Source organism: Streptomyces niger, from assembly GCF_000718305.1.
GTDB lineage: Bacteria > Actinomycetota > Actinomycetes > Streptomycetales > Streptomycetaceae > Streptomyces > Streptomyces niger.
Genome location: NZ_JOFQ01000028.1, coordinates 1 through 55,771 on the forward strand (window position 1 = coordinate 1; position 55,771 = coordinate 55,771).

Sequence of the window (55,771 nt, forward strand, 5' to 3'; positions counted from 1 at the left end):
GGCGCCAACACCAAGCCCGCATCAGTCACTACAAACGACGGGGCCACAGTCCCTGAAAACTGCCCAGCAATCAGAACAAACACCGTTGCAGTACTAGGGGCTGGGCCACTTCGAGGGACGTTCCTGGCCGGGCTGGCACCATCACATCACCCTGGGGACACCAGCGAACGACGACAAGACCCACTCAGACCTGACGGAGTCCTGCTGGAGCGCGTTGCCGAAGGCCGCGAACAGGAGATCTCCCTGGTATGACCGGGTGTGAGGGCCGAGCGGGTGTAGGCGGAGACGTTCGCTCATGGCCTCGCTGAGCGTACTTCCAGCCCGGAGAGCATGGTTGCACCGTCATGGACGCGCATCGGCACTGTGTGCTTGGCGGCGAGCGCGTCCGTCAGACGCGGGCGATACAACGGATGCAGCGCATTCAGGGCGTCGGGCACCTCGGCCCAACGGGCCTCGCTGGCCTCGGCGGTGGGACGCGGAGTGCCTGAAGTCATTGTCGCGATGAACACGGCTGCGAGAATTCCGCGGTTGGGGTGCTGATACAACCCGACGAGGCCGTGGACGTCCACAGCCACGGTCGTCTCTTCCAGGGTCTCGCGCGCGGCAGCCGCGCTGAGGCTCTCTCCGGGCTCGACCAGGCCACCTGGCAGTTCCCATCGTTCCGGGGAACGGCGGAGAGTGATGAGCACGTGTCCCGACTCATTGAAGGCGACGCAGGTCGCGCCCAGCTTGTAGGCCGTGGATGTCATGGGGTGTTCCAATTGCGGTGGCTTCCTCTGCAGTGTTTACGGTGTATGTGGTCCACTCACTGCGGCTGTACCGGGGAGGTGTTGCGGTAGATCAAAAGGTATCGCCAGAACAGGAGGCGGCGGACGGTGCTGCCCGGCAGGAAGGACGCCGCGCTCTCCTTGATCTCCGGCAAGGTCATCGAGGGGGCGGAGGTCGGGGCTTCCGGCAGGGCTTCGGCCTGTCGGGCGCGGGCCATCCGATTTCCAGTGGTCTTTCCCTTGAGTGCGCTCGCTGCTTGGAACACCGCATTGACCGGGACCGCGAGAAGACTCACCAGCCAGTCCATGACAGTTCGCTCCCGGTAGCATCCGAGGATCACCAGAACCCCGTTCGGCCGCAGAGCGGCTCGCAGGGCGCTGACGGTGCGGAAGGGGACGTGGTGAATGCTGGCGAGGCATGAGATGTAGTCGTACGTGTTCCGCGGCGGCTGCGTACGGGTGATGTCCCTGTGCGCAAAGCGCAGGCGGCCGGTTTCCGGCGTCTCTTCATAACGTCGGCGGGCGGCGGTAATGACCTCGGCCTCGGCGTCGATGGCGTCGACATCGATGCCGCGCGCGGCGAGAGCGTAGGCAAATCGACCGCTTCCGCAGCCCACATCCAACGCCTTACCGCAGTTCTCAGGGAGTTCGCCGAGTAAGAGAGGGTGATAGTGGTCGTTGTGATTGAAGGCCATGGTCGCATCATGGCACGGAAGGACCACGGGCCCGGGCGGACCCCTCGTTGCCGAGAGGTGGCAGCCAAGGGCGCGGTGTTCTTCGGCGGGTGAGAAGCAGTGCGGCCAGGGCCAGCCAGCCCCCCGAGAAGAGCTGGCCGGCCAGCACATCGACGGCGTGATGCACTCCCAGCAGCACACGGCTCCACGAGACCAGTTCGGCCAAGGACATGGCGAGCAGTAGGATCGCCGTGGAGTGCCGGTGACCGACGAATGCCGTCACGCTCACCGCGGCAAGCAGGAAACCCGTGGTGACTCCCACGGCATGTCCGCTGGGGAAGCTGAATCCGCTTGCGTCGACGGAAGCGCACGCGAACTGCGGCCGTTCACGCGCCACCCAGTCCTTGATCAGAGTGCAGCTCACCGTTGCGGCATACGGGATGGCGACAAAGACGACTGCGGGCACGAAGTGACGACGGACGGCTGCCAGCAAGGCAGATCCGACGGCCAGCAGGGTCACAGGCCACGGATCTCCCCAACTGGTCACCAACCTGACCAGCAGCGAGACTGCCGATTCACTCCCCGCCCATCGGCAGAGGCTTTCGCTCACCCCGGAGTCGAGCCGAAACACCAATGCGGTGAGCAAGAGACCGAAATGCAGGGCTGACCACCAGCACAACAGCCGGGCTGTCGGCGGTGGCGCTGCCCCGCCGGCGGGGCGGGTCATCGCGTGGCCGCGCACTCTCTGACGGCTTCCATAAGCTGTCGCGGCGAGCTTATCGACCGGAGGGTGGCGTCCTCGATCTCGCAGTCGAAGCTGTCTTCTATCCGGCTGATGATTTCGACCTGGTTGAGAGAGTCGAGGTCGAAGTCGCTGAACTTGTCATCGAGCCGGTCCCCCGTGATGCCTGTGCCGGTGATCTCTTCCATCAGGGGGCTGAGGGCGTCGATGAACTCTTGCTCGGTCATGTCTGAATTCCCTTCTTGTCGGCGGTTCGGGTCAGGAACGTTTGGCGGTGCTTCTTTGCGGTCGGGCGCGCCAGTGCATGCGTGTGCTGGTCAGGGCCCACAGAGCGAGGGAGAAGGTGGCCAGTATCGCCATGTCGGCGAGTGCGGCGCCGCCGGTCCGTCCGGTCAGGGACGCACGCAGAGCGGACGACGCGTAGGTGGCGGGGTTGAAATGGCCTATCCACACGAGGGCTTCGGGCAGCAGTGCCGGCGGTACCGCCACCGGACCCAAAGCCATCATGAGCAGCGTGGTGGCCAGGCTGAGCGATGACGCCTGCTCGATGGACGGTGATCGGCTCCCGATGAGTGCGCCGAGTCCGGCCGAGGGCAGGAGGGCCAGGAAGAGGCAGAGCGGCAGGAGCGGTGAGGGGTGGAGCGGGATGTCGAGCAGGACCGACCCGATGACGGCAGTCACGGTGACGGCAGGGAGGGACAGCAGGGAGAACGCCGCCAGGGTCGCGAGTATGAGAGCTTCGCGTCGTATGGGCATGGCCGCGTAGTACTCGAATGCGCCGGTGTTGCGCATGAAGGAGAAGTTGCTGGCAATCTTGTTCTGCGTTTCGAACAGGATGGCCATGGTGACGCTGCCGGTAACCACGTATTCGCTGGCTTCAGAGCCGGAACTGCGGGCGAACAGCCCGAGTGCGGCGAGGCTGACCACCGGGGCGAGGACCCCGGTCAGTACCATCTGTGGCCACGACCACCGCCAGTTTGTGAGCTGGATTCTGAAAAGGTCCCAGACCTGTCGGCCGAAGTGGGGCCTTCGTAATTCGTCACGCATAGTTGATGTACACGTCCTCCAGCGTCGCGGTGTTCATCGTGAATTCCGGAAAACAGGTCAGGTCCATTTCCTGGGCGAGCTTGGACACATCTGCCGAGGAGAGGAAGGCGACGACCTTTCCTCGGTGGCACGAATGTACGCGGACGTAGTCGGGCAGGACGGGCGCTTCTGTACCCGGATGAGTGAATGACAGCCGCACTTGGGAATCCAGTGGGGCCTTGAGTTCCGCGGGGGCTCCGAGAGCGACCAGCGCGCCGTCGCGCAGTATGCCGACGCGCTCGATCACCTGTTCCGCCTCGACGGCATTGTGCGTGATGAGGACGATGGTACGGCCCTCGCGCTGGTTCAGCTGCCGAAGCAGGGTCCATACCTGCCGACGACGCGACGGGTCCAGTTCATTGGTGGGTTCGTCCAGGACGAGGACGGGCGGCGAACCGGTCAGAGTGACCGCGAGCTGCAGCAGCCTGCGCTCGCCGCCGGAAAGTTGCCGGGCCACTTTGGTGGCCAAGTGATCCAGCCCGAGCAGCTGAAGACATTCGTCCCGCTGGTGTCTTGCGGCTCGCGTGGACAATCCTCGTAGATGAGCGCTGAAATAGACGGCCTCCCGCACGGTCAGGCTGTTGAGGGCGAAGGCGTTCTGCGGCATGTATCCCACGGTGTGTGTGGTGAAACGCGGATTCGTAAGGATATCCTTGCCGAAAAGCCGCACGCGGCCGTGGTCGGGCCGGATGAGCCCGAGCATCTGCTTGATCAGGGTGGTCTTTCCGGCGCCATTGCTGCCGAGCAGGCCGAAAAACTCGCCCTCACGGATATGGAAGGAGATGTCCGTGTTCGCAGAGGATGAGGTCTCCTTGTATTTCTTGCTGAGGCCTTCCACCTCGTAGACGTACGGCCGGTCGGGCATACTCACTCCCCTTGTGCTGTGCGGCGCCATATGTGCTGGACTAACGAGGCGGCACCGGTGATGTCCTTGGGAGGCTCGTGCAGCGCCGGGGTGCGGCCGAAGTGGCGTAGGAAACCGCTCATGCTGGAGCAGGCGGGTACGTAACCGTGCGACGCGGACGCCACCTGCTGCCGGGCCGGCTGCTGGTCGCCGTACTGGAATTCGATGTGCGGGCCACAGGCGATGGCGAGGCGTCCCACTCGCGGACTGTGCGGAGGGAGCCCCATCCTTTCCAGCGCGGCCGGCTCCAGTACCGAGACTGTCGAGTCGAGAGCGCTCAGACGATCGGTGAGCAACCGTCTCTCGGCCGGCCGCAAGGGGGAGTCCGCGTAAAGGTACGCGCAGTTGCTGTCACCCTGGAAGACCATACGGTCGAGAAGCCCCGCGTCTGCCAGCGCCCGGTTCGGACTCAGGTGGGTCTCCACGAAATCGATGCCGTGGTCGGAGAAGAAGAGGAACTCCGTGTCCAGTCCGACGGTGTGGGCGAGCCGGGCGACGCATGCGTCGATCCGGGCGTAGACGTCAAGAATCTGCTGCCATGCGAGGACCCGTTCAGCGGGGGTGCCACGGGTCGCATACCAGTAGAGGAACTCCTGCGCGTGGTCGGCCTGATTGAAACGCACGAGCAATACGTCGGGGTCGTACTCGTCCAGCACCGCGAGGGCGGTTCGCTCCACCCACTCGGCTCTCGGGGACTCGTGAAAGGTGTGCTGGGGGTTGGCGGTGTATTCGACGGACAGTGATGCCGGACCACTGCCGAACGGAATCACCGAAGGGCTCAGGCCACCGAAACCCATGGTGATCACCGCGGTCCCGAACCGCAGTGTCACTGCGCCGGGGGCTTTTCGCTCCGCGGTCACCGCGACGGAAATTCGACCGATCGGAGTGTCCAGGTCCAGACGCGTCGGAGCTTCCAGGGCAAGGGGGACAGGCGGCCCCCCGTCGGCAACTACCGATATGCCCTTGCCTTCTCGGGCTACCGTGACGCGCAGCTGCAATTCATGCCCCAAGTAGGAGAGCGTCACCGGGCCGCTCCCGGCTACCGGCCCGTCAGCGGTCACCGACACGGTGGCCTCGTGCGAGGGGGCATACAGACAGTAACAACTGGGTATGTCGTGCGCTGGTTGCGGGACACGGGAGAACGTCTGCGGGAAATGCACGGCGGCAACTGAGACGCCCTGCTCGGCGAACCAGTCAAGAAGGCTCGGTGCGGTCAGCGAAGCACGTTCATAGGGATGGAAGGCCGAGAGGGGATCGTCGGCACGGCGTCGGATCTCCGCCACGCTCTGTGTTTCCCAGAACCGGTTGCCCACGATCCCGTGCGCCACGGGGTAGCCACCGGTGAGGAAGGAGGCGTGCGAGGGTGCGGTCGAGGAAGGGTAGATGCTCGGCAGTTCGTGCACCGGCGAGCCGGTCAGGCCCGGCATCGTGCGCGCCAGGTTGAAGAAGTCGTGGTGACGGACGACGGTGGGCAGCCCACCGTCGATACAGAAGATCACCATACGCCTGCGTGCACTCGTCATGTCTGGGCCCCGTCAATCCGTGCCACGCCGCCGGAGGCAGCAGAGGAGGAGGGAGCGGACGGGGCAGGCGTCAAGTTGTGCCGGTGCAGCAACCATGTGCCGGCCGGGCATCCGGGGCGGTACTGCCAGTGGGTGATTCCCACATGCTCCACTTGCAACTCCATTCTCTTTCCCCCGCCGCCGATCAATTCGTGCATGGCGTCGAAGAATCCGCTGTGGGTGACCAGCACAATGCGACGCTCCGCCGCCGGCTCACGGCACAGATCGCTCAGGCACCGGGCCACTCTGCCCAGGAACTCGTCCCAGGATTCGACTCCGCGTGGATGCCGGCTGTTCCGGCGTTCTCTGGGTGGCGGCAGCCCGCGGTCGCCGGACTCGCTGACGATTTCGTTGAGTCGCGGATCCTCCTGGACGGGGAGACCGAGTGCCCCCGCCAGGACATCGGCGCACTGGCGGGCCCGGGTAAGCGAACTCGTGCGCAGTTCGGTGATGCGCCGGCTTGCGAACCACCGGGCCGCGTCCGCCGCCTGCCGCCGTCCGACAGAGGTGAGCAACCGCATGTCGCCGTCACAGCGGGGCCCGACGGAGTTCCGTGGAGTGTCCTCGGCATGACGCATGAGAAAGATATGCATCTCACCCCAAGGACGCCGGTACGTCGCTGTGCCAGGCCCAGGAGGTACGCACGATGTCGTCGAGACCGTACTCGGTCTGCCAGCCGAACCTGCGGTGCGCCAGTCCGGGATCGGCCCACGATACGGCCGGATCTCCCGGCCTACGAGCGGCAGGGATCGCCTCGACGTCGTGCCCCGACACCTTGCGCAGCGCATCGAGGAGTTCCGCGACGCTGGTGGGTTGCCCGCCGCCGAGATTCACTGGTCCGGACCACTCGTCACGGTCGAGGCGGTGCAGTACTTGGACGTGCGCGCGTGCGAGGTCCTCGACGTGGACATAGTCGCGCAGCGCTGTGCCGTCCTCCGTCGGGTAGTCATCTCCGAAGATGCGGATAGCGGGGGCGAGGCCGAGCACCGAGCGAATCGCCACTGGGAGGATCTGACGCGTGGTGCGGTCGGTGTATTCCCCGAGAGAGGAGTCCACTGCCGCGCCCGCGGCGTTGAAGTAGCGGAGGTTGGCGTAGCGCATTCCGGTCGCCCGGCCGTATGCGGCGATCATCCGCTCACACAGGTATTTGGTCTCCCCATAAGGGCTCTCCGGACGTATCGGCGACTCCTCGTCCACCGGACAGATCTGCGGTGTGCCGTACACGGCGCAGGACGAGGAGAAGATGAACCTTTCCACGTCGGCTTCGGCGGCGGCGGCCACAACGTTCTGGGTGCCGGTGACATTGACCCGGAAGTAGGTGTCGATCTCGCTCAGCGACGCCTCCGAGGACTTCAGCGCCGCAAAGTGGAGAACGGCCTGCGGCCGGAACGACCGGCACACCGAGCGCAGTCCGTGCGAGTCGAGGATGTCGAGGACTTCCAGCGGGCACTCTCCGACGGCCTCGCGTCGGCCGCTGCTGAGATTGTCGATGACGACGACCTCATGTCCTGCTCCGAGGAGTTGACGCACGGTGAAGGAACCGACGTACCCCGCTCCCCCGGTCACGAGAACTCTCATGCGGCATGTCCTTTCCGGATTTCCCCGATTGGTGAGGAAGTCCTCAGCTCTCTGCCGAGGACGAACGCCTCAGCGGCGTGAACGCCGGCTTGAACGCCCCGGAAGGCCGCCTGCGCGCGGATGGCAGTCGCGGAGCGCGGGTGCGGTGGCTCGTGCACCTCGTACTCGTATGCCTCCAGGGCCCGGCACTTGGCATCCACGTGTCCCTGCACGTCGTAGAAGACCTGAGGGTGGAACGGTGCCACGAGACCGGTCTGCTGCTCAGTGGAGGACAGCACCTCGAAGTGGAGCACCTGGCGCACGGAGCCGCTGCCGAGCATGCGTGTCCCATAGTTCACCGCGTGTGCCACGAGTCGATGATCCACATGAATGTCGCCGGGGTGGTGTGTGAAGACGAGCTCCGGTTCGTGCTCGCGCAACTGCCGGTGCACCGTATCCACGATCCGGCGCTGTGGAACCTCGCACAGCAGGCGGTCGTCCGAGGCGAACTCCCCGAAGGAAACACCGGAAACCCCCAGTTCTTCGGCGGCCGCCTCACACCTGGCCCGGGCTTCTTTCAGCGTCACTCCCGAGTGCCGGAGGGACACACCCTCCGCCAGGACGTGAATGTGCACATCCACGCCCTGCGCGCTGAGCAACGACACGGTGGCACCCGCACCGAGCGTCTCGTCGTCCGGATGGGCGGCAATGACAAGTGCCTTCATGCAAGCACCGCCGGGCCTGAAGTGTCTTCGGACAGTGTGGAGGGGCGTACCAGAGCGCCCATGGCATACAGGTCGGTCATCAGCCGGCGCGGCACCCGGTTCTCCGCGTCCAGCAGCAATAACGGATCACGTGCCGTAACGGCCGCCCGCACCACGGTGAAGGCCTCGGCGTCGAGCTCCATGAGCTGCGAGGTGCGCGGAACGAAGACGAAACCACCGGCTGCCTCCGCACGCAACCGCACGTTCTGCCACGCGAGTTCGGACAGTACGGGCCCCAGCGGGAGCCGGGCCAAGGCGAGCAGGTCGAACCGGTGCACCAGGTATTCCACGCGCTGTGCGACGCGATGCCCGGCCAGGATGGACTCGCGAGCCGCATTCCCCATGGCGGCGGCTGCAGCGGGCTCGGCCACCAGCTGCTCCATCGCCTCCCGTAGATCGACTTCGTCGACCACGAGCAGCCCGTGCCGCTCGTCCTCGACGAACTCGGGGATGCCGCCTTGCGCGCTGGCCAAGACCGGGAGGCCGGCCGCCATGGCTTCCTTGAGGGCAAGCGGCCCGGTCTCCGGCACCGTGGTGGTGAGAACGGCGGCGTCGCACGCGACGATCAGTTCGGCGACGTCTGCCCGGTGGCCGGGGAAAGAGATCAGATGCCCCACCCCCTGTTCTTCCGCATGCGCGCGCAGTTCTTCGGCCATCGGGCCGTGCCCGGCCACGACGACCCTCACCGAGGCCCTCCTGGACGCGTCCATCGCACCGACAGCGTCGATGACCTGGCCCACGTCCCCGTCCCAGGTCAGCCGGCCGAGCGCCAGGAAGGCGAAGCAGTTGTCGCTCAGTCCCAGGGCGGCACGCGCAACCTTGCGATCGGCAGTGCCGAGCGCATGCAGGAAGTCGTCACCGACAGCGTTGGTCACCAATTCCACCTGGTCGTCCGCCAGGAGGCCGGCCGCTATGAGGGGAGCGAACTGACGCTCACGCTGCTCGTCCGACATGGCGAAGACGAGGTGCACATCCGCCATGAGGTCGCGTACTTCGTCGGCCGTGCCCAGGGGATGAACCGAAGGGGAAAACAGTGCAAATGCCTGCTTACCCTTGATCCGGGCCAATGCCTGGCGTACCACCTGAGCGTCCGAACGGCCGGTGGTGCAGACCACATGGGCATCGCCTGCTTCGAGCACGTGCACCGCGGCTGTCACGGCCTGTTGCGGCTGATCCGCACAGGGCGGCAGACCGACGACGGGCAGACCCGCCTGGCGGCACGCCTCCAGCATGGCGCCGCCCTCTTCGGCCAGGACGGTTACAGCATGTCCGGACACTGCCAGCCCGCCCGCCACATCCAGCAGGTAGCGCTGCTCACCTCCCCAGGCCTGACCAGAGACTGTAAGGATGATGTCCATTAATTGCGCACCCCCTTGCCGAAGATGCCGGGGCAGGAGCCCGGGATGGTCCACAGAGAGCCCATCAAACGCAGCGCTTGCCGCCGATGACTCACCCCGCCGAGCACGGCGTAGGGCATACCGCTGTCCCGGGCCTCACTCAGACACTGCTCTATGAGCGTGCTCGCCACCGCCAGCGCGTGCCCGCGCACAGAGGGAGCCAGCGCGATCGAGGACAGCATCCCCAGGCGCGCGGTGTCGTAGGAGATGAAGCCGAGCAGCCGGTCCTTCGCGGGAAGGTCCCTGTCCTGGTCGACGATGATGACGGAGGAGATCGGATCGCGGGAGAACGACCGGTGGACCTCGCTCGCCCAGCCGCCGCCGAACGTCTCGCGGATCCAGTCCGTCAGCAGGAGCTGCTCGCTGGTCTCCGGCCTACGGACGCATAGGCTACGGCCGTCGACGCCCAGTGCCGCCGCGTTGCCGGCTGGCGTCCATGTCCGCAGATCGACAAAGAGGTCGGCCCACTCCAAGCTCTTGTCGTCGCGGTCCGCGGCACTCAGCGATGTGTTTCCGGTGGGCACCCACCAGACGGCGTTCTCGACGGCCGCCGGCAGCTGGTCCGCGAACTCTTGGACGTCCAACAGGCCATAGGCGTACCCCAGCCACCGGAGGCGTTCGAGGGCCAGCTGCATCAACGTCCAGTGGGCCTGGGGCCGGCGGCCTGCATCGACGTCGGGCGCGACCTCGCAGGGCCCGACCGTGCCGGCCCCCCAGGAATTGATGGCGCACCTGCCGAACACGGCGCCCCCTTGCCGCAGTTCGACCCAGGACTTGCCTTTCGGCACAGCCGATGGCTCGTGGACCACCCGCAGTGGTGCAGAGCTCCACACGGATGCATCCTGTCCGTCAGGGGGAACTGCGACCGCCGGGGAGGCAGCCTGAAACTCGAAGGGCGGCAGATCGTACAGGCGGACGAGCGCTTCTCCGGGCATCCCTACCTCACCTCGAAGCCTTCGAATATCTGCCGGTCGAGGAGCGAGGTCAGAGGAGGGGCCGACTGCTCGCCGGCAGCGGCGAAGTCCCAGAAGATCTCACGCAGCCGCGCCTCCGTGAACTCCTCTTGCTCCTGCGCGAGCTGGTCCTGACCCGCCAGCCAGATCTTCTGTACGGGAGCGTCCTTGGTGTTGCCCAGCGGCGCCGCGCTGTAGAGCCGGCTCATCGTGACATCACCGGTGGCAGAGATCGCAATGCTGCTGTCGCGCACCAAGTAGGGGAACATAACGACGTCTTGGTAGGGACGCAGCTGCTCGCCGGGTACGAGGTAAGGAGCGTTCAGGTTCAGGTCGAAGTCGGTCGCGGGAACGGTCTTCTTGAACTGAGCCACCTTTTCATGGATGGCCATGGTCTCCGCCTCGGTGAGCAGCAGCAGATTGCGCCCGCCGCGACCGTGCGCCCGGACCAGGATGAGATCCTGGCGACGGAATCCTTGGGCACGCAGGTACTGCGCCAGGTCGAAGACATTGTGCTGGTTGGTCTTCATGACCGTGGTGAGCACTTTGAAACTCTGCACCCGGTCACGCAGGTAGATGGAATTCTCGACGACCGTGTCGAAGACGTCCTTGAGTCGCACGGCGGCAAACGTTTCGCGCGTCCCGTCCATGCTGACGCGAACCGAGGAGATTCCACTGTCCACGATGCGGTCGAGCTGCTCACGGGTGTGAGCGGCGGCATTGGTGATCAGTGTGACGGTCGCATGACGTAATTTCGGCACCACATCCAGGAGCTGCCAGAAGCCCTTGCGGATGGAGGGTTCCCCGCCGGTCAATGTGATTTCGAATGTTCCCATGCGGTCCAGGTCGAGCATGATCTCTTGCAGCTGCTCGATCGACAGCATCTTTCGCCGGATGTGGGCAGGCACCTCGCCGGTGTTGGTCCGGCAATGGATGCAGCGCAGATCGCAGGCGTAGGTGACGTCGAGACTCGCGCGCACAGGAGCGGTGTATCCGGCCATTAGTTCGTTTCCTCCAACAGAACGCGTCGACGTGTATCGTCCATGTCGCGTGATTCCCACCAGGAGAGCGTTTCGTGTACCCCCGTGGCCATGTCCACGGAGATGTGAGAGGGGGCAAGAAGGCGGTCCTGCAACGTCGTACCGGCCCGGAACTCCGAGATTTCGTTGACTCTTCCGGGCTTGCGCACCGTCTCCGCCGTCGGGGAGATGTCCCGCAAGAACCCCACGACCTCGCTCACCGAATATGAGTGACCAGACCCCAGATTGATCACGGGAGCGATGTCACCGTGCGCGAGCATCTCCAGTTTGCGGACCACGTCCGAGATATACGTGAAGTCGCGTCGCTGCTGCCCGTCCCCCTCGATGGGCAGTTCGTTTCTGAGGAGGAGATTCGCGCACAGCCGTGGCACCAGGGCGTCGGGACGCTCACCCGGCCCGTACACATTGAAGAACCTCACCACCCCGACCTCGGGGAAGCCGCCGGCCCTCTGGTGCGCTTGTGCCAGCATCTCCAGCGCGACCTTGCTGGAGGCGTAGGGCGAACGGGGAGACAACGGGGCGTCTTCAGGAGTAGGCAGTGTCTCGGCCTGGCCGTAGACCTCGCAAGTGCTACCCACAATGACTCTCTCCACCCCGACGCCGGCGCACAGGTCCAGCAGATGTCTGCCGGAGTCCACGTTGTCCAGATAGTCGAGAGGCTGTCTGAAGGAACGGGGGACGCTTTTGTGCGATGCCAAGTGGTAGACCAGACGCACACCTTCCACGTCCTGCTCCGTCATGTCCAGCACCGGTTTCTCAAGGAACTTTCCTGTGCCTTCCGGGCTGATCAACGGTTCGGCGCGGAGGTCGTCGACAACGACGACATCGGCCTGCTCGGCGACTAGGTGGCGTGCGAGGTGGCCGCCGATGAAGCCGGCGCCGCCAGTGATGAGCACGCGGTCACCTGATAAGTGATCCGACATTTAAGAACTCCCAGGTATCAGTTTTGTTTTTCGGCTCGCCGGGGCAGGTGGTGTGTGTACGAACACAGGTTTCACGGGTAGCGCGCAATCCTGGTTCAGCCCTGGACGAGTTCGCTCTCCGGTAGGAAGGTGTCATGGTTCTCCCGGAACGCGATCCGTGCCTCTTCGAGCTGCTGTGGTGTTCCAATATCACGCCACTCACCCTCGAAGATGTATCCCCCGACAACACCTCCGGCGGTCCGTAGATTTTCGAGCAGCACAGGCATGTCGCAGGGAGTCTGGCCGGGCAGGCAGTCCAGGACCGTCGGTTCCACCACGTATATTCCGCAATTGATCAGATGGTGGATACGGGGCTTCTCCTCGAAGGAGACGACACGGCTGTTGTCGTCGATCCGTACGACCCCATGCGCCAGTTCTGTGTCATGCGGGGTGATAACGATTGTGCTGTCGGCACCCGACCTGCTGTGGTGGGACATCACATCCGTGAAGTCCAGACTGGTCAGCAGGTCCGCATTCATCACCAGGGTGGCTTCTTGCAGCGGAGGTAGGAGCTTCAAGGGCCCGGCCGTCCCCATTCGTTGAGATTCCACGATGAAATCGAGTTCGAGGCTTCCCCAATTCACCGCGGCGCAGCTGGCTTTGATGAGGTCGGCTCGATGGCGCAACGAGAGGGTGACCTCAGAGAAGCCGGCGCTCCGCAACTGCCTGAGAATGATATGGAGTAAAGGAGTGCCTTCGAACTCCATCAGGGGCTTGGGTGTGATGGCGGTGGCCTGCCCTAATCGACGCCCCTCGCCTCCTGCTATCACTACTGCCTTCATACGGTATCCCACACTTTCGCGTTCATTCTGCGGGCGAGCCGAACCGTCGGCGTGGACGGACCATTCCGTAAATGCAATTCGGCAGGGCTGCTCACCGATCGCTGCGTACCTACCGGGGCCGTGGTGGCGATCCCGCGGTTATCCGTCAGATCACACCTGATAGCGGTCCGTGGCGAAGAGATGCAGGTTCTCGGCGACCCATTCCGACGTATTCTTGAGCCCGTCCTCCAGGGGTACGGCGGGTCGCCAGGAAGTCCACTGGCGTGCGCGGGAGTTGTCCGACTGGAGGCACTCCACTTCGCTGCCCTGGGGGCGCAGCCGGCTGGGATCCACCACAACCCGCGCGTCTCGGCCGGACACGGAGATCAACGTCTCGGCGAGCTCTCCGATGGCGATCGAGCGGCCGGTCCCGAGGTTGACCGCCTCACCTACGGCCCGGTCGCACTCGGCCATCGCCAGAAAACCAGCTGCGGTGTCCGTGACATAGGTGAAGTCGCGGGTCGGAAAGAGCGAGCCGAGCTTGATCTCCTTCGCTCCCGAGTGGAGCTGGGCCAGGATCGTGGGTATGACCGCCCGCGCGGACTGCCTGGGGCCATAGGTATTGAAGGGGCGTACGACCGTTACCGGCAGCTCAAAGGCGTGCCAGTGGGACAGCGCCACCATGTCCGCACCGATTTTCGACGCGGCGTACGGCGATTGGGGCTGGAGCGGATGCTCTTCGGTTATCGGGACCACGAGCGCGGTCCCGTAGACCTCGCTGGTGGAGGTGTGGACGAGACGACGAACGGAATGACGGCGACAGGCCTCCGCCACGTTCTCCGTGCCGCCGATGTTCGTCTGCACGTATGCACCGGGCGATTCGTAGCTGTAGGGAATGCCGATCAGCGCAGCCAGGTGGAACACGGTGTCGCAGCCTGCAACGGCGTCCATGACGCGGCCTGCGTCGCGCACATCGCCGGCAATGAACTCAACAGGGCTCGACGGGTGCAGGAAACGTGCGAGATAACCTTTCTCGGCGTATGGTTTGTAGTGCGCAAAAGCGCGTACGCGGGCGCCGCGCTCGACAAGCAGGTCGACGAGTGTGGATCCGATGAAACCTTCGGCGCCGGTTACTAAAACGGTGCGGTTGTTCCAGTCGAAGCTGTACAAGTCTACTCCCCGTGCGACGGTCGGTCAGAGATCGCACTGTCAACGGACGGAAGGGGATGCCCAATTATTTCCGGCTCAGCGGCGAAGCCGGGTACTGTGGCCACTCTCAGGCTCGCCGCGTCGGCCCTCGTTCTGCTGATGGGAAAGGCGCTGCAGCCGTCCACAATGGCTCATTGTGCTCTTGTCGGCGGCGTGGGGCGCATCAGCGCACCCATCTCGTGGAGCATTTCGACGGTGGCAGTGACATCGGTCTTCGGAAGGCCGAGCAGGCGCTTGGGAGTACGCGAAAGAAAGGAGTCCCGCACGATGCGATAGATCTCTGGCGACAGTTCAGAGATGGCCGAGGTCCGCGGGACGAATACGAATCCGCCGTTTTCCTCGTCGCGGACACGGGCGTCGTCCCAAACGAGCTCATCCAGTGGCACGGTCAGCGGCATTTTCCTAATGGCCTGGCGGTCCAGGCAGTGGGCGAGGTGCCGGATGCGCTGTTCAAAGAGGTGCCCGCCGATGATTGTTTCCTGCGCGCGCCGGCCCATCTTTTTGGCCCGCTCCCGGTCGGCCGTGAGAGCTAGCATCGCCTCCACGAGTTCGGCGTCGTCGGACACCAACAGGCCATTGTCGCCATCCGTCACGAATTCCGGTATACCACCGGTCCGTGACGCGATGACCGGCTTGGCGACCGCCATGGCTTCCTTCAGGGCCAGGGGCTGCGGCTCCGGCACCACGGTCGAGAGTACGGCAACGTCCGTGGCCGCCAGGGCTGGAGAGACGTCAGGGAGATGGCCGGTGAACAGGGTTCGACCGGACAGGTCCAATTCCCGCACCAGCTGCTCCAATTTCTCGCGTTCCGGTCCGTCGCCGGTCAGGAGGAGTACAGCATCGTCCACGGCTTTACTCACTTGGACCATCGCACGTATGACCCGGTCGATGCCCTTCTCCCAGGACAGCCGGGAGGAAACGGTGAAGACGAAGGCGTCGACGGGGATGCCGAGTTCGGACCGCGCGACCTCCGGATCCACGGTGATGACGTGTTGGATGAACTTCCGGTCCACGCCACTGGTTACTATCACCATGTTCTTGTGCAACTCTTTGTGGTTGAACAGGCGGTTCGCCTGCTCAACAGAGGTTGCAATGACGAGGTCGGCTCGTTCCGCGAATTCCTTGGCGTCGCCGCTCTTTTCGAGCGGGAACGCCGAGAGGCGGTAGAAAACGGTCATCGGAGACCTGTGGCAGTCCTGCATGGCCACGTTCATCACGGCCGCATCATGACGGCCGGTCGCGCATACGATATGCGGGCCGTCCTGCGCATTCACTTCTTTTGCGATGGCGGCAGCCGCCGCCGCGCGATCCTCCGCGAAGGGAGCCACGGTCAGCGGCACGAATCCGAATTGCGCCAGTCTGGATTCGACCAATCCTCCGTCCTCCACGACCGGACACACCGAATGGCCGGAATCCCGCAGACCAAGCAGCGTATCGAGCATGAACTGATGTTTCCCGCCCCACACACGGTCGGATATGGTGACAAGAATCCGCACGAAAGAATGCCCCCTTTTTTCTGTGCTGACTTGGCAGGTCATCGCCAACGTCAACGTCCCCAACTCTGAATTCGCCGTAGTTTGGTCGGGCGATGCTCCGGGCGAGCGTTGATGCTGACCTCGCCGAAGGCGTTGGCCCTTCGGCTGGTTGAACACGCTTGCGCGGAAGCTTCCAGACAGTTGTTCAGCCCATACGCACTCCGAGGTGGAGCTATGTAAAGGTGCTTTCGTCTTGAAAGACACTACAAGAACTGGATCAAGTAGATGCAGTGTGATCAGCTTCACGTTTGAAGCCTGATGATCGATGTAATGCCATGTTTCGCCTGGCCGGAGAGGCAGTACAAGATCCCCCTTTTCGATTGTCTACGAAAAGTCTTATAGAGCGTGACGGAAACCGTTCGACTACCCCGTCGGATCAGGCCATAACCGGGCAGGCCTCTGGCATGTGCCCTGTGGTGAAGTCCAAATGCGGGCGGTGGCTTGGGTTGGTTCTGATTGCGGGGCAACTCGGCCGCTGTCGACGGCTACGAGAACTGCAGGACCACTCTTGGCGCACGCCCGCACCTCGGGCCTCACTGAGCGATTGGTCCGCCGATTCGTTGGTTCCGCCAAGCCAGGTTCCGCGCCGGTCGGAAGTGTCTTCGCCGTTGAGCCGGCGGGCCGTCAGGTCGGTCATCGCGAGTCGGATCATGGCCTCGGAGTGATGGGGGTGGGGGAGACGTTCATCGGGCTGTGGGTCGCCCTCGACCTCGCGCGATCGGCCAAGGCCGCACCCGAACGCGTCGTCTCCCACGTCCTCGACTGGGAACAGCTCCCTGACGCCCTACCAGAAAAGCACCTTAAGCCCGTCTTCGTGCGCTCCACCGGCTGAGCACGCCTGCACGGTGGCGAATTCGAGCTCTCCCTGCTCCTCCACGGTGCGGAACACCTCGTACGGAACGGTATTGAGGGAGACGACCATCACGCGTCCGACCGCTCCCATTGCCTCGCCGTGAGCATGGCCGCCTGCACGAGCAACGGCATCATCGGTCGGTCGTCGCCGGCATCTGCCGACAAGGGCAAGCCGCTGTTGGGCAGCTCGTCGGATTCGGCGCGGGACCACTTGTCGGTCATCACTGGCGGGTGCGCCAGAGACCGAGGCCGGCAACCGGAGGAGGGGGCGTCGCTGCCCTGTGCGGCGGTAGGTAAGCTTCCCGTATCTCCCTGGAGGAGGCGGTGCGGCACTGCGGTGTCCCGCCGGTTCAGCCCTCAGGCCGCTGGCTTTATCCAGCAGTAGTGGCTCTGGTCCACTTCGTGTGGTCGCGTACGCAACGTGACCGTCGATCTTCTGGTGACGGTGGCTGAGATAGCCCGAAAATCGCCCGGCCGGTGGGCGGTATGGCCGACAGTGCTGCGCCGTGAACGAGGTACGGCCGCAACTCGAAGAGTTGCTGTTCTCCTCGCTGGAGAACGCATTGGTGGAGTCGGTCGAGGTGACCGACCTGGTCGTCCGAGTCGAGGCTCTGAGCACTGCCCGGCAGGTGACCTGCCCGGACTGCGGATGCCTGGCGGGGCGAATACACGGCTCTTATCTGCGGTCTCCGCATGACCTGCCGACGACGGGCAAGTCCGTCGTGGTGGCATTGAGGGTGCGCCGGTTCGTCTGCACGGAGGACTCCTGTCCGTGCAAGACCTTCGCCGAGCAGGCGCCGGGGCTCACCCGCCGATTCGGCCGGCGGACGGAACGGCTGCGGTCGACGCTCGTCTCGGTTGGTCTCGCGCTTGCTGGCAGGGCCGGTGCCCGTATGACGTACGCCTTCGGAGCGCCGGTCAGTCGCAACACTCTGTTGAGGCTGATCGCCTCGCTCCCCGATCCGCCCACCGTCACGCCCCGCGTGGTCGGCGTGGACGAATACGCCCAGTGCAGGGGCCGGATCTACGGAACTGTGCTCGTCGACGTCGAGACATGTCGCCCGATCGACCTCTTGTCCGACCGGGAGGCGGACACGCTCGCGGCCTGACTCGCTGAACGGCCCTGCATTGAGATCGTCTGCCGTGACGGCGCCTTCTTCGCTGAAGGAGCCACCCGCGGCGCCCCGCAGGCCCTTCAAGTTGCCGACCGGTGGCACTTTTGGCACAACCTGGGTGGGCCTCCGAGAAGTGCGTCTACCGGCACCGCGGCTGCCTGCGCCAGACTCCGGCACCGCCCGACGAATCGCCGGAGGAAGAGGAGGTGGCCGTGGTGTCGCCCTGGCCGACGGGCCACCGGTTCGCCGAACGCACCCGCGCCAAGCACGCCACCATCCACACGATCCTGGCCGCCGGACACAGCAAGCGGTCTGTCGCCCGACAACTCGGCATGACGCTCAACACGATCCTGCGCTTCTCCCGCGCCAGCACACCGGAGGAGACGTTCACCACCGCCCCGGCGCCGCCACCGACTCCCGCGTTGGGTTCAGCACGCTGTAGTCCTGGCCTTCGATCGGCTCCACGGTGGGATAGCTGGCCGTGAACGGTACGACGCGGCCTTGCTGAACGGGGCCGCCGACGGAGGGCAGCCGGTCCGGGATGACGATCTCGCAGGCGTACCACCATGTGCCCTCGCCGTCCTGCTCACGGCCGCGAACCGTCGCCAGGATCTCCTGCCCGTCCGGCAGGTGCACCCGGGCGTACGGGCCGCGCGGTGTGCCGTCGTCCTCGTCGCCCATGCCTGGATCGTAGTGCGAGGTTCCTTGTTCCGAGGCTGTTGTCCGTGGTGGTTCACAAGGTAGCGGCCGTCCGCCCGCGGAAACCTGACATGCTTGGAGCACACAGCGAAGGAGCAGAGCGCATGCAGTGGCAGGTCCATGGTGAGCGGCAGATTTACACGAACCCGTGGGTGAATCTGTGCCTTCTTGATGTTCAGCAGCCAGATGGTCGGCGCTGGGAGTATCACGTGGTGCGCCTGCGTCACCTCGCCGTCGCGGCGATCGTCGATGAGCAAAAGCGTGTGCTCATGATGTGGCGCCACCGTTTCATCACGGACACCTGGGGATGGGAGCTCCCGATGGGGCTCATAGAGGAAGGTGAGACCCCGGAGCAGGCTGCGGTCCGCGAAGCCGAGGAAGAAACTGGGTGGCGGGTCGAGGAGGTGAAGCCGCTCATCTACGCTCAGCCGGCGAACGGCATCACCGACTCCGAGCACCATGTCTTTCGGGCGCGAGCTGCTGAGTATGTCGGTCCGCCCACTGAGCTGAACGAGTCGGACAGAATCGAGTGGATCCCGATCTCGAATCTCAAGGCGATGATCGATCGACGGGAGATTGTCAGTAGCGGCTCACTGATCGGCGTGCTCTACCTCCTGCTGGACGAGACCCTGGCCTGAGCTCAGCTTCGTTGCTGTCGTAGATGTGCTTCCAGGGCAATCACCGCGGTCTCGCGTGCATAGGGCCGCAGACGTGCCTGGAAGTCTTGTACGTGTGCGTTGATCCGTGGTGAGTCGACCGCGCTGGCCATGTCCAGGGCGGTCGACGCTGTGCGGCAGGCCGCCTCCACCGCGCCTTGACGCAGCTGGGTGTTAGCCAGCCATAGTGCGTGAAACGCCCGACCTCGCCGTTGTTCATGGTGTTCGCGACGCAGCCCTTCGGTGATGAGGGGCTCAGCTTTGCGGGCCTCCTCGAGCTGTTTGCGGGTCTCCCCAAGCTGGGCGAACGCGATGCCGGCGTCCACGATCAGTTTCGTCTCGTCGAAATACTGGACCCATCGGGGCGCTGGCCCCTCATCTCTCGCGCTGGCGAACAGTTCGTGGGCCTTCTCCACGGAGCGGTGGCAGGAGCCACCGTCTCCCAGCATGGCCTGAGCGAATGCCTCGCGCATGTGGAGCATCGACATGATGAGTGAAGAGGTCTCTGTGCCACGTGCCGCGTCCTGAGCAGCTTGAGCGAGAGCGGCCGCTTCCCTGGCGCCTGCCTCGCCTTCGTATGTCGCCTGGAGGCTCATACAGGACGGGACGTTGGCAACGAACTGACGGTCCCCGGCTTCGCGGGCGATGCTGAGGGCTTCGGTGAAGTATCCCCGTGCGGTGCTGTACTGACGGGCGTCGAAGTAAGCCCACCCGGCCAATCGCGCGAGTTCTGCGGCGATGTCTCGCAATTCGGCGACGAGGGGGGATGGACCGCCGCGGCGCAGAAGGTTCTGTACGTGTCGTAGTTGCCCCACGACGGCGGGCCTCAGATTCGCCCCGCCGTGTTTGTCATCGTGCCGCCATTGATCTTCGATGAGCGAACGCAGGGCTGAGACAGTGGATTGGCTGACCTGAACGTCACCAGTCAGCACCATGACGTCGTCCAAGTCGACGGCCTTGACCGCGTGACGGTTGTCGATGGTGGCGACTGGCCGCGGTTCGGGGGCTGGAGCTGCTGGCGCGGCCAGTTCCCAGCTGCGAGAGGCGAGCCCGAGCATGGCACCGGGGATATGCAGGCCATCAGCGATGCGTTCGATCACGCCGATGTGCACGATCTTGCGCTTGCCGGCCATGACCTCACCGACGCGGCTCGGTGTCAGACCACACAGCGAGGCGATGCGCGAGGGGTAGATGCCTGCTCCCCGCCGTACCAAGTGGAAGATCGCCCCGAAGTCCCGGACGCGGCAGGCTTCTACCATCTCCGGCTTTCGCAGGAGCGCGACAGGGAGCTCGCCCGGTTCATTGGTTCTCGTCACGACCTGACATCACCTTCTCCGACTGACCGGTCAGATTACCCAAGTTGGGTAATCACACTGACCTGTTCCGCTGATCTGTAACTGAACATCCTTGAGAACACAGCGAAGCCGCTGTTGCAGAAACCGAGTTGTCAACTGTGACAGGTGTCGGATCATGACGTTGCCAATCAGCTCGCCAGGCCAGGTGGTAGGCGACCCTGACATCGCGCGCAACGTCCGACGTTCGACCGGTGGAGGGTCCGTGAGCGTCGGCGAGGAAGCGAACGCGCGTTGCTTCAGGCAGAAACTGAGCGCCCGCCCCGAGGCGTTGGGGGGCGTACGGCGCATCGTTCGGGCTCATCTGCGCCACTGGGGCTATACCCCGTCTGTGGAGGCGGCGGTGCTCTGTGCACATGAGCTGCTGGCCAACGTAGCCAAGCACACCGGCTCGCCCCTCTGCGTCTTGACCCTTCAAGGTGACGCCTCGCGCATCCGCATCACCGTCACCGATTCCAGCCATGAGCTGCCCAAGCTCGGTGCTCCCGACTGGGGGGCCGAGACCGGGCGCGGCATGGTGTTTCTGGAGTCGATGTCCGACCGATGGGGTGCTCAGCTTCACGATGAGGGCAAGGACGTGTGGTGCGAGCTGTGGGCGACGCCGCAGTGGGAGACGGCGTGACGGCACCACGACCCATTCTCCCCCGGCGCGAGGGTCGGAAGCTCGATGTCGAGCCCGCCCGAGAGGCGCCCGTCGCCACGCTGCGTACCTGCATCAGCATCATGCACAGCTGGTTCATCCGAGACGAAGAGATCGATGACGTACTGGACAGAGTGATGGGCCAGGAGTCTGCACTTCTGACTCCGGAGGAGCTGGACGAGCTGCTGCCTCGCATCAGCAGTCACCTTCGTCAGCTCATTCGCATCGCCACCATGCGAGTCAGCGGTGACTGGAGCCCGGAGCTGTCCGAGGTCGTCATCCGTTCTCAGCGGCTCGATGCCACACCTGTGCCCGACGACTTCCCTTCCGCTCGGGGCTACGCCCGACGCCTGGCCTTCCTGGTCGGGGACGTACTGGAGGTCCTGGCTGTCGAGCAGGAGGCTGCGCAGGCGGAAGGGCGGTGGTCCGCGTGACCTTGCCAAGCGCCTACTGGTGCCACGTGGACTACACCAACCCTGAAGGAGTGCGCCTCAAGCCCCGCAGCGAGACGACGCCCGACCCCGGCCGCGCGGTCACCTGGCTAAGGGAGACCGCACGCGACATCGCGTTCACCCTCGACCACGAGACCTTCGGCACGGTGTGGGCCTGGCTCGGCGATCACCGAGGAGCCGGTGACGTACTGACCGCTTTGCGCTGCGGCCAGCCGTACAGCTTCCGATTCGGCAGAGGTGAGCGTGAGTGGACGCTGCTTGCGCGTCCTGTCTCCGTGCTGCCCTTGGCAGAGGAGGAGAAGCCAGCCTCGGCCGGAGCCTGCAGGGCTAGCCCCTGATGGAAGTAGCCGTCCAGACCTCTGCCCACGCCGTAGCTCCGGAGAAGAACATGAGTGAGACGACGACCGCCATTGAGACGACGCCCGCCCCGAGCCAGCTCACGAAGGCCCCGGGGCCGGTGGAGGCGATGTACGAACTCCGCACCGTCCTGCACCAAGCCGGCATCTACGTGCGAACTACCGTCGCGGGTGACGCGTGCACAGTCGGCTCCCACGATGCGGTCGCCCTGGCACAGCTTGTACGTGATGCGATGCAGGAGACCTACCAGGCCCGAGACGACTTAGCCACCTGCTTGCGCGCACACGGGCTCGACATGTCCGAGCCCGTTGTCATCGAAGGAATGGTGGACCTCGGCGACGTCTCGATTCCAGTCGGCGCGCAGCTCGCCGTACTGCTCGGCGCACCTCCGGAGAAGGCCGTCGCCGAATGCGACGAGGTGGACGCCGTGCTGCTGTGGGCCCACGGCGAACGGATCAGCGAGCTGCTCTGCGAGGCGCTCCGCGACTCGACTGGAGCCAAGCTGGTCGACCACACATTCCATCCGGACTGCATGAGGTGTAGCGAAGAGGCGGCCATCACCGTGGGACGCATCGACGTCCAAGCGGCACAGCAAATGGTCAAGGCTCTGCAGTTCGGCCCATGAACCGGTCGCTGGTGCGGACCGGACCCCGACGCACCGGCGACCCTTCCAAGTGGGTCCTCTCTGTCCTGGCGCGGCCACTCCCTTGTCGGCCCCGGAAATCCCCGTGGAGAGGATGTGACGCCACTCCCGACTCCTGACAGGGAACAGGCGCCCCGGCTGCCGCCCGCCTACTGCGGCGACGGCGAGCGGCAGCCGGCCACGAAGACCCTTCCCCTTACGAGTCCGCCGCACGGCACTCGCCCCAAACCACTTATCGGAGACCCCATGTGCTCACACACCCCGCCGTGCCCAGCCGCTGACGCACCCGACGCGGATGCTGCACACGCAGTCTCGTCCTGCGTCGAACAGGGGTGGTGTGTTAATTGCACCTTCTTGAGGTCGTTGGGCACTGCGATGTCCGACTGCCCAAGGAGTTCTGTGTGACGTGGCACCTGCGCAACCAGCTGATGGAGGGGCGAGCTGTCCTGCCCCGCGTCGGCTCGGTCGTTCAGCTGGAGACCCAGCACCCGGCGTACGCCGTACTCGACCCCGCTGGAAGCCCGGTCGACTCGGTGACGCCCTACCTGCGAGACCTCGCTCTGAACGACAACAGCCCAGCAACCAGCCGCAGTTACGCCAATGACCTGCTGCGGTGGTTCCGGTTCCTGTGGCTTTTGAACGTGACCTGGGACAAGGCGACGGAAGGGGAGGTAGCAGTGATAGTGGGATGGCTTCGTACGGCACCGAATCTGCAGCGCCGCCGCACCCGGCCGGACGCGCCGCAGCCCGGCTCGGTCAACCCGCGCACCGGCAAGCGGTACCTCAAGGCCGGCTACGCCCCGGCGACGATCAACCACGCGCTGACCGTGGTGGCCAGCTTCTACGACTTCCACCGCGACCTGGGCCGCGGCCCGCTGGTGAATCCGGTTCCGGTCTCGGAGGCACGCCGCCGGGCGCTCGCTCACCGCAGTCCGGCGGAGACCGTGCCGGCCTTCCGCCGCTCCCGTCTGCGCCAGCGCGTCCCGGCCACCGAGCCCCGGGCCATCCCGGACGCGATGTGGGACGAGTTCTTCGCCGCCATGAACCACGACCGGGACCGCGCCGCGGTGCTGCTCTACGTCTCCAGCGGCGCCCGCGCCTCCGAGCTGCTCGGCGTCACCCCGGCTGACGTCGACTGGCCGGCACAGATCGTCTACGTCGTCTCCAAGGGCACCAAGCTGCGCGAACCGATCCCGGCGAGCCCGCAGGCCCTGGTGGTGCTGGCCGCATACCTCGACGCGATGGGCATGCCCGCCCCGCACGAGCCGGTCTTCCGCACCCGCCGAGGCCCGGACAAGCCGCTCACCTACTGGGCGATGCGGCGCGTCATCCAGCGGGCCAACGACCGGCTGGGCACGAACTGGAGCCTTCACGACCTACGGCACACGGCAGCCGAGCGGATGGCCAACGACCCCAACCTGACCCTGGTCGAGGTCCGCGCCATCCTCCGGCACGCCGACCTGGCCACCACCGGCCGCTACCTGCACGCCCGTGTCGAGGATCTCTTCGACGCCCTGCAGGCCCACTACCACCGGCCCCGCGTCCAGCCCAGCATCGCGCCGGGCTACGACCCGGACGACTTCAAGGCGGTGTTCGGTGGCTGACATCCAGACCTTCACCGCCCGCAACCGACGCACCGACTACAACGGCGACGAGCCGTTCGTCCCCGCTCCCGTCACACGCTTCGCCGGCGCGGAGCTGAAGGCGGCACCGGCACCGCTGCCCAGCACACCACCAGGCCCCTTCGGTGATCTGTCCCGGGCCCCGGCCTCCGAGATCCTGCGCATCGTCGAACGTGCCACCAAGGGCCAGCCGAACCCGGGTCGCCGGCGGAAGGCCGTCCAGCGCACCTTCTCCCTCCTGGAGGAGATGCCCGGTGATACGTGGCAGGAGAGATGGCTGGCCAGCGGTTTCGACGACGAAGGCGCAGAGTCGGTACGCGTCCTGGCGCGCGAGGGCGACCGCGTTGACAGCGCAGATCTGATCGCCGGGATCAAGCTGGCGTTCTGCCTGCGGGTCATCCGGCCGTCGATCTCCGGCTTCCGCGCGAACAAGTTCCTGGACTACCCGCAGAGATTCCGCGAACTCCAGTCCGATGCGCTGCTGGAGAAGTTCTTCGCCGCGGCCGACGCCTTCGACGTCCACCACATGCACCGCCTCCGGGCGAAGTTCGACCTGACAGCCGCCCTGACCACGGGTGGCATCGCGCTGGAGGACCTGACGCCATCGGCGCTACTGCACTACGGCATGGAGTCCAAGCGGCTCGGAGTGACCCACGGCAGCAAGGCAGGGGCGACCCGGTTCGCGGGCCTGAGCACCTGGCAGGTGCTGCACCAGATGGGCCACTTCCCGCCCGGCACCCCGCCGACCCTGCGGGCCTACGTCTATCGCGGCCAACTCACCATCACACAGCTCGTCGACCGCTACCCCATCCAGCACCAGGGCGTCCGCCAGCTGCTGATCGACTACCTGACCCGACGCCGGGCCGGCACCGACTACACCACCATCACGGCCCTGGCCCGCCAGCTCGCGAACACGTTCTGGGCCAAGATCGAGAAGATCAACCCGGGACAGCAGGACCTGGCGCTGAGCCCCGAGGTCTATGACCAGTGGCGCGAGGCCATCAAACGGTGGGACCGCGACGAGCGCCGCACCCGCGCCGACGACTCCGGCATCCTCCTGGCCGTCCGCGCCCTCTACCTCGACCTGCACAGCTGGGCAATCGACGAGCCCGAGCAGTGGGCCCAGTGGGTCGTGCCCTGCCCGATCCGGCCGAAGGAACTCAAGGGGTTCGCCAAGCGCAAGCGGGAGATCCACCAGCGGATGTCCGACCGCATCCGGGTCCGCCAGCCGCTACTGCCCACCCTGGTCGCGCACGTCGAAGGCCGCCACGAGCACTTAACGGGCCTGCTCAAGAAGGCCCGCGCGGTCGAGCTCGGAGAGATCTTCGAGCACGACGGACACTCCTATCGGCGCACGGACAGCGACCGCGATCGCACCTGGGCCAAGAGCCAGGACGAACCACCGGTCCGCGTCACCGACGAGGACGGACAGGTCCTCAACGTCACGCTCACCGAGGACACCGCGTTCTGGGAATGGGCCGGCCTGGAGATCCTGAGACACAGCGGCATCCGCGTCGAGGAGCTCTGCGAGCTCACCCACCTGAGCATCCGCCAGTATCGGCGCCCGAACAACGAGGTCATCGCCCTGCTCGTCATCGCCCCATCCAAGAGCGAGCGCGAGCGCGTCATCCCGATGTCCGCGGACTTGTTCCACGCGGTCGCCCAGATCATCCGCCGCCTCACCCCCGACGGCCAGCCGGTCCGCCTGCTCAACCGCTACGACCCGCACGAGAAGACCTGGTCAGAGCCCATGCCGTTCCTCATGCAACGGCAGAACGGCACACAGCGATCAGTGATCTCCCCGACCACGTTCATCCACATGTTCGCCCGCAGCTGCGAGGAACTCGCCGAGACCCACCGAGCCTTCGCCGACATAACCTTCACGCCGCACGACTTCCGACGGCTTTTCGCCACCGAGATCGTCAACGGCGGCCTGCCCATCCACATCGGCGCCGCCCTGCTCGGCCACCTGAACCTCCAGACACTCCAGGGCTACGTCGCGGTCTTCGCCGAGGACATCGTCGCCAACTACCAGCGGTTCCTGAACCACCGCCGATCGCTCCGACCGGAGATCGAATACCCCGAGGTCACGCCCGAGGAGTGGGCCGACTTCGAGGAGCACTTCGACAAGCGCAAGGTCGAACTCGGCAACTGCGCCCGCCCCTACGGCACCCCCTGCAACCACGAACACGCCTGCATCCGCTGCCCGATGCTCTAGGTCAACCCCAAGATGCTGCCCCGCCTCGCGGAGATCGAGAAGGACCTTCTCCTGCGGCGCAAGCGAGCCCAGGAAGAGCACTGGCTCGGCGAGGTCGAAGGCATCGACTCGACCCTGACCTTCCTCCGCGCCAAACAGGCCGAAGCCGCCCGCCTCACCAGGAGACCCACCACCGACCTTGGCATCCCACGCCCCCGTCCCGAGGAGACCCAGTGATCCACAACGAAGGTCGATCGAGCGAGCACAGAGAAGGGAAAGGCAGGTCAGGCACGCCAGCGAAGTGCGTATCCCTCCCTCAGCGGTCCGCCGAGCAGGTCGAGTACCCCCTCAACCGCAGTCGCCAGTGGAGCGGGAACGGCCTGTTCCGCCAAGGCTTGATGGCCGTCCAGCAGCGCCTTTCCCCGGATCGGGTCGGCGCTCAGCAGCCTGCGAGGCAACCACTTGCCGATGCCCGTCCAGGCGCCGTGGTGGGCGGTGAGCAGATGTGCCGCCTCGCGCAGGGTGAAGTCGGCGAGGGAGAGCTGTTCATGCCGGTTCGCGGGCGGAGTGTCGACCAGGTCGTCCATGAAGCAGGTCAGGCCGTAGCGACCTCGTTCCCATTCCGCCGGCGTGAGCGGCGGCGGCCCGGCCGCGAGTGCCGCTCGGGCCTGTTCGCGCACACGGGAGAGATCGCCGTGCGGGTCCATCAACGGCAGGCCCTGGTCATAGATGAACAGGACCGTGCCGCGGCGGCGGGCTCTGTCCCACTCGAAGAATTCTGGTATGTCGGCAACGGTGTTCAGGAACAGCTCAGCCAGGCGGCCCTCGTGGCGTACTACCTCACGGCGGCTGATATCCGAGTCCGGCAAGAGGACGGCCACATCCAAGTCGCTGGTCTCAGTGGCACGGCCCTGGGCAACCGATCCCCCCAGAACGGCCCCCAGCGCATCCGGGAAACGAGTCGCGACCAAACGCAGAGCCTGAGCAGCCAGAGTTCCTTGATCATCCATGGGCGTTCATCGTGCCACCCGCGAGAAACGCATGCCAGGGGCCAAGCCGGACGCTCTCCCGTCGTTCAGGTCCCCAGCGACCTTCGATCGAGTGAAGTGCAGAGAAGGAGCCTGCTGTGCAATGGCGTATTGCTGTTCGAGGACACCGGGGAGTTGCTGCCGGACGGGCAGGTCATCGGCCCGCACCGGCCTCTCGGCACCACGCAGATGGTGCCGGCCGCATGACCAGCGTCGCCCCCGCTCTCGTCGTCTGCGCGCTGGCGCTGGAACTGGCCGTGGCGCTGACGGCGATGGCCGCCGCCCGCCGCTGGCCGCCCACGTCGCCGGACACCTCCGACCAGAGGCAGCCTGGGCAGGCGCTTCGCGCCGCCGACAGCGCACTGTTCCTCGCTGCCGTCCGCGGCTCCGAGGAGGAGTACGCCCGGGAGTGAGCCGCGAGACGTTGTACTCCTGGATCAAGGTGGCCTGCGCCCTGTACGGCGTGTTGTTCGCCTGCTCCTTCATCAAGGAGCGACGGAGCAAGGGAGAGAAGAAGGCCGCCCGGCCGTCGCATGAGCTGCCGTTGGTCTTGCACTGGCTCAAGTGCTGCGCCGGCCACCCCATCATCTGCCTCGCTCTGATCTCTCTGGGCGGCTGTTACTGAGACTCCGTCCTCGGGCTGCTGTGGCGGCATTGAAGCCCGAGGGCGGTCCAACCTCCTGGCGTGGGGCGACTGCCCTATCCACGTGCCGATGGAGACACGCGCTGGGAGACCCGCTCGGCCCTCACCGGCCGGGTGCGCGACCCGATGCCGGACCTGAGACAGGGCTCGGTACCGGGAGAACTGGGCGCGGGAGGGCCGTCGACCACCACCCCACCCAGTGCCCGTTGCCGCGCGCGGCAACGGGCCCACCCCGGCGCGACGGCGCCCGCGGTTCCTCCCTTGACGGGGGCGCCGTCGCGCCGGGGCCTGTCAGCCAACTGAGACCCACGAGGTAACGGATGCCCAGCACCATGACCGAGACCGATACGACGTTCGCCCACTACCCGGCGGAGGCGAGGGCAGCGGCGATCTACCACTGCGGGGTGCCCGCGGACTGGGCGCCGATCAGCGACAGGGGTGGGGTGTCGGTGTGGCGCGTCAACGGGATCGCTGGGCCGGTGGCCTTAAAGGTCGCGGAACGTCGCGCTGCGCCGGCTGGCGTCGTAGCGCGAGAGGCGGCCGTACTCCAGCGCCTCCAGGACCCGGGCTACCTGCTGGACGTCGGCGCCGGGGACGGCGCTCCCTGGGTGCTGACCCGCTGGTGGGAGGGGCACTCGACCTGGGAGGCGCTGGAACCCGTGCGTGCGGGAGGCGGCAGCCGGCCGCTGGCGCGAGTGCGACTGGTGGAGGCGTGCCTCGCGCTCTCCGACCTGCACAAGCGGGGGTGGGTGCACGGGGACGTCCAGCCGCACCACATCATCTACACCCGGGTTCACGGCACTCGGCTCATCGACTTCTCCTGGGCGTGCACCTCCGGCCTGGAAGCCCCGGATACCTACTTGGGTGGCATAACGCACCTCACCAGCCCCGAGCTGGCCGGCGAGGTCGAGCGGGAGGAACGTACGTCACCGGCGGCCCCTTCCCCGGCCGACGACGTGTACGCCCTGGCGGCCTCCTTCTGGTGGGCGCTGACGGGGGACTGGCCGTTGGACTACCACCGCGCCGGACACGACGAGGACAAGCTGAGTCCCTCTGACGTGTGCCGCATCATCGCCAGTCAGGGCCTGAATCTGAAAGAGGACCGCGTCTGGCCGGAGCTCCAGGAACTGCTGGGTGAGGTCTTGATGCTCTCCGCTGACAAACGGCCGGACGCCTGGACTCTGGCGATCGAGATACGCCAGCTCCCGGTCTGACCCGAGACGAGCACGACGAGACCAGACGACCCAACCACTGACCGCGAGGTCCCGAGCACAAGGAAGAGCATGACGACGCCCACGCCGGGCTGCTTCCAGTCACCGGAAGACGTGAAGAGTCACGAGGTGGTCTACGACCTAGGCAACCAACAGCCGGCCGAAGTGGAGGGCGTTGAGGGCCCGGTCGTCTTCTTGCGGCACCCCCTCGGCTTCCGCTGGGTCCGCTGGCCCGCGTTCTACGCGCAGCTCCGGCCGGCCACCGAGGAGGAGAAGGCTCTCCTGAAGGAGGCCGTCAGCGTCAGCGGCCGCCGCCCGGAAAGCCCCCCGAGCAACTCCTAGCCCGACGAACCAGACACGGAAGGAACGGCGTGGAAGAGCGCTGGGAGCTGGGCACGTGCTGGCTCTGCGGGCGCATCGAGGTGCATGTCGCGTATCTCGGGCCGGTGCAGGAAGACGGCCTACACGCCCCGATGCACGGGTGTGAACCGTGCGTTGACCGCCTTCGGCGCATGCTGCGCGCCTACTACACGCGCCGAGACATCCCACACCAGACGCCCGCACGGGTCGTACGGAGCAGCACCGTGCGGCCAGGGCGGGGCGACACCGGCGTCCGCTGACTCTTCGGAGAGCGGCCGCATACCGAAGTCCACATCCGATTCGACCCCGATCCGATGTTCCAGAGCACTGCCGACGTGTCGTCCGCTCAGCCGCCATTACTCGGAGGTCCCACATGCAGATCCCGCCCACCCCGGCCGCTGCACCCGCCATCGACTACACCGCTCTGAGGAACTTCGCCGCGCTGCGCGGCCAGCTCCGCGTGTCCCTCACCCCGAAGTGCAACACCGCCTGCTGGTTCTGCCACAACGAGGGGGACGTACCTCCGCCCCTGACCCGCACCGACCGCAGCCAGAAGCCCCGCGCGGCTCAGTTCGACGCCGACGACTTCCTGCGCACCGTTCAGGCCCTGATGGAAGCCGGCCTCAAGCGCGTGTACTTCACCGGCGGGGAACCCCTGGCCTCTCGCCACGCCCGCCCCGTCCTCACGCAGCTCCCCGCGCCCGGCCCGGACGCCTCCTACACCCTCATCACCAACGGCACCCTCGTGCGCAGAAACCAGGAGTGGCTGGCCGGCGCGCCGCTGGACAAGGTCAAGGTCTCCCTGCACTACTTCTCGGACGAGTCCTACCAGGCCATCGCCGCCACCCGTCTCGGCATCAACTCCGTCCTGGACGGCCTCGAGGCCGCCCGGGAGATGTTCGAGCGCGTCGAGCTGAACACGCTGATGCAGCAGGAGAACGCCCACGAGATCGAGCGCATCATCGACTACGCGCTGACGCGGCGCCTGCCCTTGCAGCTTATCGAGCTGGTCGATACCGACTTCAACGCCGACCGCGCCGGCTCCGCCGTCTCCGCCGACGGTGCCATCCGCTACCTGCGCACCCTCACCAGCGACGAGGACATCGAGGTTGCCGGCGTCGGTCAGGGCCGCCGGGTCTTCCGCATCGACGGCGTCGAGATCGACGTCATCCACCGCGACCTGGGCCGCCACCACGTCGGCCAGTGCGGCACCTGTCCCGTGCGGCCGCAGTGCGTCGAGGGGTTCTGGTCACTGCGCGTCGATCACGCCGGTGGCCTCCAGCCCTGCCTGCTGCGCGACGACCTGCGGATGGACCTGATCCCCCACCTCGATGACCCGCAGGCACTGACCGCGGCCGTCGCCCACCACATCAGCTCCTTCACGGAGGGAACCCTGTGACCGCGCTTCCCATCGCCTACCAGCCGCGCTCCTACGGCGGCGCCGAGCAGCCCTTCATCGTCCTCGAAGGCGTCTCCGGCATCGGCAAGTCCACCCTCGCCCGGCTACTCACCCAACAGTTCCAGGGCACCGCCCTGCACACACTGCCCCGGCCGCACAACGACTGGTCGAAGCTGGTCAACAGCCGTCTGGCCCCGCTGCCGCAGCTCGCCTTCTACCTGTCCGGGCTGCTGCACTCGTCGGACAGCGTGCGCATGGCCCGGCAGGTCACCCCGGTCATCGCCGACCGCTACCAGTCTTCCGTCATCGCCTGCCACGCCGCGGTGCACGGCATCGCCGTCGAGCACGTACGCCAGCTCACGGCGCCGTTCCTTCCCTACCTAGTGCAGCCCACCGCCACCTTCTACCTGCACTGCTCCGAGGAAACGCTGCTCGCCCGCCTGAGAACCAAGAGCGACATCAAGCAGGACGACAAGGACCTGATCGAGGTCCCCGGACGCCTCAAGCAACTGTGGTTCAACTTCGAGACGGTGGCCGCGGACGACCCGACGGCAGTGTGGATCAGCACCGACGGTAAGACGCCCGACCAACTCGTGCACGAGATCATGCAGACCCTCCGCGCCGGAGGGAGGGCCTGTGCTTAACCCCATCGACACCGATGCCGTCATCCGCGACGGCCACGCCAGCGGCCGCGTGCCGGACGAGATCCACGCCGGGGTGGCCTGGTGGGTCGGCGCCTGCTTCGTCGTCGTCAGCAAGGCCCGTCACATCGCGGTCGCCTACGACCACCACCCCCTCTCCGCCGAGTTCCTGGACCGGTTCTGCCGCGGCGCCACCAACGCCCAGCACTACGCCTGCCGCGTGTCCACGCTTGAACCCTCAAACGAGCCCGACCTGCGGTATGCCATGGCCGACCTGGGCGACGTCCCCGGGGTGCTGATCACCACCACCGGCGACGCCGGGCAGGAGACCGTGACCATCACGCTGTACGGCCGCGACGGCTGGCCGCTCACCGACGACAACGGCCTGAGAAAGATCCGCACGATGATCGACACGGACCGGGTGCCGATCCCCGTCAACGACGGCGCGCGAGGCCGCATCGAGCCCTACCCTGCCCCGACGGGAGCCACCCAGTGATCAACGCCGCCGAGATTATTCACGCGCGCTCCAGCATCCTGTTCGTCACGCTGGACTCGCTGCGCTACGACGTCGCCGAGACCGCCCTCACCGCCGGCCGGACCCCGCGCCTGGCGGGCATGCTGCCCGGCGGGCAGTGGGAGCGCCGCTGGACGCCGGGCACCTTCACCCTGCCCGCGCACAAGGCGTTCTTCCACGGGTTCCTGCCCAAGCTGCCGCAGCCTCAGCAGCCGCCCCGGCTATGGGAGTGCCGGCCCCCGGCCTTCAAGACCGTGCGTCCCGAGACGTTCGTCTTCGACGCGCCCAACCTCCTGGCCGGGCTCGGCCAGCACGGCTACCGGACCGTGTGCATCGGCGGCGTCACCTACTTCTCCCGTGAGACGCCGATGGGCGCCGTGCTGCCCCAGATGTTCGACGAGGACCACTGGCGGCCCGAATTCTGCTCCCCGGAGATCGACTCCACGCGGCACCAGGTGGACCAGGCCCTGGAAGTCGCCGACCGGCACGCGGACCGCCCGCTGTACCTGTTCGTGAACGTCTCGGCCACCCATGTCCCGCACGGGCACTATGTCGGCGACAGCACCGACAGCGCGGCGTCCCAGGCGGCAGCCCTGGCCTACGCCGACGAACACCTCGGGCGCCTGGTCGACGGGCTCACCGCGGATCGCCGCTGGCTGATCATCATGTGCGCGGATCACGGTGACGCGTATGGCGATGACGGTTTCCACGGCCGCGGCATCGCCCATCCCTCTGTCTTGAACGTGCCGTTCGGGGCGTGGGTGCAGGGATGACGGCTACGCTCAGCGGTCATGACCGATGGACCGATGCCCGATGCCGCCGTGATCGTCGCCCGCGCCGAAGGCGACCTCGTTGCCCTGCTGACCTCCGACTTCCCGAAGCACGGTGGCGAGTACGTCTTCCTGCCCGGCGGACGCCTGGAGGGGGGCGAGACCCCCGAGGAGGCGGCCCGGCGCGAGCTGCGGGAGGAGGCCGGTGTCACCGCTGAGTCCTGGCGCTCGCTGGGTTCCTTCGCGATCACCCTCGGTGAAACGGCTCGCGTCCACCTCTACGAGGCCCGCGACCTGACGTTGGGGCCGCAGGAGCTGACGCCCAGCGAGCAGGACTACAAGTTGTTGTGGTGGCCGATGGCCGACGCGATCCAGGCCGCGGAGGAGGGGCGCTTCCTCCTCCCGGCCGGCCCGCTGGCCCTGCTGCTGGCCGCACGGTGCGAGGCGCCGGTCGCTTCCCAGTGACGACGATGCCCCGGAGCAATTGTGGTCCGGGGCATCTCGTTACGAGCCAGGCAGGAACGAGGAGGACGACGGCACCCCGCACGGCCCGCGTACGTGGTTGTACGCGTGCGAGATTGTCGCCCCGGACCGGCTGCCCGCCGCCGGTGGCCCCGTGCACTCCTGGCCCGCCGTGTGGGCCTGGGCCGATCAGAAACGAGGCACCGCATGACCCACGCCAGCCCGCCCGACGCCCTTGCCGCCTACCGCGGCCGGCCCGTCATCGCAAAGCTCCTCTCCGACCGGCGCGGCTCCCGCGCCTGGGAGATCACCGGAGACGACGGCCTGCACCTGGCGTTGAAAGCGAACGCGCCCGACAGCGACCACAGTACGGACCGTGACAAGGCGCCCGAGATGATCCGGGAAGCTGCCGTCTTGGCCGAGTTGGAACGCCTCGGCGCCGTCCCCTCCGGCTACCTCCAGGGCTCCGGCTCGTGGGCTGACGGCCAGTGGCTCGCCGTCGAATGGGTTCCCGGGCGCGCGCTGTGGAACGCCTGGGCGCTCGCCCGCGGCCCCGAGGGGGACCGGCGTTCCGTCCGGCCGTGGATGCTCACTACCGCCCGCACCCTGGCCGCACGGCTGGCCGTGCTGCACGCCCACGGCTGGACGCACGCGGACGTGCAGCCCACCAACGTCCTCGTGGACTCCCGCCAGGGCGCCGCGCACCTGATCGACTACGCGCTGGCCTGCGGCCCGCAAGGAGCCACCGGCCGCCGTCCGTACCGCGGAGCGCTCACCCACACCACCGCACCCGAGATAGCCGCCGCGATCCTCAACACGCCCGCGGACACCCACATCCAGGCCGCACCGCCAGCCGACATCTGGTCCCTCGGCGCCACCCTGTACTGGTGCTGGACCGGGCAGCGGCCCGTCTCCTATGCCGATGACCTGGACCGGTTCGAAAAGCTGCGGCTCATAGCCACCGGCCCGGCCGCCCCCGTCACCGACGTACGGCCGTGGTTCTTCCCGGCTCTGGAAGACCTCATCACTGCCTGCATGGCCCCTGCCCCTACCGACCGGCCGACGGCGGCCGAACTCGCCCACCATCTTGAGGAAACGGCCCCATGACTGCGCCCCGCCGAGCCACCCCGCCGGCGCCGTCATCGATGTACGCGGCGATGGACAGAGCGAGTGCCGACCGACGGACATGTCCGTCACAGCGTGTACGCGCAGGCAGGCAAGGCCGTCTGGCCGTATCCCACTGCAGTGGGTAGCTTCACGACCACAGCTCCAGCCGTGCTCCCCCTCACGGAAGGAAGTGACCATGCCGGTCAACGACTTAGTGCCCCCGCCTCCGCGCCGCAGCCGGCGGGCGTACGAGCGGTTGTTCGCAACGAAGGCCGTACGCCGCGTCCAGGCACCTGCCGAGACGCACGAGTACAAAAAAGAACAGGGCAGTAGCGACGGCTCCCACACCTACGACACGACGGCCATCTGACGCCCTGTAGTGGACGGGTGGGGCGGCCAGGCGCGCGGCCGCCCCACGCTGCTCTGGAGGTGAATGTGCTCACCCTGCACGTGGCCCCGTACCTTGACAGCTCCTGGCAGTGGCACGACGACCGGTACCGCACCGCCGACCGGCGCAGCGAGATCGTGCCACTGCGGCACCCGATGGTCGAGCACCTGGCCGTGAGCGATGGCCGGCGCACCCTGCTCGTTGTCCGCGAACGCGTCGCCGACCGGCCCGCCTGCGACACCGCAGTACGGCACGTCTCCGAGGCCGCATACGACCAGGGCCGCGCGTTGCTCGACCAGTGGCCCACCGACTACGTGGCGGTCGAGACCGTCCCGGACAACCCGGTGCGGGTCACCGCAGGCCCGTGCCGCACAACGCCGCTGTACCTCGCCCACGACGACATCCACCTTCACGGCTCGTGGGACATGGCCGACCTGCGCGCCCACGCCCATGGCATCAACACCCTGGAGGCCGCGCGTCTGCTGCTGTACCGCCCGCGCTACAGCCACGACACCTTCTTCACCGGCATCCACCGGCTCACCGAACGATTCACCGCGTTCTACGGAGGCCACCTGCACCTGCATTACCCAGAGCCGTCCCTGCACGCCGGGCCGCGGGAGCTCGTCCCGGACGCCGACGTGCCAGGCGCGTTCGTGCAGGCCCTCGACGACGCGCTGGACGTGCGGCCGCTCGACGCCGAGCGGAGCGTCTTCCACCTCACCGGAGGCTTCGACTCCGGTACCGTCGCCACCCGGGCTGCGCAGCGCTACCCGGGTGTCTTAGGCACCGCGGCGCTCCTGATCGACGGCCCGGGGCGGGAGCAGCAGATCCGGCGCCGCAAGGAGATGCGCAACGCCGTGCCCTTCGGCCCCTGGGATGCCGTGGCCGACGCCGCGGTCGACCTGCCGCTGCACCCGGAGTGCGCCCGGGTGCGCGGCGAGGCGATCAGCCCGTACGAGGAGCCCCTTCACTACCCGTTCGTCCGCATGACCGCACAGATTGCTGGCCACGGCGCGCACACCGTGGTGACCGGCCTGGGCGGGGACGAGATGGTCGCCCTCTCCCAGCAGGAGTATCTCCACCGTGCCGCGGGGCGGATGGAGGACGCGGCCGGGCTGCCCTGGATCGGCCGCCGGGTGGGTGAGGTAGCGGAGTTCGGCGACGTGGGGATCGCGCCGCCGGCCGCGGTGAACAGTATGACGTTGTTGTCGCTGGAGATCTCCGCGCCGGTGCTGCTGCGCGCCGGCATCTGGCCGCTGCACCCCTTCGCCGACCCGGAGGTGGTCGCACTTGGCGAGGCCCTGCCGATGGACTGGCGCGAGCTCAAGCAGCTGCAGCGCCGGCGGCTCGCCGACCTGGGTCTGAGCCGCGACGTGGTCTGGCCCGCCGAGCGCGAGTCCTTCGCTGAGGTCGTGCAAAACGGGCTGCTCACCTATGGCCGGCCGCTGCTGCGCCGGATGCTGGCCAGTGGCTCGCCCCTGTTCGACGCGGGGCTGATCGATCCGGACGGCCTGGCCCGTGGCCTGCAGCGGCTGGACCGCGGCCCGTACGAGGAGCGGCGGGACTCCCAGCTGATCGAGGTCATCCACCTGCACCAGGCGGCCGTCGCCTACCTGTGACGGACGAGCGCGCGGCCGCCCCTACCCCAGCGGTGGCCGCAGCCCGGCGAAGCGCTCCTCCAGGTCTGGGATGTGCTCGGCGCGGCGGCCCAGCAGGTACATCGGCCCGTGGCTCTTCTGCATCGTGTGCAGCAGCGTGAACCCCTGCTGCTGGTAGTAGGCCACCAGGCCGGGGAAGCGGCAGCCGCGCCGTACCCACACCTTGTCCTCCCGTGCGGCCCGGTCCACCGCCCACAGCGCCAGCAGCGCGCCTGGCTTCGCCTCGCGCAGCGCCGGGTCAGTGATGGTGGTGTAGAGGTACAGGGCCGGCTCCGCCAGTTCCTCGGCGGTCCACGCCATCGGCGGGGTGGTGTCCGTCACCGTCGTGCACCCGACCGGCCGGCCGTCAGCCTCCAGCAGCCACATCGACCCGTCGGCGTTGCTGGTCAGGTCTGCGACCTTGTCGGCGCTCTGGCGCCAGCTCGGCATGCCGCGGTCCTCCAGCCACTGCGACCGGGCCAGAACGATGTCGATCACGTCCTGCCGGTCCTGCGGGCGGGCGCTGCGCATCGTGAATTTCACCGTGGTCTCCTCCGTATCGTCCGGACACTCACCCTGGCATCCCACACCATGCGGCGGGCGGTTTCGGAGCACTCCGGCGTTTTACGATCGGGGGATGAATGCCGAGGATGACGGCACCCCGCACGGCCCGTACGCCCGGGTCCACCTGCCGGACGGGCAGGAGATCGTGGCCACGGTCCGTGGCCGCGAGCAGGACGGTGAGGGCAAGTGGTGGTACGCCTGCGAGATCATCGTCCCGGACCAGTTGCCCGCCGCCGGTGGCCCCGTCCAACAGGGGCGCGTTGTCCCATTCACGGCCGCCTATCCCACCGTGGAGCCGATTCCCGGCCAGGACTACAGCGTGCTGGACCCGGCCCAGCAGCCGACGGAGCCGCTTCGCTGGCGCGTCAGCATGGACCGCGACGGCCTGCGACGGGTGCACCGGCCGGACTGCGCCAAGGCGGGGGAGTCCCGCACCCGAGTCTCGGACCAGGACGCGCTGGAGCTGCTGGCCGACACCGAGCATGCCCAGCCCTGCCCCGTGTGCAGACCGGAGGACGTCTTGCGGCCCCTCCTGGGCGGGTGACGGGAATATGCGGGTGGGAAAGCGGTTCTTCCTCGGTGGATCGAGAGGAACCTGAACATGCCCACCCCCACCCCGGCCTCCGCCGCCCGTGCCTTGGGCTGTGCCCTTAACCAGATCGGCTGGTGCATCCGCTGCCGCACGCCGTGCCAGCGGTACGGCGGAGGCGGCAATCCGCTCTGCAAGGACTGCCAGCGGGAGAAGACCGTGGTAAACGGCCGGAAGAAGTCGTCGGCCGTCTCCTGACCGGGCAGTGTTGCGCACGCTCTGGCCGAGTGTCACTGTGCAGAAGTGTTCCTTCTGGTGCGTGTCAGCGGTTCGCTGATCACATGACTGCAGGACGCCGGTCTCCCCACCCAGACCCCGCGGGGAGACCGCCGCACACCACTCCTTACAACGCCTGCTCGCCGTGGACCGGCACCTTGCTGAACGGGTCCCGCTTGGCGTCCCGGGCGGGGCGGACGTAGTCGCGGCGGGGGATGGGCGAGTCCTTTCGCCACCGGCCGGCGTCCGCGATCTCCTCGTCGGTGGCGTCGGCCAGGCCCAGATCGGTGGCGCCGCCGGGGCCGGCCATCGGTGACCAGCCCGGCCGCCTTGAACCAGAGCTGCACGCGTTCGTTGACCGTGTGGCTGCGCAGATTCGCGCCGCGCTTCGTCGCCTTCTTCGCCCGCGTCTTCGAGGACGCGACGGTGCCATTCTTCAACAGGTGGCGGAAGACGGGGCCAGCGTCATCGGTTCGAACGGTGCATCTCAGCGTGGGCGGAGCCGACGATCTGTCCGTAGCGCCGCATCAGCTGCGTCTCGGGGTATCTCCGCGCGGGCGGAGGTTAGCCGGTGACTCGCACAATGGCGCCTGCGTCACCATCGTCCCTGAGTGCGAGCGGAGGCGAGCAGTAGACATCGTGGGATTGGGCGATTGAGTGCAACCTTTGGTGCCGGCGGTCTCCGCAGCGACTCCCCCATGCCTAAACAGTGCCCACCAGGAACACGGCTACGGGATAACCGCCAGAGGGCTGGCCGTACAGCAGCGCTGTCGACGGAAGTCGTCCAAGCCGCGCGGTGGGCTCTGACGAAAGCGGCTTGGTGCCCCACGATTTCTCGGGTGCCTTCATGGCTGCCCATGGGTGCCTCAGCAGGCGCCGTCCAGCATATTGCGGTCCGCGTCAACCGTATCCTCGTCGACAATTAAGTCGTCGCCGACTGGACGTCTCGCAAGCGGTGACTCAAGCGGCTTCTCGGCAATTGCTTGTGATCCAAGCGCGGACCTCCGCAGGGGAAAATCGCAGCTGTTGTCCTATGCGGAAGCTAGGGATGCTCTCCTTGAGGTGGTTGTCGTATACCCAGGAAGCCGGCTTCCCGAGGAAGGCGGCCAGGGTCGGGACGTCCCAGAGCGGTTCATTCATGGTGTCTCGCTTGAGTGGGCTCGGTGATGGCTGGTCGTAATTTAGGGACCGATTACGGCCGCACCAAATGGGCGGAGTGAAGGTGAAGAAGCTGCTCTCGGCTCAGCGTTACTGTGTACGCACTGTGAGGGACAGACAGGGCAACGGTGGCGGTCTTCACTCCGACCACAGGGGTGCGCTGTTGAACGCTGCGGCGGTTCTCCAGAGCTACCGACGTCAGCACCGATCCAGCGCGACGGCCACGAATGGACCGGAACGGGAGGCAGCGGATGCCAGCACCAATTCAGCACGAGGCGGCTTGGGGCTCTCCATGGAAGGAGAGCCCCAAGCCGTTGACCTGCGTGTTTGTGAAGGGTTGGGGCTTCTGTTAAGAGGCCCGCCGTCCAAATCTTTCCGTTTCCCGGTGTCCGGACCGGCTGGTTCCGGGAACGCGCACCTTCCCCGGGCGGCCGATTTCACACGTCACGCGCCGGGGTCGAACGCCTCGGTGGGCAGCCGGCGGCCCGCCCAGTGGCAGTACGCCGGCGCGTCGGCGTGGCTGCTGACCGGCCCGGCACGCCGGCGGCCCGCCCCCGCACCACCGTGCGGGAACGGGCCGCCCCGTCTCGGGCCGTGCCGTCAGGTCTCGTCGGTCCGGTCGCGGTCCGTCAGGGAATCCTTGATCCCCTTGGCCTGGCCCTTGGTCTCGTCCACGGCGTCCTTGGCCTTGCCCTTGGTCTGGTCGGCGCGGCCCTCGCCCTTCATCCGGCGGTCGCCGGTGGCCTTGCCGGCCATCTCCTTGGCCTTGCCCTTGAGCTTGTCCATCGCGCCCTTGTCAGCCATGCCGGCACTCCTTCGTCTCGTTCGGCGGGACGGCAACCACGCTGCCCCACCCGTTGCCGGCCCGCACCCCGGGAAGGGCCGGGCCGGTACGGTCACCGGGCCACTGGACCGCGTCCTGCGCCGGGCGGTGACCGCCCGCTGTCCGAGGTACCCCGCACAGCCGTTTCATGCACGGCTGCCGGCCGCGTCCGCACCGGCGAGCCGGGCGCGCGGCTCTGCGGCGGGAGGGAGGCGGCAGTGTTAAAAAGTGGATATGGCGGGACTTCGTCGGATGGGGCAGCAGTCATGGGCGTGGCCGCGCTCCCTGCTGAACCCGCGCAGCCTCGCCGGTCAGGTCTTCATCCTCCAGGTCGTGATCGTGGTCCTCCTGGTGGTGGCCGCGGTGACCGCCCTGGCTCTCCAGGCCAAGCGGGACAGCAAGCAGGCGGCCGAGCGGCGGTCGCTGTCCGTGGCCGAGACCTTCGCGTCCTCGCCCGCCGTGGCCCGGGCGATGAAGAGCCGCGACCCGACGGCCGTGCTGCAGCCGCAGGCGGAAGCGGTGCGCAAGCAGGCCAAGGTGGACTACGTCGTCGTCTTCGACCTGGCCGGCATCCGCATCACCCACCCCGACCGCAAGCTGATCGGCAAGCACGTGGTCGGGGCCTTCGGCGCGGCCCTCGACGACGCCCGCCACGGCCGCTCGTTCACCGAGGTCATCGACGGCCCGCTCGGGCCCGCCGTGGACAGCACGGCGCCCATCAACCGCCCCGACGGCTCCCTCGTCGGCGGGGTCTCGGCCGGCATCACCCTGGAGCACGCGGAGAACACCGTGGAGCGCCAGATGCCGGTGCTGCTCGGCGCCGCCGGACTGGGCCTGGTACTGGCCGCCGGTAGCACGGGCCTGGTGACGCGGCGGCTCCGCCGCCAGACGCACGGCCTGGGCCAGGCCGAGATGACCCGGATGTACGAACACCACGACGCGGTCCTGCACGCCGTGCGCGAAGGCGTGGTCATCCTCGGTTCCGAAGGCCGGCTGCAGCTGGTCAACGACGAGGCGCGGCGGCTGCTGGAGCTGCCCCACGACGTCGAGGGCCGGGCCGTCGACGAGGTCGGGCTGCCGGACCGGCTGGTGGAGCTGATGCGGTCCGGACGGTCGGCCACCGACGAGGTGCACCACGTGGGCAACCGTCTGCTCGCCGTCAACGTACGGTCCACCGAACGCGCCGGCGGGCCGTGCGGCAGCGTCGCCACCCTGCGCGACACCACCGAACTCGCCTCCCTCAGCGGCCGTGCCGAGATCGCCGGGGAGCGGCTGAAGCTGCTGTACGAGTCGGGCGTGCGGATCGGTACGACGCTGGACGTGGTGCGTACGGCGGAGGAGCTGGCGGAGGTGGCGGCGCCGCGGTTCGCCGACATCGTCACCGTCGACCTGCTGGAGGCGGTGGTGGCGGGCGACGAGCCCTCGGTGCACGCCGGGTGGCGGATGCGGCGGACGGCGGTCAAGGGCGGACCGGGCGAGCCCGGCATCTATCCCATCGGCGAGCTGATCCACTTCGTGTCGACCACCCCGCAGGCGATGGCGCTGGAGAGGGGCGGGGCGGCGCTCGTGGCGGACCTGACCCGGACGGTCGACTGGTCCGACCAGGACCGGGCCCGGGGCGCCGCGCTGCTGGAGGCCGGCGTGCGCTCGTTGGTGACGGTTCCGCTGCGGGCCCGCGGCGTGGTCCTGGGCATGGTCAACTTCTGGCGGTCGGCGGACTCGCCGCCGTTCGAGGAGGAGGACCTGTCCTTCGCCGAGGAGGTCACGGCCCGCGCCGCCGTCTGCATCGACAACGCCCGCCGCTACGCCCGCGAGCACGCCATGGCCGTGACCCTCCAGCGCAGCCTGCTGCCCCGCGGCCTCCCGGAACAGGACGCGCTGGACGTGGCCTGGCGATACCTGCCGGCCCAGGCCGGGGTGGGCGGCGACTGGTTCGACGTCATCCCGCTGCCGGGCGCCCGGGTGGCGCTGGTGGTCGGGGACGTGGTGGGGCACGGCCTGCACGCCGCAGCGACCATGGGGCGGCTGCGGACCGCGGTGCACAACTTCTCCTCGCTGGACCTGCCGGTGGACGAGCTGCTGGGTCACCTGGACGAGCTGGTCACCCGCATCGACAGCGAGGAGGACACCGGCCAGGAGCGCCGCGGCTGGGAGGGCGTCACCGGCGCGACCTGCCTGTACGCGATCTACGACTCGGTCAGCGGGCTGTGCACGATGGCCAGGGCGGGGCACCCGGGCCCCGCGCTGGTGGGCCCCGACGGCACGGTCGGCTACCCGGAGGTGCCGCCCTCCCCGCCCCTCGGCCTGGGCGGCCACCCCTTCGAGACCACCGAGCTGCGCCTGACCGAGGGCACGGACCTGGTGCTGTTCACCGACGGCCTGGTCGAGGACCGCGGCCGGGACATCGACACCGGCTTCCGCATGCTGGGCACGGCGCTGGCGGGGGCCGCGGGGCGCGGTCCGGACGAGATGTGCCGGGCGGCCGTCGAGGCCATGGTGCCCGAGCGCCCCTCCGACGACATCGCGCTGCTGATCGCCCGCACCTGCCTGCTCGATCCGTCGCGGGTCGCGGACTGGGCGGTGGCGCAGGACCCGGCGGAGGTGGGCCGGCTGCGCGCGGAGTGCGGCGCGAAGCTGCGCGAGTGGGGGCTGGCGGACATCGGGTTCAGCACCGAACTGATCCTCAGCGAGCTGATCACCAATGCGATCCGGTACGGTGCGTCGCCGATCCGCCTCCGGCTGCTCCGCGACCGCAGCCTGATCTGCGAGGTGGCGGACGGCAGCAGCACCGCGCCGCACCTGCGCCGGGCGACGAGCATGGACGAGGGAGGCCGCGGGCTGTTCCTGGTGGCGCACCTCGCGCAGCGGTGGGGCACCCGGTACGTCCCCGGCGGCAAGGTCATCTGGACCGAGCAGCCCCTCAACGACGCGGGCGCGGCACCGGTCGAGACGCCGGCCGACGTCCTCCTGGACCAGTTCGACGACAGCGGGTTCTGAACCGACGACGGCGACTTCCGGCCCCTGCCCGGATCCCAAGTGTTCAGAGGTGCAGCCGGTCGCCGCCCGCCAGGATCGCGGCGGCCAGCGCCTCGGCCGGGCGGCTCGCCGGCCCGTCCGGGCGGCCGTGCACCAGGACGAAGTCGACGCCGCCGAGGTCGGGCAGGCCCGCCCGGGACCCCACGCGGACCAGGCCGGGCGGGATCATGCCGAGCGAGTGCGCCATCACCCCGAGCCCGGCGCGGGTCGCCGCGATGAGCCCGTTCAGGCTGCCGCTCGTACAGGCGATGCGCCACTCGCGGCCCTGCTCCTCCAGCGCCTGGAGCGCGCGGCCGCGGGTCAGCGCCGGCTGCGGGAAGAGCACCAGCGGCACCGGCCGCTGCGGATCCAGCCGCAGCCGTTCGCTGCCGATCCACACCAGCTTGTCCCCCCAGATCAGCCGCCCCCGCGGGTCCTCCGGGCGCCGCTTGGCGAGCACCAGGTCCAGCCGGCCGGCCGCCAGCCGCTCGTGCAGCGTCCCCGACAGCTCGACCGTCAGCTCCAGGTCCACCTCCGGATGGTCCCGGCGGAACCCCTCCAGCACCTCCGGCAGCCGGGTCAGCACGAAGTCCTCGGACGCGCCGAACCGCAGCCGGCCGCGCAGCCGCGTCCCGGCGAAGAAGTCCGCTGCCCGCTCGTTGGCCTCCAGGATGGTGCGCGCGAAGCCGAGCATCGCCTCGCCGTCCTCCGTCAGGTCCACCCCGTGGGTGTCCCGCGCGAACAGCCGGCGCCCGGACGCCGCCTCCAGCTTCCGCACGTGCTGGCTGACGGTCGACTGCTGCACACCGAGGCGCTGCGCGGCCTGCGTGAAGCTCAGGGTCTGCGCCACGGCGAGGAAGGTCCGCAGCTGTACGGGATCGAACACGCTCCGAGCGTACCCCCGCCCATCACGTTCCGACATAGCAGTGACTACGGTAAGAGGGCTTCCCGATTGCCGCGATCAGGCGCACTCTGGAGAGGGCACCGTCCATGCCCCGGGGCGCGACACCGCAGCACGCCCCGGCCCGAGCCGCCGACCGATAGAGAGACCATGCGCCGCCCTCAGTTGAAGATCCCCTCCTGGCTCCCCGTGGACGGATACATCCTCGCGCTCATCGGCACGGTCGTGCTGGCGGCGCTGCTGCCCGCCAGAGGCGTCGTGGCCACCGGCGCCGAGGGCGTCTCGACCGGCGCCGTGGCGCTGCTGTTCTTCCTGTACGGCGCCCGGCTGTCCACGAGTGAGGCGATGGACGGACTGCGCCACTGGCGCCTGCACCTCACCGTCCTGGCGTTCACCTTCGCCGTCTTCCCGCTGCTCGGCCTCGCGGCCCGCGGCCTGGTGCCGTACCTGCTGACGCCGCAGCTCTACACCGGGCTGCTCTTCCTGTGCCTGGTGCCCTCGACGATCCAGTCCTCGATCGCCTTCACCTCCATCGCGCGCGGCAACGTCGCGGCGGCGATCTGCGCGGGCTCCTTCTCCAGCCTGGTCGGCATCGTGATCACGCCGCTGCTCGCGGCGGCGCTGCTCGGCGGGGACGGCGGCGGCTTCTCCGCCGACTCGCTGCTCTCGATCGTCTTCCAGCTGCTGGTGCCGTTCCTCGCCGGCCAGCTGCTGCGCCGCTGGATCTCCGGCTTCCTGACGCGGCACAAGAAGGTGCTCGGCTACGTCGACCGCGGCTCGATCCTGCTGGTCGTCTACACCGCGTTCAGCACCGGCATGGTCCAGGGCATCTGGAGCAAGGTCTCTTTCTGGCGGCTGGCGGAGCTGGTGGCCGTCGAGGCCGTCCTGCTCGCCGTGATGCTGACGCTCACCACGTACGGCTCGCGGAAGCTGGGCTTCCCGCGCGCCGACCGCATCGCGATCACCTTCGCGGGCTCCAAGAAGAGCCTGGCGGCCGGGCTGCCCATGGCCAGCGTGCTCTTCGGCGCGCAGGCCAGCCTCGCGGTGCTGCCGCTGATGCTCTTCCACCAGATGCAGCTGATGGTGTGCGCGGTGATCGCCAAGCGGTACGCGCGGCAGGCGGAGGCCGCGGAAGCGGCGGGGGAGACAGGGGAGATGGGGGAGCCGGGGGAAGCAGCGCCGGCCGGGCAGACGGAATCCGCCGGTGCCGTGTCGGCCGCCGAGCCGGTGGGGGCCCGCCGCTAGGGTGCCTGCATGACGGGCCAACACGTCCTCACCTGGGACGTCACCGCGAGCAAAGGCATCGAGACCGCGTGGGTCGACCTCGGCGAGCGGACGCTGTCCGCGCACGGCCGGGCGGTGGGCACCGTACCGGAGGCCTACTGGATCACGTACGAGCTGGCGACCGGCGAGGACTACGTGACGCGGCGGCTGCGGGTGCGCGCCGAGAGCGCGGCCGGCAGCCGCGAGCTGGACCTGCGGCGGGACGACGAGGGCCGGTGGACCGCGGGCGGTGAACCGCTCGCGGGCCTGGAGGAGGCGCTCGACTGCGACCTCGGGCTGTGCCCGCTCACCAACACCATGCCGCTGCTGCGCCACGGGCTGCACCGCGCGCCGGGGACGCACGACTTCGTGATGGCGTGGGTGTCGGTGCCGGAGCTGGCCGTCCAGCCGTCCCGGCAGCGGTACGAGCATCTCGCACGGACGGAGGAAGGCGCCCTGGTGCGCTACTCCTCGGGCACCTTCCAGCGCGACCTGGAGTGTGACGGGGACGGCCTGATCATCGGCTATCCGGATCTGGCGCAGCGCACCCAGACCCGCTGACCGGCCGTCCCCTCCGCACCTCTCCTCGGCGTCCGTCAGTCCCCGCGCACCCGGTCCAGCGGCAGCCGGAGCACGACCGGCGCCGCGGCCGGCATGTTGTGCTCGCGGACCAGGGCCAGTTCACCGTCGCCGAGGGCCCGTCCGTAGACGCGTACCTCGTCCAGCGCGCCGGTGAAGAACGACCGGGAGTCCGGCTTCTGGCCGAGGTGCACCCCGAAGGTGTCGTTCCGGCTGACCGACCCCGGGACGTCGGCCACCGAGGTGGTCCGCGCCCCGTCCACCGTGAGCGTCAGCCGGCCGTCCGACCGGCGCAGTGCCAGGTGGTGCCACCGGCCGTCGTTGGCCGCGCCGGCCGCGGTGACCTGCACGGACTTCGCGGGCCCGGCGCCGGTCAGCGCCGTGAGGTCCGCCGTCAGCCGGTCCTTGGCAGGATCGGCGCGCAACGCCACCTGTGGCGCCTTGCTGCCCACACCCCCCATCCACAGCAGCGGCTGCTCACCGCTCCTCGCCTCGTACCGGAACCAGAGGCTGCAGGTGAAGTCGCGGTCGCCGAGCGGCAGCGAGGAGCGGAACGGCAGCCGCACGGCGTCGTCCTCGCCGTCGAACGCGACTGCTTGCCCGAAGCGTCCGTCGGTGGTCCGGGCGCCGCCCAGGACCGCCGCGGGGCGGGTACCGAACCCGCGGTCCGGGGTCGTCGGGTCCGGACCGCGGCGCGGCCCGAGCCAGTCCTCGGTGAACCGCGCGAAGCGGATCTCGTCCCGCGCGTCCACCGCGCCGCCCTCGTAGAGCAGCCCGACCTCGCCGGGGGCGATGTTCGCCATGTCGGAGTAGCCGGACCAGTCCGTGGTGATCCGCGCGCCCCGGTCCACGCCCTCCCATGTGCGGCCCTCGTCGTACGAGGAACGGATGGTCATGGTGCGGCGCCGGTCGGGGTCCGCGGGCGCGGCGAACAGCAGCCGGCCCGGGCCGTCCGGTGACCGCGACGTCAGCCGCACCATCGAGCCCTGGACCATGGGGGAGTACAGATCGGGAATGGCTTCGAACGGCCGGGCGAAGGACTTGCCGCCGTCCCGGCTGACGGCCGCGGTGCGGTGGCCCAGGTCCGTGCCGTCCTGCTCCCTCCCGTTGACGTAGACGGTGCCGTCAGCGCGCTCCACGAGCGTCATCTCGGACGGCTTCTGACGGAATGTTCCGTCCGGTGCGGTGCGCCAGGTGTCGAGCGCGCCGGTGCGCCAGCTCCGCCCGCCGTCGTCGCTGTACATGAGGGCCGCGTGGTTGGCCGTTATGCGGCCGCCCCCGTAGCTCTCGGCGTTGACGGTGTAGACGAGCCGGCCCGCGTGCCGCCCGTGGGTCAGCTGGATGCCGTGCACGGGCCCGGTCGCGTACCAGGAGTTCCACGACGGCGGCCGGAGCACGGGCGTCATGTCCTTCGGCGTCGACCAGGTGCGGCCGTCGTCGTCGCTGAGCTGCATGTGCGGTCTGCGGTCGCAGGGCACGTCGCAGTTGCCGGCGTCGGTGCGGCCCTTGTTGTAGGTCTCGGCGAGGACGACGCGCCCGGTGCGGTGGTCCACCACCGGTGCCGGGTTGCCGTGCGTGTCGCCGCCGCCCTCGTTGACGACCTGGAGCGGGCCCCAGGTGCGGCCGCCGTCGGTGGACCGTTTCATCACCAGGTCTATGTCCCCGGCGTCCCCGCAGTTGTTCACCCGGCCTTCGGCGAAGGCGAGGAGCGTGCCGCGCGGGGTCGTCACGATCGCGGGGATACGGAAGCAGGAGTACCCCTTCTCTTGCGAGGCCTTGAACAGCACCTGCTGGCTGAGGCCGCCGGGGGCGGCTTCGGTGGGGGGTTGGGCGTGCGCGGGGATCGGGGGGAGGAAGGCGATCGCCGCCGTGGCCAGCGTGGCCCACCGGCGGCGTCGCCCGGGTCTCGGGCCGGGACTGTTGTGTGCGCTCGGCTCTGACGTCATGGTCCGACCTGCCCTTCGAGAGATCGGCGAGGCATCGGCGTCTACCGCGCGGTGGGTCCCGGGGTGTCCCCGGTGGCCCGCCGGACGGGTCATCTGGACATCCCACCTATGGACATCCCACGTCCCATGTTCGTGCGGAGGAAGGTACTTGTCCCGCAGGCGCCCCGGCAAGGAGTGTGCGTCACTCGGATTGGCCGAGGAGGGCCGCCGTGTTCCGGACGGCGGTACCCGTGCGTCGGGTGGGGCGCCAGTGCATCGGCACGAGCGCTCCCGGCGTGGCGTCAGGGGATCAGTACGACCTTGCCGAGGTTGCCGCGTGCCTCGATGACGGCGTGTGCGCGGGCCGCCTCCGCCAGCGGGAACGTGGCGTGCACCGCCGGGCGCAGCCGGCCGCTCCGCGCCAGCTCCCACAGCTCTTCGCCGTGGCGCGCGTACACCTCCGGGTGGCGGGCGGCGAAATGGCGCATCGTCATACCGGTGAGCGTCTTCGCGCCGGCCAGCAGCTCGTACGCCGGTACGGTGCCGCCGCCGGAGTTGAAGAAGACCAGCTGTCCGCCGGGCGCGCATGCGGCGAGTGCGCGCGGCAGCAGCTCGCCGCCGACGCCGTCGAGGACGACCTCGGCGGGCTCGCCCCAGGACGCGTCCTCGTACGACACGACCTCGTCGGCGCCCAACCCGCGCAGGAACTCCGCCTTGGCCGCGCCGGCCGCCGGGCCCACCGCGGCGATCACCCGGCGCGCGCCCCGCACCCGCGCCAGCTGCACGGCCAGGTGGCCGGTCGCGCTGGCCGCCCCGGTCACCAGGACGGACGCGTCCGCCACGGACCGGGCGGTGTGCAGCGCGGCCAGCGCCACATGGCCGCCGCGCACCAGCGCCACCGCGTCCACCGCGCTCGCCCCGTCCGGTATCCGGCTCGTCAGGGCGGCCGGCACGGTGACCAGTTCGGCGTACGAGCCGGTGAACGGCAGGCCGGTCACCCGGTCCCCCACCGCGTACGCCGGGACGTCGGGGCCGACCCCGGCGACCACCCCCGCGACCTCGCCGCCGAGCACGCCGGGCAGCGGCGGGCCGCCGCCGTTGCCGTCGCCGCGCACCGCGCGCACGGACGGCAGTGTCACGCCGATCGCCTCGGTGCGCACCAGCAGTTCGCCGGGGCCCGGCTCGGGCGCCTCGGCCTCCTCCATCCGCAGTACCTCGGGGCCGCCGTACTCATGGAACCGGATGCGCCGCACGCATGCCTCCCGCACTCCGCAGAAACATTGGGACCCCCAACGATAGACCAGGGAACGTTGGACCGCCCAACATTTTTGCTATCGCTCGATAGGCTGACGGCATGGCCGAAACCCCCTACGTACCCGCACGCATCCGCGCCCTTCCCAGCTGGCTCCTGGGCCGCGCCGCCGCCCGCGGTCACCGGCTCGTCGCCGAGGCGCTCGCCGGCGAAGGCATGCGGATGATGCACCACGCCGTGCTGTCGGCCGTTGCCGAGCTGGGCCCGGTCTCCCAGGCGGACCTGGGCCGCAGCCTGAGCATCGACCCCAAGGACATGGTCACGATCGTCAACGACCTGGTCGCCGAGGAACTGGTGACCCGCGCACCCGACCCGCGCGACCGCCGCAAGAACGCGGTCACCATCTCACCGGCCGGCACCCGCACGCTGCGCCGCACGCAGAAGCTCGGCGACGCGGCCAACGCGGAGCTGACCGCGGCGCTCACCCCCGCCGAACGCGACCAGCTCATCGACCTCCTCACCCGCATCGCCACCCCGGGCCTGGACGACCGCTGCTCCTGACCGAGGGCGGACGGGGACGGTCGAGGGGCGAGACCGTTGACGATGGGTCAGGGGAGGGGGCCGGCGGCGGGGCGCCGGGGAGAAGGCTCCCGACGGTGCGTCAGCCGAGGCCGTCCAGCGCGATCCGCTGCTCGCCCGCGTAGATGTTCATCGACTTGCCGCGCAGGAAGCCGACCAGGGTGAGGCCGGTTTCCGCGGCGAGGTCGACGGCGAGCGAGGAGGGCGCGGAGACCGCGGCGAGTACGGGAATGCCCGCCATCACGGCCTTCTGGGCGAGTTCGAAGGAGGCGCGGCCGGAGACCATCAGGACGGTGTCGGACAGCGGCAGCCGGCCCTGCTGCACCGCGCGGCCGATGATCTTGTCGACCGCGTTGTGCCGGCCCACGTCCTCCCGCAGGTCCAGCAGCTCCCCGTCGGCCGTGAAGAGGCCCGCCGCGTGCAGCCCGCCGGTACGGTCGAACACCCGCTGGGCGGCGCGCAGCCGGTCGGGCAGGGCGGCGAGCGTCTCCGGCGTGAGGGTCATCCCGTCGTCGGCCCGCAGCGCGAACCGCGCCGTGGTCCGAACGGCGTCCAGACTGGCCTTGCCGCACAGCCCGCAGGAGGACGTGGTGTAGACGTTGCGTTCCAGGGTGATGTCGGGGAGCGCGACGCCGGGCGCGAGCTGCACGTCGACCACGTTGTAGGTGTTGCTGCCGTCCTCGGTCGCGCCCGCGCAGTACACGATGTTCGCCAGCTCGTCCGCGCTGCTCAGCACGCCCTCGCTGACCAGGAAGCCGGCCGCGAGCGCGAAGTCGTCGCCCGGCGTACGCATCGTGATGGCGAGCGGCTTGCCGCCGAGCCGGATCTCCAGCGGCTCCTCGGCGACCAGGGTGTCCGGGCGGGTGCTCACGGCTCCGTCGCGGATACGGATGACGCGCCGTCGCTCGGTGACCCTGCCCATACTGATCATCCCGGTTCTGTGCGTGGTGGCGGCCGGCGGGCCGGCCCTTGCTCTCCTTCATTGTCCTGTACGCGGCACGAATGGCCGAGACCCACCCACGTCCCGGTTGCCGTCCGCCCGCGGTCGCCGCACATGCCGGCGGCCCGGCCGGAGGCGATCCGGCCGGGCCGCGGGCCCGTGGCTGTGCGGCGGCGGTGTCCGGGTCGGACCTCGCCGCGGTGGGCGTCAGACCTCGCCGCGCCAGGCGCCGGTCTCCGTACCGCGGGACTCGATGAACTTCTTGAAGTTCTTCAGGTCCGTCGTGGCCTTGCTGCGGACGAAGCCGAGCTTGTCACCGACCGTGTCGGCGATGCCCTCGGGGTCGTGCTCCAGCTGCAGCATGATCTTGGTGTGCTGGTCGTCGATGCGGTGGAAGGTCACCACGCCGGCCTGGCGGGCCTCTCCCTCCACCGTGGTCCAGGCCACCCGCTCGTCGGGGATCTGCTCGGTGATCTGCGCGTCGAACTCGCGCTTCACTCCGCCGATCTTGGTGACCCAGTGGGTCAGCGTCGGCGTCTTCTGCTCGATGCGTTCGACCCCGTCCATGAAGCGGGGGAATTCCTCGAACTGTGTCCACTGGTTGTAGGCCTTCGTCACCGGGACGGCAACCTCGACCGACTCTTCGATCTTCGACATGGTCCGGGCTCCTCCTCTCTGGGAACGTCCAGGGCCCACCGCGTACCCGTCGCGGAGAGGTCGACACAGTCGATCCGGGGGCCCGGCCGAGGAATCCGGGTGACGCAGATCACCGATGTGTACGGTGGCAGGTGCGTTGCGCTCAGTAGACTGTAGACGATAACCAATCCCGGAGTGCTGGATCCGAGTCGTAGAGGGGGACCGCGATGCTGTCCGCTGGACTGCCGCAGGGGACCGTGCCGAAGCTCGAACGCCCCGGCCCGCTGCGTGAACGGGTCTACGAGGCGCTGCTGGAACTGATCACCACCCGCGCGTTGCAACCCGGTCAGCACCTGGTCGAGAGCGAGCTCGCCGGCCATCTGGGCGTCTCCCGGCAGCCGGTGCGCGAGGCGCTGCAGCGGCTGAACACCGACGGCTGGGTCGATCTGCGCCCCGCCCAGGGTGCCTTCGTACACGAGCCGACCGAGGAGGAGGCCGACCAACTGCTCAGCGTGCGGACCCTGTTGGAGGCCGAGGCGGCCCGGCTGGCCGCCGCGAACGCCACGGCGGCCGGCGTCGAGGAGCTGTCGGCGCTGTGCGACCGGGGCGAGCAGGCGGTCCGCGAGGACGCCGTGGACCTCGCCGTCGCGACCAACGCCGAGTTCCACGCCAAGGTGATGGAGCTGGCGGGCAACACCGTGCTGGCCGGGCTGGCCGAGCAGGTCGGCCGGCGGGTGCGCTGGTACTACACGCCGGTCGCCCGGCAGCGCGGCAAGCGGTCCTGGGTCGAGCACCGCGAGTTGATCGACGCGATCTCCCGGCAGGACGGGCAGCGCGCCACGGAGATCATGCGCGCCCACACCGAGCACACCCGCCGTTCGTACCACGAGCGCGAGGGCGCCAAGTAGGGCCGCGAGCGCCGGAGACGGCGCGCGCCACCCGTTGCCCCGGAGGTGGCCCCACTCTTTGTCCTGAGACAGGAGAAAGTCACTGCGGATTCCGTCCGTAGTACTTCCTCCTGCGGACAAGCGCTGCTACGTTCCCCTCGAAAGCCCGGCGAGACGGCGTGCACGTACCCGTCCGATCCCGCCGGTGACGAGCGATGTCGGTCTATGCCGAGGACGGCTGGAGGGGCGGCGTGAGGCGCATGACGGCCAGGCCCGCGAACGCGCATCAGGCGCGACTCCTTCACCTGCTGCGCGACCAGGGCCCCAACTCCCGTGCACAGCTGGGCGATCAGGTCGACCTGTCCCGCTCCAAGCTGGCGGTCGAGGTCGACCGCCTGCTGGAGACCGGCCTCGTCGTCGCCGACGGGCTGGCCGCCTCCCGGGGCGGCCGCCGCTCCCACAACATCCGGCTCGCCCCCACCCTGCGCTTCCTCGGCGTGGACATCGGCGCGACCTCGGTCGACGTGGCGGTCACCAACGCCGAACTGGAGGTGCTCGGCCACCTCACCCAGCCGATGGACGTCCGCGAGGGGCCGGTCGCCGTCTTCGAACAAGTCCTCGCGCTGGCCGCCAAGTTGAAGGACAGCGGACTCGCCGAGGGGTTCGACGGCGCGGGCATCGGCGTGCCGGGCCCGGTCCGCTTCCCCGAGGGCGTGCCCGTCGCGCCGCCGATCATGCCGGGCTGGGACGGCTTCCCCGTACGGGAAGCCCTCAGCCAGGAACTGGGCTGCCCGGTCATGGTCGACAACGACGTGAACCTGATGGCGCTCGGCGAGCAGCACGCGGGGGTGGCCCGCACCTCGCAGGACTTCCTCTGCGTCAAGATCGGTACCGGTATCGGCTGCGGCATCGTCGTCGGCGGCGCGGTCTACCGCGGTACGACCGGCAGCGCCGGCGACATCGGCCACATCCAGGTCGAGCCGGACGGCCGCCGCTGCGCCTGCGGCAACGCCGGCTGCCTGGAAGCGTACTTCGGCGGTGCCGCGCTCGCCCGCGACGCGGAGGACGCGGCGCGCGAGGGCCGTTCGACCGCGCTCGCCGACCGGCTCGCGGCCGCCGGCACGCTCGCCGCGTCCGACGTCTCGGTCGCCGCCTCCGCGGGCGACGCCACCGCACTGGAACTCATCAAGGCCGGCGGCACCCGCACCGGACAGGTCATCGCCGGGCTCGTCAGCTTCTTCAACCCCGGCCTGGTGGTGATCGGCGGCGGGGTGACCGGCCTCGGCCACACGCTGCTGGCCGCCATCCGCACGCAGGTCTACCACCAGTCGCTGCCGCTGGCGACCGGCAACCTCCCCATCGTGCTCGGCGAGTTGGGCCCGCTGGCCGGGGTGACCGGCGCGGCCCGGCTGATCAGCGACCACCTGTTCTCGCCAGCCTGAGCCGGCCCCGGCTTCCGGGCCGGGTGACGATGCGTCACCCACGCCCGGCGTTCGACCCGCACCACCGCACCACCTCGTTCCGCCCGCGTCACCCGCACGTCCGCAGCACCGCTCCGCCCGCGCGATCCGCACGTCCGCAGCACCGCTCCGCCCGTGTGACCGGTACGCCGGCACCGCCTGCCCGCCCCGTACGCACCACGATCCGCCGTACCCGTACGAGCCGCACCGCAGCACCGCCGCCCCACGCGCCCCGTCGCGATGCCGCATGCCCACGTGCGCTCCGCCCGTCCAGTACCGCCCTGCCCGCTCGCCGGCGTACCGCCGAGGAGGCCCGCCATGGCACCAGCGCACCGCCCCGCACCGCCGCCGTCCGCGGCGCACGAAGCCACCGGACCGCTGCTCACCATGACCGGCATCACCAAGTCCTTCCCCGGCGTCCGCGCGCTGGACGGGGTGGACCTGGACGTGACGGCGGGGGAGGTGCACTGCCTGCTCGGCCAGAACGGTGCAGGCAAGTCCACCCTGATCAAGGTGCTGGCCGGCGCCCACCAGCCGGACGGCGGCGAGATCCGCTGGCGCGGCGAGACGGTCTCCCTGAAGTCGCCGATCGCCGCCATGCGACTCGGCATCGCCACCATCTACCAGGAACTGGACCTGGTGGAACACATGTCGGTGGCCGAGAACGTCTTCCTCGGCCACGAACGCGCCACCGCCGGCTTCGTCCACACCGCGGAGGCCCGCGAGGCGACCGCCGCACTGCTCGCCCGGCTCGGCCACCCCGAGATCGACCCCGGCACCCTGGTCGGCCGCCTCTCCGCCGCGGGGCAGCAGATCGCCTCCATGGCCCGCGCCCTCTCCCACGACGTACGGCTGATCGTCATGGACGAACCGTCCGCCGCGCTCGACCCCGACGAGGTCGACAACCTCTTCCGCATCGTCGCCTCCCTCACCGCCTCCGGCGTCGCCGTCGTCCACATCTCCCACCGCCTGGAGGAGATCCGCCGGATCGGCGACCGGGTGACCGTACTGAAGGACGGCCGCACCGCCGCCCGCGGCCTGGACGCGCACACCACCCCCACCCGCGACATCGTCGCCCTGATGACCGGCCGCGACGTCGAGTACGTCTTCCCCGAACGCCGCGCCGCCACCGACCGCCCGGCCCCCGTCCTCAGCGTCGAAGGGCTGGCGCGCGACGGCGAGTTCGCGCCTGTCGACTTCGACCTGCACCCCGGCGAGATCCTCGGCCTCGCCGGGCTCGTCGGCTCCGGACGCTCGGAGATCCTGGAGACCGTCTTCGGCGCCCGGCGCCCCACCGCCGGCCGGGTGCTCGTCGACGGCCGGCCACTGCGCCCCGGCAGCGTCACCGCCGCCGTACGCGCCGGACTCGGCCTCGCCCCCGAAGAGCGCAAGTCCCAGGCGCTGCTGCTCCTGGAGTCCGTCAGCCGCAACGTCTCCCTCTCCTCGCTGCCCCGCTTCGCGCGGGCCGGCTGGCTGAACCGGCACGCCGAACGGGCCGGCGCCCACGCCGCCACCCGCGACCTCTCGCTGCGCCCCGACGACCCCGACCGCCCCGTCCGCACCCTCTCCGGCGGCAACCAGCAGAAGGCCGTACTGGCCCGCTGGCTGCTCCGCGGCTGCCGCGTCCTGCTGCTGGACGAGCCGACCCGCGGCGTGGACGTCGGCGCGCGTGCCGAGCTGTACGCGCTGATCCGCCGGCTCGCGGACGACGGCCTGGCCGTCCTGCTGGTCTCCAGCGAGGTGCCCGAAGTGCTCGGGCTGGCCGACCGGGTGCTCGTCCTGCGCGAGGGCCGGGTCGTGCACGAGGGAGACGCGGCGGCCCTGGACGAGCACCGGGTCCTGGGCCTGGTCATGAGCGACGGACCGGGGCCCGTACCGGCCCCGGCAGGCACCGCACCCGAGGAGACGTCGGCCCCGACCCCGCGAGGAGACCGCCCGTGAACACCTCCGAAGGACACACCCTCCCGGCCGAGGCGGGCTCCGCGCCGCCGGGCCCCGCCGGGCCGGTCGCCAAGGACGCCGGGCGCGCCGGCGCCCGACGCCGCCCCGACGTGCACAACCTCTCGCTGCTCGGCGTGCTCGCCGCACTCGTCCTGGTCGGCGTACTCACCAAGCCCGAGCAGTTCCTGAGCGTGCAGAACCTGCAACTCGTGCTCACCCAGGCGTCCGTCATCGGCATCGTCACCGTCGGCGTCACCTTCGTCATCATCGGCGGCGGCATCGACCTGTCGGTCGGCGCGATGGTGGCGCTGGCCACCGTCTGGGCGACGACGCTGGCCACCCAGCAGTTCGGGCTCGGCGGCATCCTGCTGTGCGCGCTGTGCGT

61 protein-coding genes and 2 pseudogenes (1 of these 63 cut by a window edge) are annotated in these 55,771 nt (G+C 68.6%); 35 read left to right on the forward strand and 28 right to left on the reverse strand.

Going from position 1 to position 55,771, the window contains the following annotated elements:
- Positions 1-293: 293 nt before the first annotated feature.
- The 17 genes from IF20_RS33205 to IF20_RS33285 form a co-directional block, all read right to left on the reverse strand.
- Complete coding sequence (locus IF20_RS33205; RefSeq protein ID WP_234426925.1) at positions 294-749, reverse strand: NUDIX hydrolase; 456 nt, start codon at positions 747-749, stop codon at positions 294-296.
- Positions 750-805: 56 nt separating this feature from the next.
- Complete coding sequence (locus IF20_RS33210; RefSeq protein ID WP_052869148.1) at positions 806-1,462, reverse strand: class I SAM-dependent methyltransferase; 657 nt, start codon at positions 1,460-1,462, stop codon at positions 806-808.
- A gap of 7 nt (positions 1,463-1,469) precedes the next feature.
- Complete coding sequence (locus tag IF20_RS33215) at positions 1,470-1,961, reverse strand: phosphatase PAP2 family protein (protein WP_234426926.1); 492 nt, start codon at positions 1,959-1,961, stop codon at positions 1,470-1,472.
- Between the two features lie 203 nt (positions 1,962-2,164).
- On the reverse strand, positions 2,165-2,410 hold the full coding sequence (locus IF20_RS33220) for an acyl carrier protein (RefSeq protein WP_052869149.1): 246 nt from the start codon (positions 2,408-2,410) through the stop codon (positions 2,165-2,167).
- Positions 2,411-2,441: 31 nt separating this feature from the next.
- Complete coding sequence (locus IF20_RS33225; protein ID WP_052869150.1) at positions 2,442-3,230, reverse strand: ABC transporter permease; 789 nt, start codon at positions 3,228-3,230, stop codon at positions 2,442-2,444.
- Positions 3,223-4,134 (reverse strand): ABC transporter ATP-binding protein, encoded by a 912-nt coding sequence (locus IF20_RS33230; RefSeq protein WP_052869151.1) that lies wholly within the window; start codon positions 4,132-4,134, stop codon positions 3,223-3,225. The genes IF20_RS33225 and IF20_RS33230 overlap by 8 nt, the downstream gene beginning before the upstream one ends.
- 2 nt (positions 4,135-4,136) lie before the next feature.
- A complete protein-coding gene (locus IF20_RS33235; protein ID WP_052869152.1) occupies positions 4,137-5,696 on the reverse strand; it encodes an alkaline phosphatase family protein in 1,560 nt (519 codons plus the stop codon).
- A complete protein-coding gene (locus IF20_RS33240; RefSeq protein ID WP_052869153.1) occupies positions 5,693-6,328 on the reverse strand; it encodes a histidine phosphatase family protein in 636 nt (211 codons plus the stop codon). Before IF20_RS33240 ends, IF20_RS33235 begins: the two co-directional genes overlap by 4 nt.
- A 1-nt stretch (position 6,329) precedes the next feature.
- The gene (gene galE, locus IF20_RS33245) at positions 6,330-7,313 is read right to left on the reverse strand and encodes a UDP-glucose 4-epimerase GalE (protein ID WP_052869154.1); all 984 of its coding nucleotides are present in this window, start codon (positions 7,311-7,313) and stop codon (positions 6,330-6,332) included.
- Positions 7,310-8,017, reverse strand: coding sequence for a PIG-L deacetylase family protein (locus tag IF20_RS33250; protein WP_052869155.1), 708 nt, complete (start codon positions 8,015-8,017; stop codon positions 7,310-7,312). Before IF20_RS33250 ends, galE begins: the two co-directional genes overlap by 4 nt.
- The gene (locus IF20_RS33255; protein WP_052869156.1) at positions 8,014-9,414 is read right to left on the reverse strand and encodes a glycosyltransferase family 4 protein; all 1,401 of its coding nucleotides are present in this window, start codon (positions 9,412-9,414) and stop codon (positions 8,014-8,016) included. Before IF20_RS33255 ends, IF20_RS33250 begins: the two co-directional genes overlap by 4 nt.
- Positions 9,414-10,388, reverse strand: coding sequence for a GNAT family N-acetyltransferase (locus IF20_RS33260; RefSeq protein WP_052869157.1), 975 nt, complete (start codon positions 10,386-10,388; stop codon positions 9,414-9,416). The genes IF20_RS33255 and IF20_RS33260 overlap by 1 nt, the downstream gene beginning before the upstream one ends.
- A gap of 2 nt (positions 10,389-10,390) precedes the next feature.
- On the reverse strand, positions 10,391-11,407 hold the full coding sequence (locus tag IF20_RS33265; protein WP_052869158.1) for a radical SAM protein: 1,017 nt from the start codon (positions 11,405-11,407) through the stop codon (positions 10,391-10,393).
- Positions 11,407-12,342 carry an NAD-dependent epimerase/dehydratase family protein gene (locus IF20_RS33270; protein ID WP_324605611.1) on the reverse strand — a complete coding sequence of 312 codons (936 nt, stop codon included), beginning with the start codon at positions 12,340-12,342 and terminating at the stop codon, positions 11,407-11,409. The genes IF20_RS33265 and IF20_RS33270 overlap by 1 nt, the downstream gene beginning before the upstream one ends.
- Before the next feature lie 122 nt (positions 12,343-12,464).
- On the reverse strand, positions 12,465-13,190 hold the full coding sequence (locus IF20_RS33275) for a nucleotidyltransferase family protein (RefSeq protein WP_110944787.1): 726 nt from the start codon (positions 13,188-13,190) through the stop codon (positions 12,465-12,467).
- A 150-nt stretch (positions 13,191-13,340) separates the two neighbouring features.
- Positions 13,341-14,339 carry a GDP-mannose 4,6-dehydratase gene (locus IF20_RS33280; RefSeq protein WP_052869161.1) on the reverse strand — a complete coding sequence of 333 codons (999 nt, stop codon included), beginning with the start codon at positions 14,337-14,339 and terminating at the stop codon, positions 13,341-13,343.
- Positions 14,340-14,509: 170 nt separating this feature from the next.
- Positions 14,510-15,820, reverse strand: coding sequence for a glycosyltransferase family 4 protein (locus IF20_RS33285; protein WP_052869162.1), 1,311 nt, complete (start codon positions 15,818-15,820; stop codon positions 14,510-14,512).
- A gap of 793 nt (positions 15,821-16,613) precedes the next feature.
- Here IF20_RS33285 and IF20_RS38555 point away from each other — a divergent pair.
- The 3 genes and pseudogenes from IF20_RS38555 to IF20_RS33290 all read left to right on the forward strand — a co-directional run.
- Positions 16,614-16,745 (forward strand): annotated as a pseudogene (locus IF20_RS38555) (zinc-dependent alcohol dehydrogenase); the annotation flags it as partial.
- Positions 16,746-16,778: 33 nt separating this feature from the next.
- The gene (locus IF20_RS41015) at positions 16,779-17,150 is read left to right on the forward strand and encodes a hypothetical protein (protein WP_407702601.1); all 372 of its coding nucleotides are present in this window, start codon (positions 16,779-16,781) and stop codon (positions 17,148-17,150) included.
- 121 nt (positions 17,151-17,271) lie between these two features.
- Positions 17,272-17,874 carry a transposase family protein gene (locus IF20_RS33290; RefSeq protein ID WP_110944789.1) on the forward strand — a complete coding sequence of 201 codons (603 nt, stop codon included), beginning with the start codon at positions 17,272-17,274 and terminating at the stop codon, positions 17,872-17,874.
- A gap of 393 nt (positions 17,875-18,267) precedes the next feature.
- Here IF20_RS33290 and IF20_RS33295 read toward each other — a convergent pair whose 3' ends face one another.
- Entirely contained in the window at positions 18,268-18,561 is a 294-nt protein-coding gene (locus IF20_RS33295) for a hypothetical protein (RefSeq protein WP_052869163.1), read from the reverse strand.
- 122 nt (positions 18,562-18,683) lie between these two features.
- Here IF20_RS33295 and IF20_RS33300 point away from each other — a divergent pair, with 122 nt between their 5' ends.
- Positions 18,684-19,217: an NUDIX hydrolase gene (locus IF20_RS33300; RefSeq protein WP_052869164.1), complete on the forward strand. Its 534-nt coding sequence runs from the start codon at positions 18,684-18,686 to the stop codon at positions 19,215-19,217.
- Positions 19,218-19,219: 2 nt separating this feature from the next.
- Here the strand turns inward: IF20_RS33300 and IF20_RS33305 are convergent, their stop codons facing one another.
- Positions 19,220-20,551 carry a helix-turn-helix domain-containing protein gene (locus IF20_RS33305; RefSeq protein ID WP_199896872.1) on the reverse strand — a complete coding sequence of 444 codons (1,332 nt, stop codon included), beginning with the start codon at positions 20,549-20,551 and terminating at the stop codon, positions 19,220-19,222.
- 241 nt (positions 20,552-20,792) lie between these two features.
- Here IF20_RS33305 and IF20_RS33310 point away from each other — a divergent pair, with 241 nt between their 5' ends.
- The 8 genes from IF20_RS33310 (at position 20,793) to IF20_RS40285 (ending at position 26,735) form a co-directional block, all read left to right on the forward strand.
- Complete coding sequence (locus IF20_RS33310; RefSeq protein ID WP_052869165.1) at positions 20,793-21,209, forward strand: ATP-binding protein; 417 nt, start codon at positions 20,793-20,795, stop codon at positions 21,207-21,209.
- Positions 21,179-21,661, forward strand: a complete 483-nt coding sequence (locus IF20_RS33315) for a DUF6415 family natural product biosynthesis protein (protein WP_052869166.1) — start codon at positions 21,179-21,181, stop codon at positions 21,659-21,661. The genes IF20_RS33310 and IF20_RS33315 overlap by 31 nt, the downstream gene beginning before the upstream one ends.
- Positions 21,662-21,687: 26 nt before the next feature.
- Entirely contained in the window at positions 21,688-22,017 is a 330-nt protein-coding gene (locus IF20_RS38560; RefSeq protein WP_199896873.1) for a hypothetical protein, read from the forward strand.
- A 50-nt stretch (positions 22,018-22,067) separates the two neighbouring features.
- Complete coding sequence (locus tag IF20_RS33325; protein ID WP_199896874.1) at positions 22,068-22,661, forward strand: hypothetical protein; 594 nt, start codon at positions 22,068-22,070, stop codon at positions 22,659-22,661.
- Positions 22,662-22,925: 264 nt separating this feature from the next.
- Complete coding sequence (locus IF20_RS40280; RefSeq protein ID WP_234426929.1) at positions 22,926-23,084, forward strand: DUF5999 family protein; 159 nt, start codon at positions 22,926-22,928, stop codon at positions 23,082-23,084.
- A complete protein-coding gene (locus IF20_RS33330) occupies positions 23,081-24,283 on the forward strand; it encodes a tyrosine-type recombinase/integrase (RefSeq protein WP_234426930.1) in 1,203 nt (400 codons plus the stop codon). The genes IF20_RS40280 and IF20_RS33330 overlap by 4 nt, the downstream gene beginning before the upstream one ends.
- Complete coding sequence (locus IF20_RS33335) at positions 24,276-26,519, forward strand: tyrosine-type recombinase/integrase (RefSeq protein WP_052869168.1); 2,244 nt, start codon at positions 24,276-24,278, stop codon at positions 26,517-26,519. Before IF20_RS33330 ends, IF20_RS33335 begins: the two co-directional genes overlap by 8 nt.
- 12 nt (positions 26,520-26,531) lie before the next feature.
- Entirely contained in the window at positions 26,532-26,735 is a 204-nt protein-coding gene (locus tag IF20_RS40285; protein ID WP_234426931.1) for a recombinase, read from the forward strand.
- A gap of 47 nt (positions 26,736-26,782) precedes the next feature.
- On the opposite strand, the gene IF20_RS33345 is transcribed toward IF20_RS40285, so the two are convergent.
- Positions 26,783-27,508, reverse strand: coding sequence for a nucleotidyltransferase domain-containing protein (locus tag IF20_RS33345; RefSeq protein WP_052869169.1), 726 nt, complete (start codon positions 27,506-27,508; stop codon positions 26,783-26,785).
- 108 nt (positions 27,509-27,616) lie between these two features.
- Here IF20_RS33345 and IF20_RS40290 point away from each other — a divergent pair.
- From IF20_RS40290 to IF20_RS33405, 13 genes and pseudogenes are all read left to right on the forward strand, one after another.
- Positions 27,617-27,733, forward strand: a pseudogene (locus tag IF20_RS40290) (DUF5999 family protein); the annotation flags it as partial.
- Entirely contained in the window at positions 27,730-27,939 is a 210-nt protein-coding gene (locus IF20_RS33350; protein WP_052869170.1) for a hypothetical protein, read from the forward strand. The pseudogene IF20_RS40290 and the gene IF20_RS33350, both read left to right, overlap by 4 nt.
- Entirely contained in the window at positions 27,936-28,151 is a 216-nt protein-coding gene (locus tag IF20_RS33355; protein ID WP_052869171.1) for a hypothetical protein, read from the forward strand. The genes IF20_RS33350 and IF20_RS33355 overlap by 4 nt, the downstream gene beginning before the upstream one ends.
- A 350-nt stretch (positions 28,152-28,501) precedes the next feature.
- A complete protein-coding gene (locus IF20_RS33360) occupies positions 28,502-29,383 on the forward strand; it encodes a serine/threonine-protein kinase (protein ID WP_199896875.1) in 882 nt (293 codons plus the stop codon).
- 69 nt (positions 29,384-29,452) lie between these two features.
- Positions 29,453-29,722: a hypothetical protein gene (locus IF20_RS33365; RefSeq protein WP_052869173.1), complete on the forward strand. Its 270-nt coding sequence runs from the start codon at positions 29,453-29,455 to the stop codon at positions 29,720-29,722.
- A 391-nt stretch (positions 29,723-30,113) separates the two neighbouring features.
- On the forward strand, positions 30,114-31,139 hold the full coding sequence (locus IF20_RS33375) for a radical SAM protein (protein WP_052869175.1): 1,026 nt from the start codon (positions 30,114-30,116) through the stop codon (positions 31,137-31,139).
- On the forward strand, positions 31,136-31,783 hold the full coding sequence (locus IF20_RS33380; protein WP_234426933.1) for a dTMP kinase: 648 nt from the start codon (positions 31,136-31,138) through the stop codon (positions 31,781-31,783). Before IF20_RS33375 ends, IF20_RS33380 begins: the two co-directional genes overlap by 4 nt.
- Positions 31,776-32,276: a hypothetical protein gene (locus tag IF20_RS33385; protein ID WP_052869176.1), complete on the forward strand. Its 501-nt coding sequence runs from the start codon at positions 31,776-31,778 to the stop codon at positions 32,274-32,276. The genes IF20_RS33380 and IF20_RS33385 overlap by 8 nt, the downstream gene beginning before the upstream one ends.
- Complete coding sequence (locus tag IF20_RS33390) at positions 32,273-33,067, forward strand: STM4013/SEN3800 family hydrolase (protein WP_052869177.1); 795 nt, start codon at positions 32,273-32,275, stop codon at positions 33,065-33,067. Before IF20_RS33385 ends, IF20_RS33390 begins: the two co-directional genes overlap by 4 nt.
- A gap of 18 nt (positions 33,068-33,085) precedes the next feature.
- On the forward strand, positions 33,086-33,529 hold the full coding sequence (locus IF20_RS33395) for an NUDIX hydrolase (protein ID WP_052869178.1): 444 nt from the start codon (positions 33,086-33,088) through the stop codon (positions 33,527-33,529).
- 204 nt (positions 33,530-33,733) lie between these two features.
- Entirely contained in the window at positions 33,734-34,633 is a 900-nt protein-coding gene (locus IF20_RS33400; protein ID WP_052869179.1) for a protein kinase domain-containing protein, read from the forward strand.
- 196 nt (positions 34,634-34,829) lie between these two features.
- Positions 34,830-35,003, forward strand: coding sequence for a hypothetical protein (locus tag IF20_RS39535; protein WP_199896876.1), 174 nt, complete (start codon positions 34,830-34,832; stop codon positions 35,001-35,003).
- 59 nt (positions 35,004-35,062) lie between these two features.
- Positions 35,063-36,640, forward strand: a complete 1,578-nt coding sequence (locus tag IF20_RS33405; RefSeq protein ID WP_234426934.1) for an asparagine synthetase B family protein — start codon at positions 35,063-35,065, stop codon at positions 36,638-36,640.
- A gap of 21 nt (positions 36,641-36,661) precedes the next feature.
- On the opposite strand, the gene IF20_RS33410 is transcribed toward IF20_RS33405, so the two are convergent.
- The gene (locus IF20_RS33410) at positions 36,662-37,201 is read right to left on the reverse strand and encodes a GNAT family N-acetyltransferase (RefSeq protein ID WP_234426935.1); all 540 of its coding nucleotides are present in this window, start codon (positions 37,199-37,201) and stop codon (positions 36,662-36,664) included.
- A gap of 94 nt (positions 37,202-37,295) precedes the next feature.
- Between IF20_RS33410 and IF20_RS33415 the strand changes: the two genes are divergently transcribed.
- Positions 37,296-37,766 (forward strand): DUF6233 domain-containing protein, encoded by a 471-nt coding sequence (locus tag IF20_RS33415; protein ID WP_052869181.1) that lies wholly within the window; start codon positions 37,296-37,298, stop codon positions 37,764-37,766.
- 57 nt (positions 37,767-37,823) lie between these two features.
- Complete coding sequence (locus IF20_RS33420; RefSeq protein ID WP_052869182.1) at positions 37,824-38,009, forward strand: hypothetical protein; 186 nt, start codon at positions 37,824-37,826, stop codon at positions 38,007-38,009.
- A 145-nt stretch (positions 38,010-38,154) separates the two neighbouring features.
- Here IF20_RS33420 and IF20_RS33425 read toward each other — a convergent pair whose 3' ends face one another.
- Both IF20_RS33425 and IF20_RS33430 read right to left on the reverse strand, forming a co-directional pair.
- Positions 38,155-38,337 carry a site-specific integrase gene (locus IF20_RS33425; protein ID WP_052869183.1) on the reverse strand — a complete coding sequence of 61 codons (183 nt, stop codon included), beginning with the start codon at positions 38,335-38,337 and terminating at the stop codon, positions 38,155-38,157.
- 1,448 nt (positions 38,338-39,785) lie between these two features.
- On the reverse strand, positions 39,786-39,989 hold the full coding sequence (locus IF20_RS33430) for a CsbD family protein (RefSeq protein ID WP_052869184.1): 204 nt from the start codon (positions 39,987-39,989) through the stop codon (positions 39,786-39,788).
- A gap of 253 nt (positions 39,990-40,242) precedes the next feature.
- Between IF20_RS33430 and IF20_RS33435 the strand changes: the two genes are divergently transcribed.
- Complete coding sequence (locus IF20_RS33435; RefSeq protein WP_234426936.1) at positions 40,243-43,005, forward strand: SpoIIE family protein phosphatase/ATP-binding protein; 2,763 nt, start codon at positions 40,243-40,245, stop codon at positions 43,003-43,005.
- A 43-nt stretch (positions 43,006-43,048) separates the two neighbouring features.
- Here IF20_RS33435 and IF20_RS33440 read toward each other — a convergent pair whose 3' ends face one another.
- Positions 43,049-43,909 (reverse strand): LysR substrate-binding domain-containing protein, encoded by an 861-nt coding sequence (locus IF20_RS33440; protein ID WP_052869186.1) that lies wholly within the window; start codon positions 43,907-43,909, stop codon positions 43,049-43,051.
- 165 nt (positions 43,910-44,074) lie between these two features.
- Between IF20_RS33440 and IF20_RS33445 the strand changes: the two genes are divergently transcribed.
- Entirely contained in the window at positions 44,075-45,169 is a 1,095-nt protein-coding gene (locus IF20_RS33445) for a bile acid:sodium symporter family protein (RefSeq protein WP_052869187.1), read from the forward strand.
- 9 nt (positions 45,170-45,178) lie between these two features.
- A complete protein-coding gene (locus IF20_RS33450) occupies positions 45,179-45,748 on the forward strand; it encodes a putative glycolipid-binding domain-containing protein (protein WP_052869188.1) in 570 nt (189 codons plus the stop codon).
- A 35-nt stretch (positions 45,749-45,783) separates the two neighbouring features.
- Here the strand turns inward: IF20_RS33450 and IF20_RS33455 are convergent, their stop codons facing one another.
- A complete protein-coding gene (locus IF20_RS33455) occupies positions 45,784-47,712 on the reverse strand; it encodes a sialidase family protein (RefSeq protein ID WP_052869189.1) in 1,929 nt (642 codons plus the stop codon).
- A 281-nt stretch (positions 47,713-47,993) separates the two neighbouring features.
- Positions 47,994-48,944, reverse strand: coding sequence for a quinone oxidoreductase family protein (locus tag IF20_RS33460; protein WP_052869190.1), 951 nt, complete (start codon positions 48,942-48,944; stop codon positions 47,994-47,996).
- A gap of 101 nt (positions 48,945-49,045) precedes the next feature.
- Here IF20_RS33460 and IF20_RS33465 point away from each other — a divergent pair, with 101 nt between their 5' ends.
- Complete coding sequence (locus tag IF20_RS33465) at positions 49,046-49,504, forward strand: MarR family winged helix-turn-helix transcriptional regulator (RefSeq protein WP_052869191.1); 459 nt, start codon at positions 49,046-49,048, stop codon at positions 49,502-49,504.
- Positions 49,505-49,604: 100 nt separating this feature from the next.
- Here the strand turns inward: IF20_RS33465 and fdhD are convergent, their stop codons facing one another.
- Together fdhD and IF20_RS33475 are read right to left on the reverse strand one after the other, a co-directional pair.
- Positions 49,605-50,444 carry a formate dehydrogenase accessory sulfurtransferase FdhD gene (gene fdhD, locus IF20_RS33470; RefSeq protein WP_052869192.1) on the reverse strand — a complete coding sequence of 280 codons (840 nt, stop codon included), beginning with the start codon at positions 50,442-50,444 and terminating at the stop codon, positions 49,605-49,607.
- 225 nt (positions 50,445-50,669) lie between these two features.
- Entirely contained in the window at positions 50,670-51,119 is a 450-nt protein-coding gene (locus IF20_RS33475) for an SRPBCC family protein (RefSeq protein WP_052869193.1), read from the reverse strand.
- A gap of 206 nt (positions 51,120-51,325) precedes the next feature.
- On the opposite strand from IF20_RS33475, the gene IF20_RS33480 reads away from it, so the two are divergent.
- The 4 genes from IF20_RS33480 to IF20_RS33495 form a co-directional block, all read left to right on the forward strand.
- Positions 51,326-52,006 (forward strand): GntR family transcriptional regulator, encoded by a 681-nt coding sequence (locus tag IF20_RS33480; protein ID WP_052869194.1) that lies wholly within the window; start codon positions 51,326-51,328, stop codon positions 52,004-52,006.
- A gap of 239 nt (positions 52,007-52,245) precedes the next feature.
- Positions 52,246-53,427, forward strand: a complete 1,182-nt coding sequence (locus tag IF20_RS33485; protein ID WP_052869195.1) for an ROK family transcriptional regulator — start codon at positions 52,246-52,248, stop codon at positions 53,425-53,427.
- Between the two features lie 336 nt (positions 53,428-53,763).
- A complete protein-coding gene (locus tag IF20_RS33490; protein ID WP_052869196.1) occupies positions 53,764-55,386 on the forward strand; it encodes a sugar ABC transporter ATP-binding protein in 1,623 nt (540 codons plus the stop codon).
- Positions 55,383-55,771, forward strand: partial view of an ABC transporter permease gene (locus tag IF20_RS33495; RefSeq protein WP_052869197.1) — the 5' end (the start) only. 643 nt of this gene lie beyond the right edge of the window; 389 of the gene's 1,032 nt are visible here — the first part of the coding sequence; it begins with the start codon at positions 55,383-55,385; its stop codon lies beyond the right edge, outside the window. The genes IF20_RS33490 and IF20_RS33495 overlap by 4 nt, the downstream gene beginning before the upstream one ends.

Excerpts from the sequence above, each read along its gene's own strand:
- IF20_RS33205 (WP_234426925.1), bottom strand. The coding sequence starts at position 749 with ATGACATCCACGGCCTACAAGCTGGGCGCGACCTGCGTCGCCTTCAAT.
- IF20_RS33210 (WP_052869148.1), bottom strand. The coding sequence starts at position 1,462 with ATGGCCTTCAATCACAACGACCACTATCACCCTCTCTTACTCGGCGAA.
- IF20_RS33220 (WP_052869149.1), bottom strand. The coding sequence starts at position 2,410 with ATGACCGAGCAAGAGTTCATCGACGCCCTCAGCCCCCTGATGGAAGAG.
- IF20_RS33225 (WP_052869150.1), bottom strand. The coding sequence starts at position 3,230 with ATGCGTGACGAATTACGAAGGCCCCACTTCGGCCGACAGGTCTGGGAC.
- IF20_RS33230 (WP_052869151.1), bottom strand. The coding sequence starts at position 4,134 with ATGCCCGACCGGCCGTACGTCTACGAGGTGGAAGGCCTCAGCAAGAAA.
- IF20_RS33235 (WP_052869152.1), bottom strand. The coding sequence starts at position 5,696 with ATGACGAGTGCACGCAGGCGTATGGTGATCTTCTGTATCGACGGTGGG.
- IF20_RS33240 (WP_052869153.1), bottom strand. The coding sequence starts at position 6,328 with ATGCATATCTTTCTCATGCGTCATGCCGAGGACACTCCACGGAACTCC.
- galE (WP_052869154.1), bottom strand. The coding sequence starts at position 7,313 with ATGAGAGTTCTCGTGACCGGGGGAGCGGGGTACGTCGGTTCCTTCACC.
- IF20_RS33250 (WP_052869155.1), bottom strand. The coding sequence starts at position 8,017 with ATGAAGGCACTTGTCATTGCCGCCCATCCGGACGACGAGACGCTCGGT.
- IF20_RS33255 (WP_052869156.1), bottom strand. The coding sequence starts at position 9,414 with ATGGACATCATCCTTACAGTCTCTGGTCAGGCCTGGGGAGGTGAGCAG.
- IF20_RS33260 (WP_052869157.1), bottom strand. The coding sequence starts at position 10,388 with ATGCCCGGAGAAGCGCTCGTCCGCCTGTACGATCTGCCGCCCTTCGAG.
- IF20_RS33265 (WP_052869158.1), bottom strand. The coding sequence starts at position 11,407 with ATGGCCGGATACACCGCTCCTGTGCGCGCGAGTCTCGACGTCACCTAC.
- IF20_RS33275 (WP_110944787.1), bottom strand. The coding sequence starts at position 13,190 with ATGAAGGCAGTAGTGATAGCAGGAGGCGAGGGGCGTCGATTAGGGCAG.
- IF20_RS33285 (WP_052869162.1), bottom strand. The coding sequence starts at position 15,820 with ATGCTCGATACGCTGCTTGGTCTGCGGGATTCCGGCCATTCGGTGTGT.
- IF20_RS33295 (WP_052869163.1), bottom strand. The coding sequence starts at position 18,561 with ATGGGCGACGAGGACGACGGCACACCGCGCGGCCCGTACGCCCGGGTG.
- IF20_RS33300 (WP_052869164.1), top strand. The coding sequence starts at position 18,684 with ATGCAGTGGCAGGTCCATGGTGAGCGGCAGATTTACACGAACCCGTGG.
- IF20_RS33325 (WP_199896874.1), top strand. The coding sequence starts at position 22,068 with ATGAGTGAGACGACGACCGCCATTGAGACGACGCCCGCCCCGAGCCAG.
- IF20_RS40280 (WP_234426929.1), top strand. The coding sequence starts at position 22,926 with ATGTGCTCACACACCCCGCCGTGCCCAGCCGCTGACGCACCCGACGCG.
- IF20_RS40285 (WP_234426931.1), top strand. The coding sequence starts at position 26,532 with ATGCTGCCCCGCCTCGCGGAGATCGAGAAGGACCTTCTCCTGCGGCGC.
- IF20_RS33345 (WP_052869169.1), bottom strand. The coding sequence starts at position 27,508 with ATGGATGATCAAGGAACTCTGGCTGCTCAGGCTCTGCGTTTGGTCGCG.
- IF20_RS33350 (WP_052869170.1), top strand. The coding sequence starts at position 27,730 with ATGACCAGCGTCGCCCCCGCTCTCGTCGTCTGCGCGCTGGCGCTGGAA.
- IF20_RS33360 (WP_199896875.1), top strand. The coding sequence starts at position 28,502 with ATGACCGAGACCGATACGACGTTCGCCCACTACCCGGCGGAGGCGAGG.
- IF20_RS33365 (WP_052869173.1), top strand. The coding sequence starts at position 29,453 with ATGACGACGCCCACGCCGGGCTGCTTCCAGTCACCGGAAGACGTGAAG.
- IF20_RS33375 (WP_052869175.1), top strand. The coding sequence starts at position 30,114 with ATGCAGATCCCGCCCACCCCGGCCGCTGCACCCGCCATCGACTACACC.
- IF20_RS33395 (WP_052869178.1), top strand. The coding sequence starts at position 33,086 with ATGACCGATGGACCGATGCCCGATGCCGCCGTGATCGTCGCCCGCGCC.
- IF20_RS33400 (WP_052869179.1), top strand. The coding sequence starts at position 33,734 with ATGACCCACGCCAGCCCGCCCGACGCCCTTGCCGCCTACCGCGGCCGG.
- IF20_RS39535 (WP_199896876.1), top strand. The coding sequence starts at position 34,830 with ATGCCGGTCAACGACTTAGTGCCCCCGCCTCCGCGCCGCAGCCGGCGG.
- IF20_RS33415 (WP_052869181.1), top strand. The coding sequence starts at position 37,296 with ATGAATGCCGAGGATGACGGCACCCCGCACGGCCCGTACGCCCGGGTC.
- IF20_RS33420 (WP_052869182.1), top strand. The coding sequence starts at position 37,824 with ATGCCCACCCCCACCCCGGCCTCCGCCGCCCGTGCCTTGGGCTGTGCC.
- IF20_RS33425 (WP_052869183.1), bottom strand. The coding sequence starts at position 38,337 with ATGGCCGGCCCCGGCGGCGCCACCGATCTGGGCCTGGCCGACGCCACC.
- IF20_RS33430 (WP_052869184.1), bottom strand. The coding sequence starts at position 39,989 with ATGGCTGACAAGGGCGCGATGGACAAGCTCAAGGGCAAGGCCAAGGAG.
- IF20_RS33435 (WP_234426936.1), top strand. The coding sequence starts at position 40,243 with ATGGCGGGACTTCGTCGGATGGGGCAGCAGTCATGGGCGTGGCCGCGC.
- IF20_RS33445 (WP_052869187.1), top strand. The coding sequence starts at position 44,075 with ATGCGCCGCCCTCAGTTGAAGATCCCCTCCTGGCTCCCCGTGGACGGA.
- IF20_RS33450 (WP_052869188.1), top strand. The coding sequence starts at position 45,179 with ATGACGGGCCAACACGTCCTCACCTGGGACGTCACCGCGAGCAAAGGC.
- IF20_RS33455 (WP_052869189.1), bottom strand. The coding sequence starts at position 47,712 with ATGACGTCAGAGCCGAGCGCACACAACAGTCCCGGCCCGAGACCCGGG.
- IF20_RS33465 (WP_052869191.1), top strand. The coding sequence starts at position 49,046 with ATGGCCGAAACCCCCTACGTACCCGCACGCATCCGCGCCCTTCCCAGC.
- fdhD (WP_052869192.1), bottom strand. The coding sequence starts at position 50,444 with ATGGGCAGGGTCACCGAGCGACGGCGCGTCATCCGTATCCGCGACGGA.
- IF20_RS33475 (WP_052869193.1), bottom strand. The coding sequence starts at position 51,119 with ATGTCGAAGATCGAAGAGTCGGTCGAGGTTGCCGTCCCGGTGACGAAG.
- IF20_RS33480 (WP_052869194.1), top strand. The coding sequence starts at position 51,326 with ATGCTGTCCGCTGGACTGCCGCAGGGGACCGTGCCGAAGCTCGAACGC.
- IF20_RS33485 (WP_052869195.1), top strand. The coding sequence starts at position 52,246 with ATGACGGCCAGGCCCGCGAACGCGCATCAGGCGCGACTCCTTCACCTG.
- IF20_RS33490 (WP_052869196.1), top strand. The coding sequence starts at position 53,764 with ATGGCACCAGCGCACCGCCCCGCACCGCCGCCGTCCGCGGCGCACGAA.